Raw genomic sequence first — 50,000 nt, 5'->3', positions numbered from 1 at the left:
ACCGAGCGGCTCGACGATGGCATCGACGCGCGCGCCGGCGGCATCGAGATGGAGATGCTGCACGACGCGGCCGATGCCGGACAGGTCGTGCGCGAAGGCGGTCGCGGGCTTTTCGGCGGTGATCCGGCGCAGCGCGGCGAGCGCGGCGGGGCGCTCGCGCGGCTCGATCCGCCGCAGCATCTGCGCGAGGCCGGGCTGCTCGTCGACGCCGAGCAGCCGCGCGAAGGCAGGCGTCAGCAGAACCGTGCGCTCGGCGAGATCGAGCCGCCAGCCGAGCGGCTCGGCGCTGGCCGAGGCGCGCCACTCGCCAGCCATCCGCATCGCGTGGCGCGCGGCATAGCGCAGCGCCTGCAGGAACTCCGCTTCGCTGGAAGGGCTGGAGAGGAAATGCGTCGCGCCCGCCTCGTACAGCGCAGCGATCGCATCCTGATCGCCGCGCGACACCAGCACGAGCATCGCGCCGCCATTGGCCTCGATCGCGGGGCCAAGCTGGCGCGCGCCTTCGAGACCGTCGGCGAGCGCGCCGCGCGCATCGACCACCGCGACCGCAGCACCACTGGCGAGAAAGCGGCGCTCGACACCGCCCGCGCGGCGCGCCGCGACGACCTGCCACCCCGCGCCCCCGGCCAGCGACGCGAGCTCGTCGCGCTGGCGGAAGGACAGGATGAACAGGGGGGTAGCGCCCGCGGCGGCATGCAGCCCGTCTTCGCTCAACCCTGCCCCCTCGCGACCCATGCGCGTGTGTATGCCGCGGAGATGTTAAAGGAAACGTCCTACACACCCGTTCGTCCTGAGCGAAGTCGAAGGACGTGTCGCGGGCGTGTCGTTTGTGGCACGTGCTTCGACTGCGCTCAGCACGAACGGTTCCGGTGGGCACTTGTCCGCGCTCTCTCGAGGGCCTAGCTCTCATACATGGCATCCGCGCCCGCCCTGATCGCCCCTCCCCTGCTGGACCGCCACGGCCGGACGATCAGCTATCTGCGCATTTCGGTGACCGATCGCTGCGACCTGCGCTGCCGCTATTGCATGGCGGAGGAGATGACCTTCCTGCCGAAGAGCGCGCTGCTCGGGCTGGAGGAAATCGCGCTGATCGCCGATCGCTTCATCGCGCGCGGGGTTCGGAAAATCCGGCTGACGGGGGGCGAGCCGCTGGTGCGCCGCGACGTGGGAGACCTCGTGCGGCGGATCGGGCGGCATGTGGGGGCCGGGCTGGACGAGCTGACGATGACGACCAACGGCAACCGGCTCGCCGATCATGCCGGGGCGCTGTTCGATGCGGGGATACGGCGCATCAACGTCAGCCTCGACAGCCGCGACCCGGACACTTTCCGCCACATCACGCGCCACGGCGACGTCGTGCGCGTGCTTGGCGGTATCGCGGCGGCGAAGGCGGCGGGGCTGGCGGTGAAGATCAACATGGTCGCGCTGAAAGGGCTCAACGAGGCCGAGATCGCACCGATGCTGAAATGGTGCATCGCCGAGGGCCACGACCTGACGCTGATCGAGACGATGCCGCTCGGGAGCATTGGCGAGGACCGCGCCGATCGCTTTCTGCCGCTGACCGCCGTGATGGACGATCTCTCCGCGCGCTTCGCTCTCGTGCGCGACGCGCATCGCAGCGGTGGGCCGGCGCGCTATTGGCGGGTGACGGGTTCCGAGACGCGGCTTGGGCTGATCTCGCCGCTGACCGCCAATTTCTGCGAGACGTGCAACCGCGTGCGGCTGACCACCGACGGGATGCTTTACACCTGCCTCGGCCATGACGACCGCGTCGACCTGAAGGCGGCGCTGCGTGGCGGCGACCTCGACGCGGCGCTCGACCGTGCGCTCGCCAGCAAGCCCGCGCGGCATGATTTCGACATCGCCGCAGCCGCCCCCGCCGTCGCCCGCCACATGAGCGTCACCGGCGGCTGACATGGATCACGGTTCCGCACCGCAGAAGCGGGCGCTCGTCGCCTCGCCCACCCCGCCCGCGCAGGCTGCCGCGGCGGAGCTTGCCGATTCGTATGACTGGGTGCCGCCCGAGGAGGCCGAGCTGATCGTCGCGCTGGGCGGCGACGGTTTCCTGCTGCAGACGCTGCACGCGATGTTCGAGCGGCGCGGCGCGCCGGTGCCGGTGTTCGGGATGAACCTCGGCACGGTCGGCTTCCTGATGAACGAGTGGCGCTACCACGATCTCGACGGGCGGCTGGCGCGCACCAAGCCGTTCAAGGTGCTGCCGCTGTCGATGAAGGCGACGACGATGTCGGGCGAGGTCTTCACCATGCCCGCGATCAACGAAGTGTCGATGCTGCGCGAGACGCGCCAGACCGCCAAGCTGGAGGTGAGCGTCAACGACCGCGTCGTGCTGCCCGAGCTGGCGTGCGACGGCATCCTGGTGGCGACACCGGCCGGATCGACCGCCTACAATTTGTCGGCGCAGGGCCCGATCCTGCCGCTGGGCTCCGCATTGCTCGCGCTGACGCCGATCAGCCCGTTCCGCCCGCGGCGCTGGCGCGGCGCGATTCTGCCCGACAAGGCGCGGATCGCAATTCGCGTGCTGGAGCCCGGCAAGCGCCCGGTCAGCGCCGTCGCCGATCAGCGCGAGGTCCGTGACGTCGCCACCGTGGAGGTCGCGATCGACCGCTCGCGCGAGCTGACGTTGCTGTTCGATCCCGAACACGCGCTCGACGACCGCATCACAATGGAGCAGTTCGTCTCGTAAGCGCTGAAGAAGCGCTGGCTCCCTGAGTTGGATTCGAACCAACGGCCGCTCGATTAACAGTCGAGAGCTCTACCGCTGAGCTATCAGGGAATGCGCGGGCGGCCTCTATAGCTGGCTGATTCTCGGATGCAAGACCCTAGATCAGCGAGAATGCGATCGCGCTTGCATCGGCACCCGACCGCCGCCAATCACACGGCATGACGACGACCATCCGCCCGCGCCGCTCGATGCTCTACATTCCCGGCGACAAGGCGCGCGCGCTGGAGAAGGCGCGCGGCCTCGCGTGCGACGCGATCATCTTCGATCTCGAGGATGCGGTATCGCCGGAGAACAAGGGCCTCGCGCGCGAAACGATCGCCCAGGCCGTCGCGGCGGGCGGCTACGGCGAGTGCGAGCTGATCCTGCGGGTGGGCGGCGATGCCGTCGCCGAGGATTTCGCGCTCGCGAACACGCTCGCGATTCATGGCATCCTGCTCCCCAAGGTCGAACGGCCCGAGACCGTGATCGCGGTGGCCGCCAAGACGAATCACCCGATCTGGTGCATGATCGAGACGCCGATGGGTGTACTGCGCGCGGCCGAGATCGCGGGCGCTTCGGACCGGCTGGCCGGGTTCGTCGCCGGCACCAACGATCTCGCCAAGGAATTGCGCGCACGGCATACGCCGGATCGCACGCCGCTGCTGACGTCGCTGTCGCTGATGCTGCTCGCCGCACGCGCCTATGGGCTGGCGGCGATCGACGGCGTGCATCTCGATCTCGACGATCTCGCGGGACTCGAGGATGTCTGCCGGCAGGGCGTCGCGCTCGGCTTCGACGGCAAGTCGCTGGTCCATCCCAATTCCATCGAGATCGCCAACCGCGCCTTCGCGCCGCAGCCCGCCGAGATCGAGCGCGCCCGCGCGATGGTCGCGGCGTGGGAGGAGGCGCGCGCCCAGGGCCTCGGCGTGGCGCGGATCGGCGGGGCGATGGTCGAGCAGCTTCATGTCGACGAGGCCACGCGGCTGCTGGCGCTCGCCGAGGCGATCGCGCGCCGCGCGGCCTGACGCGGAGCGGCCAAGCCCATTGCCATCGCTGCCGCGCTGCGCGAAGCTCCCGCCCTACGCCTTGCGCCGGGGGACAGCATGAACGAGACGAACGCGGTCGCGCTCGACACCACCGACTACCGTATCCTGCGCGAGCTCGGCGTCGATGGCCGCGCATCGGACGTCGCCCTCAGCGAGCGCGTCAACCTGTCGAGCACCGCCGTCGCCCGCAGGCGCAAGATCCTGGAGGAACGCGGCGCGATCACCGGCTATTCGGCCGATCTCGATCTCGCGCGGCTGGGCTTCGGCATCACCGTGATCGTGATGATCGAATTGAGCTCGCAGGCCGAACAGGCGCTGGTCGAGTTCGAGACCGCCGTCATCGCCTGCCCGTCGATGTCCTATTGCAGCTTCGTCTCCGGCAACACCGATTTCCTGATGATCGTCCACGTCCGCTCGTTCGCTGATTACGACCGCGTCTATCGCAGCGAATTGTCCACCCTACCGCACGTCGCGAAGATCCGCAGCAGCTTCGTAATGCGCGAAGTGATGCAGCGCAGCGTACCGCCCGCCGCGCTGAACGCGCAGCCCGCCTGAGATCATGACGACTCGGACACGGAAGCGCCCGCGACTCTCGTCCAATTATGACGCACCAGGTGGCGTTTTCGGCAATGAAATGACGATCCGCGCAGCTATCCGCTAATATCGTTTCCGGTTGCGCCGAACTTTAGCGGAAACCCCTAGCCGATCTCTGTTACTCTTCGTTCACAATCGAGGGATTGTGCGAACGCGAAAACGCGTGCGGCGGATATTCAAATCCACCGGCAATCCCGCTGTTGTCCGCAAGAGAAACGTGAATGCCAGTAAGCGTACCCAAAAAATAATGTCGCGTGAATTCAGTGTCATGAAGACCCGCAGACATAAGGGAGCGGATGCCCGGACGTAGTTTTTACCGGGGGACAGCATGAACACATCCAGCACGGCCTTCATCACCGGCATCGCCGGCCGCAAGGCTCGCCAGCATTGGCTCGGAACGGTCGGCATCGTCGCACTGGCGACGTTTGCGCAGCCTGTCTTCGCAGCAGCGCCACCCGCCGCAGCCGCAGCCGCAGCCGACGACGCCGCCGTCCTGCAGGCACCCGAACCCGAGAAGGAAAGCGAGGAGATCCTCGTCACCGGATCGCGCATCGTCCGCGACGGCTACAGCGCGCCGACGCCGGTCAGTGTCATCAGCACCAAGGAACTGAAGGCGGAAGCCCCCGCCAACATCTCCGATTTCGTCAACACCCTGCCCGCCGTTCGCGGATCGGGCACGGCGTCGAACTCGAACGGCTCGCTGTCGAACGGTGCCGCCGGCATCAACAGCGTCAACCTGCGCAACCTCGGCGCGAACCGCACGCTCGTGCTGTTCGACGGCCAGCGCTCGGTCGCCTCGACCGCGACGGGCCAGGTCGACGTCAACACCTTCCCCCAGGCGCTGATCGAGCGCGTCGAGGTGGTGACCGGCGGCGCGTCCTCGGCCTACGGATCGGACGCGGTTTCGGGCGTCGTCAACTTCATCCTCAACAAGAAGTTCAAGGGCCTCGACGCCAGCGTGGAGACGGGCGTCACGACCTACGGCGACGCCGCCAACTACAAGTTCAGCGTGACCGCCGGAAAGACCTTCTTCGACGACAAGCTGCGCATCACCCTGTCGGGCGAATATTTCAAGCAGAACGGCGTCACGACGATCGATCGCGACTGGAACAACACCGGCTTCTTCCTGGTCAACAACCCGGCCTACAGCACGGCTGCGGGCGGTAGCTGCGCGAAGCCCGCCGGTTATGTCGCCGGCACGCCGATCACCGGCTGCGCGCCGGAATATTTCATCACCTCGGGCGCGGGCACCGGCACCTTCTCGGCGGGCGGCCTCATCACCGGCGCGACGACGACGGCGGGCACGGCGGCCAGCGGCGCGGCGCTGGCGGCGGTGCGCGGCGAATATTTCGGGCCGGGCGGCGCGGTCAGCCGTCTCACCTTTGGCCCGTCCAGCGGCCAGTGGATGATCGGCGGCGATTACAAGATCGCCAGCGCCGGCCACGCCTCCAGCGCCTCGCTCCAGCCTTCGGAAACGCGCAAGAGCGCCTTCGGCCGCCTGAGCTACGAAGTCGCCCCCGCGCTCGAAGTCTACGGCCAGTTCGCCTTCAACGAATATCGCGGCCAGAGCTTCTACCAGCAGACCCCGACGACCGGCGTGAACATCGCCATCGACAACGCCTATCTGCCGCAGGTCGTGCGCGACCAGATGACGGCCAACGGCCTGCGCTCGATCGCGATCGGCACCAGCAACGTCGATCTCGGCCAGCAGGGCAGCGACAACACGCGCTCGGTCTATCGCTATGTCGCGGGTCTCAACGGCACCTTCGGCCTGGCCGGAATAGATTGGAAATACGACGCTTATTACCAGTTCGGCATGACCAAGACGGTCGAGAAGCTGACGAATGCGTGGAACCTCGCGCGCATGACGCTGGCGACCGACGCGGTGTTCGCGCCCGCCGGCAACGCGCTCGGCGTCGCGGCGGGCACTGTCGTGTGCCGCTCGTCGCTGACCAACCCGACCAACGGCTGCGTTCCGCTCAACCGGCTCGGGACGGGCGTCGCCTCGCAGGCGGCGATCAACTACGTCCTCTACAACGGCCTGCAGCCGACGCGCGAGCAGCGCATCACGCAGAAGGTCGCGGCGGCCAGCTTCTCGACCAACAACCTGTTCCAGTTGCCTGCCGGCGGCGTGTCGCTCGCCTTCGGTGGCGAGTGGCGCGAGGAAGGGATCAGCGGCACCGTCGATCCGCTGTTCCAGCCGGTCGTCACCGGCGGCGTGACTGCGGGCACGTGGATCTACGGCAACTACCTCGCCACCAACGGCAAGTATAACGTGAAGGAAGCCTTCGCCGAGGTGCTGGTGCCCGTCATCAAGGGCGCGGACCTCAACGGCGCGATCCGCGTGACCGATTATTCGACGTCGGGCACCGTCGTCACCTGGAAGGCGGGCGCGACCTGGCAGATCATTCCCGATCTCAAGTTCCGCGGCACCGTCTCCCGCGACATCCGCGCGCCTAACCTTCAGGAGCTGTTCGCCGCCGGCACCGGCCGCACCAACACCGTCAACCGCCCGAACGGCGCCGCCGTCATCACCGATCAGTTCAACGAATCGACCGTCGGCAACACCGCGCTCAAGCCAGAGGTCGCGCAGACCTATGGCGTCGGCGCGGTACTGACGCCGCGCTGGCTGCCCGGCTTCGCGCTGTCGGTCGATTACTACAATATCGATCTGAGCGGCGCGATCTCCTCGCTCACCGCGCAGACGCTGGTCGATCAGTGCTACACGGCGAACATCACCGCCGCCTGCACCTTCATCTCGACGACGGGCGGACGCGGCGTCGTGACGCCGGGCCTCGCCATCACCAGCATCGAGATCAAGCCGACCAACTTCGTCTCGGTGCGCACCCAGGGCATCGATTTCGAGGGAAGCTATCGCCATCCGCTCGGGCCGGGGGCGATCACGCTGCGCGCACTGGCGAGCTGGGCGATGAACCTCAGCACCGACAACGGCGTCGTCGCGGTTACTGACGACGCGGGCCAGAATACCGGCGGCCTGCCGAGCTGGACCTACCGTTTCTCGGCCGGATACGATGTCGGCGGCTTCGCCACGCAGTTCATCGCGCGCGGCGTCAGCGGCGGCGTCTACAACAACAATTACGTCGTCTGCACCACCAACTGCCCGGCCTCGACCACCGATTTCCACACGGTGAACCTCAACTCGATCCCGGGCGCGTTTTACTTCGACGCCAACGCCAACTACACGATCAAGACCGGCAGCGGGCAGTTCGAAGTGTTCATGGCGATCAAGAACATCTTCGACCGTGACCCCGTGCTCGTCGCCAACGGCCCGACCGGCAACAACACCCCCGCTTACCCGCAGACCAACCGCGCGCTCTACGACGTGCTCGGCCGCACCTTCCGCGTCGGCGTGCGGGTGAAGATGTGATCCCTGCCCCCGCTTGTTCCCCCCAAAAAACTGGAGATCGATGGATGAAAGCCCTGCCCCTCACCCTGCGCGGCATGATGGTCGCCGCGTGCGCGCTCGCCGGTGCGGCCATTCCGCACCTGGCGCACGCGCAGGCGAGCCCCGCGCTGAAGGCCGAAGCCGCCGCCAATGTCGATGCGCATGCGAAGATGGTGGCGAACGCGGTCGACCAGATCTTCAGCTATGCCGAGCCGGGCTTCCAGGAGTTCAAGTCGACCCGCTACATCGCCGATCTGCTCGAAAAGGAGGGTTTCAAGGTCGAATTCGGCGTGGCGGGCATCCCCACCGCGTTCAAGGCGACCTGGGGTGAAGGCGGGCCGCTGATTGCGCTCGGCAGCGATATCGATTGCCTGCTCGGCGTGTCGCAATATCCCGGCACCGGCAAGCTCACGCCGATGGTGGCGGGCGCACCCGGCCACGGCGAGGGGCACAATTCCGGCATGCCGCTGATCGTCGCCGCCGCCATCGCGGCCAAGGACGTGATGACCAAGCACGGCATCAAGGGCCGCCTGCTGATCTGGCCCGGCATCGCCGAGGAGCTGCTCGCCACCAAGGCCTATTACGTCCGCGACGGGTTGTTCAAGGGCGTGGACGCCAACATCTTCACCCACGTGGCTTCGGGCTTCCAGACGGGCTGGGGCGAGATGGGCAACAACGGCCTGGTCAGCGTGGAATATACGTTCCACGGCAAGACCGCGCACGCCGCCGGCGATCCGTGGGACGGCCTGAGCGCGCTCGACGCTGTCGAGATCATGGACACGGCCTGGAATTTCCGCCGCGAGCATCTGCCGGTCACGCAGCGCTCGCACTATGTCATCACCAACGGCGGTGGCCAGCCCAACGTCGTGCCCGACCTCGCGACCGTGTGGTATTATTTCCGCGAGCGCACCTTCAAGTCGGTGGCGGATCTCTACAAGACCGGCAACGAAGTTGCCGACGGTGCGGCCAAGGCGACCGGCACCACGGTCGAGCATCGCATTCTTGGCTATGCCGCGCCCAATTACGGCAACAAGCCTCTGGCTGAGGCCGCCTACGAGAATATCAAGCTGGTCGGCATGCCGAAATGGACCGCCGAGGATCAGGCTTTCACCAAAACGGTACAGACCACGCTCGGCCGCCCGGTAAAGCCGCTCGCCACCACGGTGGGCGAGCTTTCCACTCCGGCCAGCCGGCCGCGCTCGATCGGCGGCGGATCGGACGACGTAGGCGACATCATGTGGACGGTGCCGTCGATCACGATCGGCTTCCCGTCGAACATCCCGAGCATGATCGGCCACAACAAGACATCGGCGATGGCGATGGCGACGCCGATCGCCCACAAGGGCGCGGTCGCGGGTGCCAAGGCGGTGGCGATGACGGTGCTGGACCTGATGACCACGCCCAAACTGATCGCCGAGGCCAAGGGTTTCCAGAAGAACGTGCAGTTCAAGGAAGATACCTACGCGCCGCTGATCTCCGCCACCGACAAGCCGGCGATCTGGCTCAATCACGACGTGATGGAAAAGCTGCGGCCGTCGATGGAGAAGTTCTACTTCGACAGTGCGAAATACCCCAACTACCTCGCTCAGCTTGGCATCGCTTACCCCGGCGGTGCCGACAAGGATCCTACGAAGTAGGGTCGCAAGGATGGGCGGTCCGCCTGGTCGGGCCGCCCATTTTCCTTTCTGACATGCCCCGTTCCCCCGGAGAGTGATGATGACACGTTCGACCTTACGCCTGCTCGGGCGAGGCGTGATGCTCGCCGCGCTGGTCATGCCCTTCTCACCCGCCCTCGCAGACGCGCCCTCGGCTCCGCCCGCCGCCAAGGCGAACGGCCAGCGCTTCGAAGGTTTCGTCCCCTTCGTCTGGGATGCCGCCAAGGGCCGCGTGCTGATGGAGATCCCGGCGTTCGATCAGGACGTGCTCTACTACGTCTCCGCCGCAACCAATCCCGGATCGGTCGAGGCGCCGTTCGATCGCGGCGTGCTGGTCAGTTCGGTCATTCATTTCGAGCGGTCGGGCGGGAAGGTCGTCGTCAACCGCATCAACGTCGCCTATCGCGCACTGAACGGGACGGCCAAGACCAAGGAGGGCGTCTCCGACAGCTTCCCGAGTTCCGTCCTCGCCGTGCTGCCGGTCGAATCCGATGTCGGCGGCAAGGTGATCGTCGACGCGACCGCGCTGTTCATGCGCGATGCGGCCGGCATCATCGGCCGCTTCAAGCGCGCCAAGATGGGCGATTTCAAATTCGATTCCGCCCGCAGCGCCTTCTACCCCAAGCGCATGAAGGCCTTCCCCGAGAATACCGAGATCGAGACGACCTCCACCTTCACCTCCGACGCTCCGGGCGCCGCGATCAACAACGTCACGCCCGATCCCGGCGTCGTGACGATGCGCATCCACCACAGTTTCCTGAAAGCGCCGGTCGGCTATGTCCCGCGCGAGGCCGATCCGCGCATCGGCGTCAGCGCGATCCGCTTCAAGGATTTCTCCAGGCCGGTCGACGAGAGCCCCGACACCGAATGGATCACTCGCTGGCGGCTGGAGAAGAAGGATCCGTCCGCCGCTCTGAGCGAGCCGGTCAAGCCGATCACCTATTATTTCGACCCCGCCATCCCCGATCCGATCCGCGCCGCAATGAAGACCGGGCTGCTGTGGTGGAACAAGGCGTTCGAGGCGGCGGGCTTCAAGAACGCGATCCATGCCGAGGACGCGCCGCCCGACATGGACCCGATGGATATCCGCTACGCCTATGTCCTGTGGATTCAGCGCGACGAGCGCGGCTTCTCGTCCAGCGGCAATTACTCCGATCCGCGCACCGGCGAGACGCTGGGTGCCAAGACGCATATGGACACGTACCGGATGCGCACCATCGGCAATTATTACGACGCCTATAGCGGCGGGCTGCCGGGCGACGGATCAGGCATCACCATCGCCGATCCCAGCATCGTCAGCGGCGACACCTTCGCCGCCATGCCCAAGGCGCAGCGCGACATGATCCTGCTGCGCCAGGCGCTGCTGACGGCGCACGAACTGGGCCATACGCTCGGCTTCCAGCACAATTGGGCGTCCAACCAGAACGACCGTTCGTCGGTGATGGAATATCCGACGCCGCGCGTGAAGGTGACGAACGGCAAGATCGATCTGAGCGAGAGCTTCATGACCTCGGTCGGCGCATACGACACCTATATGGTTCGCTACGCCTACACACCCTTCGCGCAGGAGAAGGCCGGGCTCGACGGCGTCATCAAGGACATGCGCGACAAGGGCGTGGTCTTCACGCTCGACAGCGATCCGCGCTGGACCTGGTATGACGACCGCGCGACGCCCGAGGAGAATCTCAAGGAAAGCACCGCCGCGCGCAAGATCGCGCTCGCCGGGTTCGGGCCGGCGATGCTGAAGCCGGGCGAAGCCTATGGCGCGATGCGCGACATGCGGCTGTGGATGATCTACCTCCAGCAGCGCTATGCGGTGGAGAGCGCCGTGAAATACGTTGGCGGGATGCTCCAGAATATCACGGTCAAGGGCGAGGCACATCCCCTGCCCCCGACCGAGTTCATCCCCGGCGATCGCCAGCGCGCGATCCTCGGCCAGTTGATGGACGTGATCGACCCGAAGAACCTCGAAATCCCCGAGAGCCTGCTGATCCAGCTCACGCCCTCGCCCGATCGCAATCTCGAGGATCTGTCGAAGGACGACGTGTTCGACCAGCTCCGCGCCGCGCGTATCCTGTCGGCGATGGTGCTGGAGCCGCTGTTCGATCCCGCGCGGGCGGCGCGGATGGTGGCGCTGTCGGCACGTCAGCCGGGTACGCTGAGCCTGCCCGAAATGGTCGATACGGTGATCGCGCATAGCTGGGGCGCACCTGGCGGCGGCACCGCGCAGGAACGCGCGCTGCGGCGCGAGGTGCAGTCGGTGACGCTATCGGCGATGATGATGCTGGGCGGGCAGAAGGACGGTTCGCCCGAGGCGCGCGCCTATATCCTCGATCGGCTCGATGGCCTCGCCGCCAGCTTGCGCGGTCGCAGCGGGGACGATGCGCTGACCACCGCCTTCTACCGTCAGTCCGCCCGCGACATCGGGCGCTATCTGGAGGATCCGGTCAAGAACGCGCCCGAGACGGCGATGCCGGAATGGGGCGAAGGCCCGCGCTCGCGCAATCCGCTGCCGCCCGGCCCACCGCTCGGCGGCTGAGTCTCAGCCCCAAAGGCCGAGGCGCGCCGATGCGGCGAGGGTGGCGACCGCCAGCGCCGGCAGCAACGCCAGCGCGATCCGCCGCGGCGACGCGGACGCGGCCGCCATCACGAAGGCGAGCGCGGCGGCGATCATCGTCCAGAGGTGATAGCGCAGATCGGGCGCGACGCTGAAGATCAGGTAGGTGCCGCCGTAGAGCAACGCGGATATCGCCAGCGCCTGCGCGATACCCTTCGCGTGGAGGAGCAACGCGCCAAGCGCCAGCGCGAGCCAGCAGATCGGCCACCCGAGCGGCGTGCCCGCGCTCCACACTGCTGCCGCGTCGATCGCCGGTTCGAACCCGTTCTTCGATATCGCATAGCCCCAAGGGTTCGGCGCGGATTGCGGCTGGACCGGACGCTCGATCTCGTCGCGGACAAGGAAGCGCAGGTTGACGTTGGTATGCGCCAGCCGGTGCTCGGCATAGGCGAGTGGATGCGCGGCGATGGCGCGGAGCCAGAAGAGGTATGGGCTCTCGTGCCGCGCCGCGAAGGCGTCTCGGATCGCGGCGAACTGGATCGGGCACGGCTCGTCCACCCACCAGGCGTAGCGATCCCAGCGCACGGGGGCATAGCAGGCGTGGTTGACCGCGACCGGGTTCGCAATCGGAAGCGGCGGAAAGGCATCGACACCGCTATGTTCGGTGATCCCGCCGAGATCGAAGATGACGAGCGACAGCGCGACGCCGCTCGGCTTCGCGCCGATCGCGCGGTTGGCGAGCGGCATCGCCAGCCCGAGGACGATCGTGGCGGCGATCACGCAGCCTGCGAAGCGCAACCGCATCGCGCGCCACGCGGGCGGTAGCGCGACGACCAGCAGCGGCAACGCGGCGAACAGCGCGTTGAAGCGCAAGGTCGCCGCGAACAGCAGCAGCGCCACCGCAAGCCATCGCCCCCTGCCCCACGCCAACAGCCCCGCGGCCGACAGCAGCGCCCCCGCCATCAGGCAATCCTTGAGGACCGATCCCATCGTCGCCAGCGAGAACGGCAGCAGCGCGCACAAGGCGATCGCAAGCGCCAGTCGCGACCGCCCCGCCCGTGCGACCAGCAGCGCGAAGCCGGCCCAGTAGAGCCCGAGTTGCAGCAGCAGCATCGGCGCGGGGCCGAGCCATACACTCGCAAACCGCCGCCACACCCACCCCATCACCGGCGGGTGCCAGTCGTCGAAATCGCCGCTCAGTGCCTGCCCGTATTGGCGCACCGCGTCCCAGTAGACGATGCCGGGCCAATAGGCCGCAAGCTGGATTGCCGCCGCTGCGAGTAACAGAACCAACCCAGCCGTTAGTCCTGAGCGAAGTTGAAGGACAGGCCGCGGAAAACGTCCTTCGACAGGCTCAGGACGAATGGCGGATGTGGTCAAGCCGCCTCGGCTCGCTTCCGCGCCAGCGCGCCAACCTCGCCCGCCTGCCAGATCAGGATCGCGGGCACGCCGACGATCAGATCACGCGCGCGCTTGAGCAGCGACAGCGCCAGCGCCGTCGTCGGTGGCAGACCGAACAGCGGGCCGATCAGCGTATAGGCGACCTCCTGAACGCCGACCGCGCCGGGCACGAAGAAGGCGACGCTACGGAGCGTGAAGATCAGCGCCTCGACCGCGATCACGCCCCATAACGGCGCGGTCGACCCCATGAAGCGCAGCGCGACCCACGCCGTCACCGCGCTGCCCGTCCAGGCGGCGAAATTGAACGCGAAGCTCACGGCCATGTGACCGCGGCTGCGATAGGTCTCGCCGAGCCGTTCCTGCACCGCCGCCAGCGTTGCGGCCGATCCCGGCAGCATCCGCGCCGCCGCCGCGCCCGCCAGCTTCAGCAGCGGACGCTGGCCGATCCAGAAGATCAGCATGAACGCAAAGCTGATGCCCATGCCGCCGACGGCGAGCGGGACGATCCCGGCGTCCACGCCCGCGTTTGTCGTCACCGCGAGCAACGTCGCCAGCCCCGCCAGCGTGAACAGCAATTGTGCCGCCATCTCCATCGACATATCGGCGATCATCGAGGCGTAGATCACCGGATCGCTCACCCCACGCCCCGCCAGCGTGCGCGCGCCGACGACAAGGCCGCCGAGCTGCGAGAAGGGCAATACGTCCGCCGCCGCCTCGCGCGTCATGCGTGCCCAGGTGAACAGCGGCAGACGGCCCACCGGCTGACCGGGCGCGGCGGCGAGCCACGCCGCGCCGACGAGGAACATCACCACCACCGAGCAGCCGAGGAACGCGGCCATGCCGGTCCAGCCGATCGCGGTCATCGCAGCGAACACCTGATGCGCGCCCGCCGCGCCCACCGTCCAGCACGCCACCGCCAGCCCGACGACAGTCGCTGCCAGCAGCCCTAGCCTAGCCCAGTTCATGCCGCTTTGGGCTTCTTCCCCATCAGCGTCAGCACGAGGCGGATCGCGCCGGGCACGAATTTCGGCCGGATCAGGCGCGAATCATAGGGCGCGAGGCGGCGGTCGTTCTCCGCAAGGCAGATCGTCGCCAGTTCCGCGAAACTGACCTCGACGCCGAGATCCTTCGATCCGTTGAGGGTGAAGTTGCTTTCCTGCGCCTTGGTGCTGTCGCCCATGCCCTTGGCCATGTCGATCCGTTCCCAGAACAGGAAGCACCAAACCGCCCAGACCTTCAGCTCGAAATAAGGGCGACGCCACCACGGCATGTTGCGCCGCCACCACGACACCCAGTTGACGAAGAACAGGATGTGCCGCCCCTCCTCGCGCATCACCGGCTCGAACGTGTCGATCAACTCGGGCGGGAAGAAGCCGGTGTCTTTGGCGATCTTGAACAGCCCAAAGCCGAAGAAGCTGTCGATACACTCGGAAAAGCCCGAGCGCATGAACGCCCATTCGGGGTCTTTCGGCTTGATATAGGGCGGCTCAGGCTCGAGCTCGATGCCGTAATGCGTCACCATGTCTGCAAGCACGATCTTGTGACGCTTCTCCTCGAAGGCATCCATTTCCAGCGCGGTCTTGAGCTCCGGGTCACGCGCCAGGTCTGCGAAGGTCTGCACGAACAGCCCGGTACGCCCCTCCGTCTGCACCGCCATGTCCCAGATCGGCAGCGACACGATCTTCCGCCGCGTCTCTTCGGTCAGCACCGGCCAGTCGATCAATGCCGGGCGGTACGCATCGTGCGTGTCGAGCAGGGCGCGGCAGAACAGAATCTTGTGATCCTCGCTGCCGAGGCGGACCTTCTTGCCGGGCGCCGGGCCTGCGGCTTCGATCGTGCCGGGGACGTAGTTCATCGGTCTTCCTTACAAATCGGCGAAACGCGCCAACGTGATCCCTTCGCGCGAGACGATCTCGCGCGCAACCGGATCGGTCAGCGCCGCGAGTTCATCCGCATAGGCATAGCCCGGCGCGGAGAGCGGATACGGCCCGGTCGCGGGATGCAGATAGACCTCGCTGACGCCTTCGGGAAGATGCTGGAGAATGGCACGCAGCCGTTCGGTGCGCATCGCGCCCGACCAGGCGAGGCCGAAGACGTGATCGGGCACCTTGAAACCCGCGCGACGTGCCTTGCGCTGGAAACCGCGCGCGAAGGGTGCGGCTATGTCGAAGCCCTTCACCGGCTCGATTTTCCGTAGAACAGCGCGCGGTTCGACCGGGGCGCGGACGGCGCGCATGCCGTGACGCCGGCCGACGCGCAGGATCGTCGCGGCGATGACCGGGTGCATGTGCATGTGCTTGTGCGAGTCGACGTGATCGAGCGGCAGGCCGGTCGCTTCGAACAGCGCGAACTGAGCCTCGATCTCCGCCTCCAACTGCCGCCGTACGGGTGCGCGCGCTACGAGGGCGAGGCTGACGGAGAGAGCGTCGACGCGGAAATGCCCGTTCGCATCGACGAGATCGGGAATCTGTGCGGGCGGCAATGCCGGCGGCACCTCGGCGAGCGCAACGTGGAGGCCAACGCCGAGCCTCGGCATCGCCTTCGCCCGCGCCACCGCATCGGGCACCGCCGCGCCCGTCACCATCAGGCTGGTGGTGGTGAGAATGCCCTCGCGGTGCGCCCGCTCGACCGCTTCGTTGACCGCGACCGCGACGCCGAAATCGTCGGCGTTGATGATGACGGTCCGCACCCGTTCAGAAGCCGTAGAACGCCGGATCCGCCAGCACCGCATCGGCGACATTGGAAGCATTGGGCACCGCGACACGCCGCAGCAGCAGGATCATCGCCGCCCGGTCTCGCGCCCGCACCGCGTCGTTCCAGTTTTCGAGCAGCCCGCGCGCGACGAGCCGCTCGTTCACTGTCATTCCGGCAAGCGTCGTCACGACAAAGGCTTACACCGCTTCCTTGCGACGCCGCAGGAAGTCGAAGAATTCGACGCCCTCGCGCAGGCGGCGCTTCATCATGTCCCAATCGGTCAGCATTTCCCGCACGATCTCCCAGATCTTGCTGGGGCGGAAGTAGAAGCGCTTGTAGAACTCTTCGACCTTTTCGAAGATCACTGCCGACGAGAGGTGCGGATACGAAAGCTGCGCGATCTGGTTGCCGCCGTCGGTCAGCAGCTCGTTCGAATTGTCGAACCAGCCGTTTTCGATCGCCTGCTTGTAGAGGAACGTGCCCGGATAGGGCGCCGCCAGCGACACCTGGATGGTGTGCGGGTTGATCTCCTTGGCGTAGTTGATCGTTTCCTCGATCGTCTCCAGCGTCTCGCCGGGGAGCCCGAGGATGAAGGTGCCGTGGATCGTCAGGCCGAGCGCATGCGCGTCCTTGGTGAACTGCCGCGCGACATCGGTGCGCAGGCCCTTCTTGATGTTGTGCAGGATCTGCTGGTTGCCGCTTTCGTAGCCGACGAGCAGCACGCGGCAGCCGCCTTCCTTCATCGCCTTCAGCACCGGCTGCGGGACGTTGGCCTTGGCGTTGCAGCCCCAGGTGACACGGAAACCGGGCGTGCCGAAGCCGAGCTTGCGGAGCTCGCCCGACAGCTCGACGACGAAATCATGCGCATCGGCGAGCGTATCGTCGTCGAAGAAGATCTCGTTCACCTCGGGCATCTCGGCAAGGATATACTGCACCTCCTCGATCACCTTCGGGACCGAGCGGTGGCGATAGCGATGCCCGCTGATCGTCTGCGGCCACAGGCAGAAAGTGCAACGGCTCTTGCACCCGCGCCCCGTGTAGAAGCTGACGTACGGGTGGCGCTGATAGCCGCCGAAATATTTCGTGGAATCCAGGTCGCGCTTGTAGATCGGCGAGACCATCGGGAGGACGTCCATGTCCTCGATCTGCGCGCGGTCCTTGTTGCGCACGATCGATCCGTCCGGCGCGCGCCAGGTAATGCCGTCGATCTCCGCCAGCGGCCGGCCTTCGGCCAGTTCGACGCAGGTGAAATCATATTCCTCGCGGCAGACGAGGTCGATCGCCTCGCATGCCTCCAGGCTCGCCTTGTCCTCGATCATCACCTTGGCGCCGACGAAGGCGATCAGGATTTTCGGGTTGCGCTCCTTAATGAGGCGCGCGGTGCGGATGTCCTGGTTGAAGCTCGGCGTCGAGGTGTGGAGGATGACGAGGTCGCGCGTGTCGAATTCGTGGGCGATGTCCTCCCACGACTGATCGTGCGCGGGTGCGTCGATCAGCTTCGAGCCTTCGATCATCGCCGCAGGCTGCGCGAGCCAGGTCGGATACCAGAAGGACTTCACCTCGCGCTTCATCTGATAGCGCGCGCCGGCCCCGCCGTCATACCCGTCGAAAGAGGGAGCCTGAAGGAACAGCGTACGCATCATTAAGAAATCTCCGGGGGCCGAACGAGTTGGCCGTGATGATCTATTTTAAGTTCCGCGCCGCGCCAATCAACCGAGCGGACGAAGAAGCTGGCAACATAAACCGCGAAGCTCATGATATCGCGCAACGGCAACATCCACAGCGGCGCGGCGGCCTCCCCTACCTTCCGGTCTACGGTGAGGACAACCGCTATCCGCACCAGCAATGCGGCAAGCGTAAGGCCGAAGCCCGGCAACGGCGCGAAAACGCAGGCGATGAGCGCGAGCGGCAGCGGCATGCAGATCACCGTGCCCATGTAGCGCGCAAGGCCGGTGCCGCGCACCGTCGCCGCCCAGCGCAGCTCATGCCGCCACAGCCCGGCCAGACTACGCTCGTCGAAGGCATGGCCGACGAGCATGGACGGCACCACCACGTCGCGCCCTGTGGCCCGGATCGCCGCGCCGATCGCATAATCGTCCGCCAGCACGTCGGCGAGGGTTCGAAAACCCTCGAGCGCCTCGATCTCGCCGCGGCGCAGCGCGATGGTGGAGCCCATGCACGGCTTGGCCAGGCCGGTGTAGACGCCGAAGGTAAGGTTGAGCAGGAACTGATAGCTGATCCCCGCCGCGCCGAGCCGTGACCAGATGCCGGCGTCGCCGCGACCGTAATAGGCGCAGCTGACCGCACCGACACCCGGCGCTTGCAGAGCAGCGAGCACGCGCCGGACATAATCCGGCTCCACGAAGATGTCGCTGTCGCTCAGCAGCGTCACGTCATGGCGGATGCGCGGTGCCATATTGATGAGGTTCGAGACCTTGCCATTGGAGCCGTGCCGTGCGCCATCGACGACCAGCTCGATGTCCGCCTCCGGGAAACGCCGCCGCAGCGATTCGACCACGGCGATGGCGGGATCGTTGGCGCGCTGCACTCCGCACAGCAATTGCACGGGGGCTGCATAATCCTGCGTGAGAAAGCTCACCAGATTGGTTTCGAGTTGCGGCTCCGCACCATGCAAGGGCTTGAGAATGGTTACGGCTCCCGGCGCGGAGGCGATCGCCGAGCGCCGCTGGAAGAACAGCAGGAACACGATCAAGCTGGCGACGGTATAGCCGAACGCCATGCATGCCAGCACCGTCGCGGCCCAGCTCAAGATCGCCCCAATCCCGCTCATCGGCAACGCTATTAGCGATGGATACGCACAATGTCAGCGCCTTCCTCTGGCCATGCTTTGGTGTAGAGGGTGCGCGCATGACGGAAGCGATCGACAGGCAGGGATTGGTGCTCGTCACCGGCGTATCCGGCTTCGTCGGATCGGCGGTGGCGCGGCGGCTGGCGGCGGACGGATGGAAGGTGCGCGGCCTCGTCCGCGCGACAAGTCCGCGCGCCAATCTCGGCGATTTTCCGGGCGAGCTTGTCGAGGGCGATGCGCGTGACGAAGCGGCAATGGCGCGCGCGGTGGCGGGGGTGCGGCACCTCTTCCACGTCGCCGCCGACTACCGCATCTGGGCACCAGACCCGGAGGAGATCGTCCGCAATAATCTCGCCAGCACCCGCATCGTGATGAACGCGGCGCGGGCGGCGGCGGTCGAGCGCATCGTCTACACCAGCAGCGTGGCGACGATCCTGCCAGACGATACCGGCCCCGCAGACGAAACGCGGCCGGCGACGCCCGAACAGGCGGTCGGCGCGTACAAGCGCAGCAAGGTCGTCGCCGAACGGCTCGTCGAGGCGATGGTGGCCGAGGGGCTGCCCGCCGTGATCGTCAACCCTTCCACCCCGATCGGCCCACGCGACGTGCGGCCGACGCCGACCGGACGGATCATCATCGAGGCGGCGTCGGGCAAGATGCCCGCCTTTGTCGACAGCGGCCTCAACCTCGTTCACGTCGACGATGTGGCGGAGGGCCACCGCCTCGCCTTCGAGAAGGGCCGCATCGGCGAACGCTACATCCTCGGCGGACGGGACGTGTCGCTCGGCGCGATGCTGGGCGAGATTGCCGCGCTGGTCGGACGCAAGGCCCCGACCGTCGCGCTGCCGCGTGGTCCATTGTATCCGCTGGCGTGGATCAACGAGGGCCTCGCGCGGATCACCGGCAAGGAGCCCTTTCTGACGATCGATTCGCTCAAGATGGCGAGCCACGCGATGTATTATTCCAGCGCGAAGGCGGAAGCTGAGCTGGGCTATCATGCGCGCCCGCATGTCGAGGCGCTGGCCGATGCGATCGCCTGGTTCCGGGACGCGGGGGTGCTGAAATGATCTGGCTCGCCGCCGTCACGCTGGCGATCTGGCTCGGCATATTGCTGACACGCGACTGGTTCTGGCTGAACCGGGAGCACGATACGCGTGCCCTCCCCCCCGATCCGCCGGTCTGGCCCGCCGTCACCGCCGTCGTCCCGGCCCGCGACGAGGCGGAGGTGATCGCGCGCTCGATCTCCAGCCTCGCCGCGCAGGACTATCCCGGCGATTTCCGCATCATCCTGGTCGATGACGGCAGCAGCGACGGCACCGCGCGCATCGCCCGCGACGTGGGTTCCGACCGGCTCACCATCCTCCCCGGCGCACCGCTCGCCCCAGGATGGACCGGTAAGCTCTGGGCTGTGTCGCAGGGCATCGCGGCTGCTGGCGCGACCGACTATCTCCTCCTAACCGACGCCGACATCGCCCACGCGACCGATACCTTGCGCAGCCTCGTCGCGCGCGCGACCGGCGATCGCCGCGTGCTCGTTTCGTTGATGGCCCGCCTGCGTTGCGAAAGCCTCGCCGAGCAGGCGCTGATCCCTGCCTTCGTGTGGTTCTTCGCGATGCTTTACCCCTTCGCGACCGTGAACCGGCGCGGACGCGGCCTCGGCGGGGCGGCGGGCGGCGTCATGCTGGTCGAGCGCTCGGCGCTGGAACGTGCGGGCGGGATCGCGGCGGTGCGCGGCGCGCTGATCGACGATTGCGCATTCGGCGCGCTGATGAAGCGGCACGGCGACATCTGGCTCGGCCTCACCAATCGCGCGCAGAGCATCCGCGTCTACGACACCTGGGCCTCGGTTGCGGCGATGATCTCGCGCTCGGCCTATGCGCAGCTCGGCTATAATCCGCTGATACTGGCGGGCACCACCATCGGCCTCGCGCTGACCTATCTCGCGCCGCCCTTGCTGGCGGTGTTCGCGCGCGGCTATGCGCAGGCGGGTGGGATATTGGTCTGGCTTCTGATGGCACTCGCGTTTCAACCGATGCTGCGATTCTACCGCCGCTCGCCGCTGTGGGGGCTGGCGCTGCCCTTGATCGCGAGCTTCTATGCGGGCTGCACTTTGCTGTCGGCGTGGCAGCACGCGCGCGGGCGCGGCGGCATGTGGAAGGGCCGCGCCCAAGCGGACCTGCACGCATGAACGCGCCCCTCCCCCATCAAGCGACGGACCTCGCCTCGGGCAAGGATCACACGAAAGAGAATTTCCCGGTCGCCTCGGCGATCCTAAAGCCGCAGCACCGCGCGCCGGTAATGGCCTTCTACCGCTTCGCCCGCGCCGCCGACGACGTGGCCGACCACGCCACCGCCTCCGCCGACGAGAAGCTGGCGCTGCTCGGCGGGATGCGCGCGACGATCGAGGGCAGAAGCGACGCCGACGCCAACTCGGTCGCCCTGCGCGAGACGATGGCGGCGTACCGGCTCGATCCCGTCCACGCACTCGACCTGCTCACCGCCTTCGAGCGCGACTGCACGATCGACCGCTATTACGACTGGGAGGCGCTGATCGACTATTGCCGCTATTCGGCGATGCCGGTCGGCCGCTACGTGCTCGACGTCCACGGCGAGAGCCGCGACACCTGGCCCGCCAACGATGCACTCTGCGCCGCGCTGCAGGTCATCAATCACCTGCAGGATTGCGGGAAGGATTACCGCGCGATCGGCCGCGTGTACTTGCCCCTCGATATCCTCGCCGAACATGGCACGTCGCTGGAGCACCTCGGACCCGACAAGGCCTCGCCGCAATTGCGTGCGGCCATCACGGATCTTGCGACCCGGACCGAGGGGCTGCTCGCCACCTCGCGCGGCTTTGCCGGTACGGTCAAGGATCTACGCTTGTCCGTCGAGGTCGCAGTGATCCAGCGCCTCGCCGAGAGCCTCACTGCGCGGCTGAAAATGCGCGACCCGCTTTCGGAAAAGGTCCATCACGGCAAAGTCGAGATGCTCGGCCTCGCCGCCTCCGCCGCCATCGCGCGGCTGGTGTTCCGCCGATGAATCTCGACAACACTCCGGCGTCGCTGCAGTCGCAGGTCTCGGGCAGCAGCTTCTACGCCGGCATGCGCGTGCTGCCCAAGGCCGAGCGCGAAGCGATGTACGCCGTCTACGCCTTCTGCCGCGCGGTCGACGACATCGCCGACGACGAGCACAAGATCGGCGACCGCGCCGAACGCGCGCGGCAACTAGACCGCTGGCGCGGCGATATCGAGGCGCTCTACGCCGGCAGCGACCCCGGCCAGGCCGCGCTGGTGGCGGAAGCCGTGCGGCGCTTCGGGCTGGAGAGGGCCGATTTCCTCGCCGTGATCGACGGCATGGCGATGGACGTCGCCGCCGATATCCGCTGGGTGCCGTTCGAGACGCTCGATCTCTATTGCGACCGCGTCGCCTCCGCCGTCGGCCGCCTGTCGGTAAAGATCTTCGGCATGGAGCATGAGCCCGGCGTCGCGCTGTCGCATCATCTCGGCCGCGCGCTGCAATTCACCAACATCTTGCGCGACGTGGACGAGGATGCGGCGATCGGCCGCGTCTATCTGGCGGAGGAGCATCTCACCGCCGCCGGTATCGTCTTCACGACGCCGCTGGAGGTCGTAAACCATCCCAATATCGACGCCGCCTGCCGCCCGCTCGCGGCGAAGGCGCAGGCGCATTTCGCCGAGGCCAACCGCATCCTCGCCAGCCGCCCCAAGGGCCATCTCATCGCGCCGCGGCTGATGGCGGCGGTCTATGCGCCGATCCTGTCACGCATGGAAAAGGCCGGGTGGACGAGCCCGCGCACGCGCATCCGCACCAACAAGCCCGCGCTGATCCTCACCGCGCTGAGGCTCTGGCTGTTCCGTTGAGGCGCGCGCATGTGATCGGTGCGGGGATGGCAGGGCTGTCCGCCGCGGTCGAGCTGGCGCGCGCGGGCTTCGCGGTGTCGGTGGCGGACGGCGCGGCGCAGGCGGGCGGGCGCTGCCGCAGCTATCACGATCCGCAACTCGGACGGACGATCGACAACGGCAATCACCTCGTCCTGTCGGGCAACGACGCCGTAGCGCACTATCTCGGCGTCATCGGTGCCGGCGACCGGCTGAGCGGTCCCGATACGGCGGAGTTCGCCTTCGTCGATCGTATCTCGGGCGAGCGCTGGCACTTCCGCCCGAACGAGGGCCGCATCCCGTGGTGGATCTTCTCGAAGGCGCGGCGCGTGCCGGGCACGAGGGCGCGCGACTATATCCGCCTCGCCGGCCTCACCACCGGCGCGCCGGGCCAGACCGTCGCCGACCGGATCGATCCGGGCGGCGTGGTGTGGGACCGGCTGCTCGATCCGGTGCTGCTGGCGGCGCTCAACACCGCCCCCGCCGAGGGCGACGCGACGCTCGCCGCCGCGATCATCGCGCAGACGCTGGGGCGCGGTGGCAAGGCGATGCGCGCGCGGATCGCCGAGCCGACGCTGGCGGCCGCCTTCGTCGATCCGGCGCTGGCGTGGCTCGGCCGCCATGACGCCAAAGTGACGCTCGGCCAGCGCCTACGGAGCATCGACTTCGATGGCGACCGCGTTTGCGCGCTAAACTTCGCGAGCGGAATACAAGATATCGCGCCCGGCGAGCCGGTCATCCTCGCGGTGCCGCCCTGGGTCGCGACCGACCTGCTGCCCGGTCTCACCGCCCCCGACGATTTCCGCGCGATCGTCAACGCGCACTTCGCGTTCGCGCCGCCGCCCGGTACGCCGCCGATGATCGGCGTCATCGGCGGCGCGGCGGAGTGGATCTTCGCCTTCCCGGATCGCATCTCTGTAACGGTGAGCGCCGCTGACCGCATGATCGACACCGACCGCGAGACGCTCGCGCGCGCCTTCTGGGCCGATATCGCCGCCATCCACGGCCTGCCGCCGGAACGGCCCGCGTGGCAGATCGTGAAGGAAAAGCGCGCGACCTTCGCCGCCACGCCCGCGCAGGAGGCGAAGCGCCCGCCCGCCAAGACGCGCTGGCGCAACCTGTTCCTCGCCGGCGACTGGACGCGGACCGGCCTGCCCGCGACGATCGAAGGCGCTTTGCGCTCGGGCGTCACCGCCGCGCGCTTGGCGGGCAGCGCCGCTCTGCTATAGGCCTCGCGCATGGCAACCCTGTTGGAACCCAAGACCGATCTCGTCGCGCTCGCCGATGCCGCGACCAATCGCGCCGCCGCCGCCCTCGCCGCCGCGCAACAGCCCGACGGGCATTGGGTGTTCGAGCTCGAGGCCGACGCGACGATCCCGGCAGAATACGTGCTGCTGCGGCACTATCTCGGCGAGCCGCGCGACGTGGAGATCGAACGCAAGATCGGCGTCTACCTCCGCCGTATCCAGGGCACGCATCACGGCTGGCCGCTGTTTCACGGCGGCGCGTTCGACGTCAGCGCGAGCGTGAAGGCATATTATGCGCTCAAGATGATCGGCGACGACGTGAACGCCCCGCACATGGCGGCGGCGCGCGCGGCGATCCTGGCGGTAGGCGGGGCGGAAGCGACCAACGTCTTTACACGCATCCAGCTTGCGCTGTTCGATGCGGGGCCGTGGAAGGCGGTGCCGACGCTGCCCGTCGAACTGATCCTGTTGCCGCGCTGGTTCCCGATACACCTCTCGAAGATGGCCTATTGGGCGCGCACAGTGATCGTGCCGCTGCTCGTGCTCGCCGCAAAGAAGCCGGTTGCGGTCAACGAAAGCGACGTGAAGGTCGATGAGCTTTACACCGGCGTGGCGAAACCGCCCGAGAGCAAGGCGGCTGGCACCAAGCGCGGCTGGACGATCTTCTTCAACGGGCTCGATGTCGTGCTGAAGCGCGTCGATCGGTTCTGGCCCGGCAAACTACGTGCCCACGCGGTCCGGAAATGCGTCGATTTCACCGTCGAGCGGCTGAACGGAGAGGACGGGCTCGGCGCGATCTATCCGGCGATGGCGAACAGCGTGATGATGTTCGCCTGCCTCGGCTATGCGGAGGATCATCCGCACCGCGCCATCGCGCGCAAATCGGTCGAGAATCTGCTCGTCGTGAAGGAGGACGAGGCCTATTGCCAGCCCTGCGTCTCGCCCGTCTGGGACACCGCGTTGGCCGCCCATGCGATGCTGGAGGCGGGCGGCGAGGACAACGAGGCGCGCGCCGATGCCGCGCTCGCGTGGCTCAAGCCGCTGCAAGTGCTCGACGTGAGGGGCGACTGGGCAGAGCAGCGACCGGACGTACGCCCCGGCGGCTGGGCTTTCCAGTATAACAACGCGCATTACCCCGATCTCGACGACACCGCCGTCGTCGTCATGGCGATGGACCGGGCGCAGGCGCGATCCGGCGCGGATTACCGCGAGGCAATCGATCGCGGCGTCGAATGGACGGTCGGTTTGCAAAGCAAGGGCGGCGGCTTCGGCGCGTTCGATGCTGACAATCATCACCATTACCTCAACAACATCCCCTTTGCCGATCACGGCGCGCTGCTCGATCCCGCCACCAGCGACGTGTCGGCGCGCGTCGTGTCGATGCTCGGCCAACTCGGCGAGAATCTCGACTCGCCGCGCATGCAGGAAGCACTCGGCTTCCTCGAGCGCGAGCAGATGGCGGACGGGAGTTGGTTCGGGCGCTGGGGCGTGAACTACATCTACGGCACCTGGTCGGTGCTGTGCGCCTTGAACGCGGCGGGCGTCGACCCGCAGTCGCCGATGGTGCGCAAGGCGGTCGCGTGGCTGGTGTCGATCCAGAACGTGGACGGCGGCTGGGGCGAGGATTGCGACAGCTACGACCTCGCCTACAAGACCTACACCCCCGCCCCCTCGACCGCCTCGCAAACCGGCTGGGCACTGCTCGCGCTGATGGCGGCGGGCGAGGTCGATCTGACGGCGGTCGATCGCGGCGTCGCGCACCTCGCGGCGACGCAGGACGCGGACGGCTTGTGGGGGCAGGAGATGTACACCGGCGGCGGCTTCCCGCGCGTGTTCTACCTGCGCTACCACGGCTACCCCAAATACTTCCCGCTCTGGGCAATGGCCCGCTACCGCAACCTCAAGCGCGGCAACACGCGGCGCGTGGCGGTGGGGATGTGACGATCCTCGTCGCTTGCGGCTTGAAGCGCGAGGCGAAGATTATTGAGCGCGAAGACTTCCTCGTCATTCCCGGCGGTGGCGACGCGGCAGGGCTTGAGGCGAAGCTGGAGGCCGCAATCGCGGGCGAAACCGTCGAGGTTCTGCTGTCGGTCGGGATCGCAGGCGCGCTCGATCCTTCGCTGAAGCCCGGGGACATCGTGATTGGAACCACACCAGCGCCGTTTCCTCGCGAAAGCGAGCGGACCGTTGAGAAGCTGCGACATCTTCTGCCGTGGGCGGTCGTCGGCACGATCGTCGGAAGCGATACCATTGCCGCGACTATCGAGCAGAAGCGTCATCTCCGCGCGACCACCGGGGCGATTGCGGTGGACATGGAATCGCACATCGCCGCGCGCATAGCCGAGCGTCACGCTTTGCCCTTTGCGATAATCCGCACGATTTCCGATGCCGCAGACCACGTCCTGCCCCCGGCGGCGTTGGTCGGCATGAACTCCGATGGCAGCATGGCGCTCGGCGCGGTACTGAAATCGCTGGCGCGCGACCCGGCGCAACTCCCCGCTCTCATCCGCACCGGCCGCGATGCCGCGCGCGCCTTCCAAGCCTTGCAAGATACGATCGAGAGCGTCGCGCTCTCGATGCACTACAGCCCGAAGGACTCGTTCTTCGGCGCAAAGCCGCCTGCTGGACCGGCTATTCGCTGACCTCCGCGCCCAGGATCGTGTCGTAATCCTGCGCACCGTTCAGGATGTGCAGCACGAACACGCGCGACGAATCGACCCGGTAGAAAATAAGATATCGGCCATACCTGCGCTTGCGCACGCCCTCGGCCTCATAGCGAGGGACCAGCGGAAAACCTGTCGGAAGGTCAGCGAGGTTGAGGCATTTTTCCCGTAGTTCGCGAATGAAACTGATTGCCCGCCGGGGATCGTCCTGCGCGATGAAGTCCGCGATCGTTTCGAGATCACGCTCGGCGGATGCCGAGAGGTGAACGATCACTCGCTATCACTCGCCAGCGCTCGATATTTGGCTTCGAGCCGGTTGAACACCTCGCCTGCTGGCCGCGTCCGCCCCGCGTCGATATCGGCCAGCCCGCGCGCGATCGACACGTCGAGCGCCGCAAGGCGCGTCTCGCGATCCTGAATGAGGCGGACGCCTTCGCGCAGTACCTCGCTTTTGGAATTGTACCGCCCCGTCTCGACGAGTTGCGAAACGAACGCCTCGAGTTGCCGTCCCAGATCAGCGCTGATCATCGTGCCATCTCCATCAACGGCACGATATCATCTTATCAACAGTTATCAAGCCGCCCGCTGAACCCGCTTGAACCCCTCGGGGTCGGCCGCCTTGATCTTCGCCAGTTCGCGCTCGACGTGAGTCGAGTGGACGTCCTCGGCCTTGCGCGCCTTCGAGATGTCGATGTCGGCCGCCATCGGCCCGTCCGTCCGCACGCCCTTGCGGCCGATGTTGAACATCGCCAGCGGGTTGCGGATCGATTCGCTCGCGGCGGTACCTTCGAAGCCGCAATGGACCATGCAGTTCGAGCATTTCTCGTACTTGCCGACGCCGTACTGGTCCCAGTCGGTGCCTTCCATCAGCTCGGCGAAGGTCTGCACATAGCCCTCGCCGACGAGGTAGCACGGCTTCTGCCAGCCGAAGACGGTGCGCAGCGGCATCGACCAGGGCGTGCATTCGTAGCTGCGGTTGCCCGCCAGGAAATCAAGGAACAGCGGCGAGTTGGTGAAGTCCCACGCCTTGCCGCCGTCGCCGAGCTTGAACACGTCGCGGAAGAAATTCTTGGTACGCTCGCGCGTGAGGAAATGCTCCTGGTCGGCCGCACGCTCGTAGGAATAGCCGGGCGACAGCGTGATCTCGACGCCCAGTTCCTTCATCTTGTCGAAGAACGACGCCAGCCGCTGCGGCTCCGCGCCGTCGAACACGGTGCAGTTGATCTGCACGCGGAAACCCGCCGCCTTGGCCATCTCGATCGCCTCGATCGCGACCTCATAGGTGCCATCCTGATCGACGGCATGGTCGTGCATCTGCTTGTCACCGTCGAGATGGATCGACCAGGTGAAGAAGGGCGACGGCTTGTAATCCTTGATCTTCTTCTTGAGCAGCAGCGCGTTGGTGCAGAGGATCACGAACTTCTTCTTCGCGATATAGCCCTCGACGATCTTGGGCATGTCGCGGTGAAGCAGCGGCTCGCCGCCCGCGATCGAAACGGCGGGCGCGCCGCATTCGTCGATCGCGTCCATGCACTCGTCATAGCTCATGCGCTGGTTGAGGATGGGATCGGGATAATCGATCTTGCCACAGCCGGGGCATGCCAGATTGCAGCGCAACAGCGGCTCGAGCATCAGAACGAGCGGATATTTGCCGCCCGAGATGTGCTTCTTGAGCGTGTAGGCGCCGATGCGCGCAAGGGCGGGAAGCGGAAGAGTCATAGCAATATGTCCTAGTTCGCCATCGCGCGCGGCGCAGGGGTCGTTTCCCTTAGCTCACGCGGCAGTCCGAATTCCAGCGTCTCTTCGATGCCGTCGAGCTGCGAGACCTCGACCGGCCCGAGCTTGCGAAGCGCTTCGATCACGCTGTCGACCAGTTCGTCGGGGGCGGACGCGCCCGCCGTCAGGCCGACGGTCTCAACGCCATCGAACCACGCCGGATCGATCGCGCTGCCGTCGGCGACGAGATAGCTCGGCAGGCCCTCGTCCGCGCCGAGATCGCGCAGGCGGCTGGAATTGGAGCTGTTCTCCGCCCCCACCACCAGCAGTAGATCGACGACGCGACACAGGTCGCGCACGGCGGTCTGGCGGTTCTGCGTGGCGTAGCAAATCTCGGACACGTCGGGCCCGATCAGATTCTTGAAGCGCGCGCCCAGCGCTGCGATGATCGACCGCGTATCGTCCACGCTCAGCGTCGTCTGCGTGATGTACGCGACCTCGGCATCGTCGGGGATGTCGAGATCGGCGACCGAAGCGGCGGTCGGCACCAGATGCACCGGCGCGTCGATCTGCCCGCGCGTGCCGATCACCTCGGCATGGCCCTCATGGCCGATCATCACCAACGTCCGCCCGGCCTTGGCATAGCGACGGCCCTGCAGATGCACCTTGGTGACGAGCGGGCACGTCGCGTCGAGCACGGGGAGCCCGCGCGCCTGCGCCTCCTGCTCCACCGTCCGCGCGACACCGTGCGCGCTGAACACCGTCATCGCGCCGGCCGGAACCTCCGACAATTCCTCGACGAACACGGCACCCTTGCCGCGCAGCTTGTCGACGACGTGCTTGTTGTGGACGATCTCGTGGCGGACGTAGATCGGCGCGCCGTAACGCTCGATCGCGCGCTCCACGATCTCGATCGCCCGTACCACGCCAGCGCAGAATCCGCGCGGGTTGGCCAATATTACTCGCAAGGCGACGTCCTTTCGACCACGGTCTTTATCGTTAGCTCGACGCCGTGAATGGCCGTTCGCCATACGCCGCCGCCCCCGGGAAGCCGATCAATTTAGTGACCCTGCCCGAAAATTGAAGCGGAAAAAGGGCAATGTGCTGCACTGCGGAACGGGAGCATGGTGGAACCGTTCAGCCAGGCGTCAGCCGTTTGTGCTAATCGCACACCTATAGTATCGGGCCGCCGCGTACCTAAATAGCGTGCGGAAGAGTGTAGATTCGAGAGTAATGATGGAAATCAAGATGTCCGCCCTCGCCCGTCTCATGGCTCCTGTCGCGCTCATCGCGGTGGCGGCACCTGCTGCGGCGCAGGAACAAGCGGTTGCGCCGGTTCAGGCGCTCGATGACGGCCTGCTCGCCATCATGAAGGGCGGCAAGGCATTGGGCTTCGCGGGCCGTTCGGCGAAGATCGGTGCAGTGGTGGACCGCAGCTTCGACATCCCGCTGATGACGCGCCTGACGGTCGGCCCCGCCTGGACGACGACCGCGCCGGGCGATCAGGCCGCGCTCGTCGCCGCTTTCCGCAAGCTGACGATCTCTCAATATGCCGGCAACTTTAATGATTTTGGTGGCGAGAGCTTCGCGGTCGATCCCAAGGTGGAGACACGCGGCACCGACAAGATGGTGAAGACGCGGCTCAACGTGCCAAAGGGCGACGGCGCCACCCTCGCCTATCGCTTGCGGCCAAGCGGCGGCCAGTGGAAGATCATCGACGTGTTCTACAACAATTCGGTGAGCCAGCTCGCGACGCGCCGGTCCGATTTTGCGGGCGTGCTGGCGAAGGGCGGCGCGAAGGCGCTCGTCACGCATCTCGATCAGCTCGCCGCCAAGGCAGCGCGCTGATCCGCAGGTCGGTCGATCGATGGGCGAGCCGCTACGTGCTCGCCGCGGCGCTGATGGCCCCGTCGGTCGCGGGGGCTCAGGCGGTCGCGCCGCCACCGGTGCGCCCGACGCTCACCGTTCCCGCCGAACCCACGGTGGCCGTCGACAAGCCGGTCAAGACGAAGCACGCGCATACCAAGGGCGATCCGCTCGAAGGGCTCAATCGCGGGCTGTTCGGTATCCATCAGTTCCTCGACCGCATCCTCTTCCGCCCGGTCTCGATGGCGTACAAGACGGTCGTGCCGAAGATCGTGCGCGGCGGCATCCGGCATTTCTTCTCGAACGTCGGCGAGCCGATCGTGTTCGTGAACGACATCCTGCAATTGAAGCCGAAGCGCGCGGTCAAGACGTTCGGCCGCTTCGCCGTCAATTCGACGATCGGCGTCGGCGGCCTCGTGGATGTCGCCAAGACCAAAGGCTTCGACCTGCCGCACCATGACAACGGCTTCGGCAACACGCTCGGCCGCTACGGCATCGGACCGGGACCGTATCTGTTCATCCCCTTCGTCGGGCCGACCGATTTTCGCGATCTCACCAGCGGGCCGGTCGATGGCTTGGTGCTGCCCGCCTCGGTCGGCTTCTTCTTCGATCAGGCGCGCTATCAGATCACACAGGGCGTCGTGACCGGCCTCGATCAGCGATCCGAGGCGGACGGCGATCTCAAGGTGCTGCTGGACGGCGCGGTCGATCCCTATGCGACCCTGCGCTCGGCCTTCCTGCAGACGCGCGCAGCGACGATCTACGAACTGCGCCACGGCGAGGGCAAGACGGCGAGCCCGCTCGACGATCCGCTCAACGATCCGATGGCGGATCCGGCAGCCCCCGCCGCCGCGTCGGGCGATACGCCGACCGATCCGCAGGCGTCTCCGCCGAACGCCGTGGACATGCCCGCCGATCCGGCAGCCGCCCCCGCCAGCGGCGATCCGCTCGCCGATCCGTTGCGAGACCCGGCCGCCGTGCAGCAGCCGGCACCCACCGTCACGCCGGTTCCGGCGCCCCCCGCTTCGTCGGCACCTTCGAACCCCTAGGCGGCCCCAGCAGCGCGGGCTCGAAGATCAGCGCGCACACCAAAGTCCAGGCCAGCGAGATCATCAGGATCTTGCCCATGCTCGCAGTCCCCGGATGCGCCGACAGCCACAGGCTGCCGAACGCGCTGCCCGTCGCCAGCGCCGAGAACAGCACCGCGCGCGCCAGGCTCGATTGCAGCAGATCGGTCGCACCCGCCCGCCACGCCATCACGAAATAGATGTGGAACGCAACGCCGACGCCGAACAGCAGCGGGAAGGCGATGATGTTGGCAAAGTTGATCGGCTGCCCGATCAGCACGCAGCTCCCCAGCGTCAGGAAACCCGACAGCACGACGGGCGCAAGCGTGAAGGCGACCTCCTTCGCATCGCGCAGCACGACGAACAGCAGCCCGCTCACCAGCACCAGCGCGAGCAGTCCGGCCTCGACGAACGCCCAAGCGACCGTCCCCGCCGCCTCCTGCGTCGCCACCGGCAAGCCCGACGCGGTCGGCGCGACCGCGCGCACCGCCTTCGTGAAACGCCGCAGCACCGCATTGTCGTTGCTGTCGCCCTTCGGGAACACCTGGATCAGCGCACGCCCGTCCTTCGCCAGCCAGTCGCCGGAAAGCTCGGGCGGCAGCGTTTCGCGCGTCACCGCCTCGGCGGTCAGCGGCGCGCGTACCTGATCGAGCATCGTTCCGAGCGGCGTCACCACGACCTCGCTCGCCTTCGCCCGCGCGGACGGCGGTGCCTTGGCGAGCCGCTCCAGCACGCCCGCCAGCCGCAGCGCGGTGGCGTCGCCCGTGCCCACCTTGCGCAACTGTGCCGCCGTTGACGCCAAGGCGGCGACATTCTCCGCATCGCTCGGCGCGGGCGCCATGTCGAACGGGTTGATCGTCGGATCGAGCAGCAGCGCCGCATCCTGCAGCAGCGCGAGCTTGGCGGGCTGGTCTTCGGGCACGAAACTGTCGAGCGTGATCGCCTCGGCGACCTCGGGCAGCGTCGCCAGCCGCGCCGCCATCGTCTTTGCGGCTTGCGGATTCGCGGCGAGCAGGTTGATCGTGTTGGGCGTGCGCAGCGGATCCTTGATGAGATCGCCCAGCGCCCGCATCGCCGGCATATCCGGGTTGCGCAGATGCAGCGGGTTGAAGTCGAAACGCACGAACGGCAGCAGCGCGACCGACACCAGCATGGAGATCGCGAACGCCCACAGCACATGCCTGCGATGCGTGTGCAGCCAGCGGTCGACCGGCGCGGCCTCCTTGAACCCCACTTCGCGTCGCGGCGCACCCGGCCGGAACAGCATCAGCAGCGCGGGCAGCAAGGTCACGCTCAGCAGCAGCGCGACGATCATGCCGATGCCGGCGATGATGCCGAGTTCGGTGATGCCGATATAATCGGTCGGCAGGAACGCCCCGAAGCCGAGGAACACCGCCCCCGCCGCCAGCGCCAGCGGTGCCGCCAGCGCGGTCGCCGCCCCGGTCAACGCGGGCGCATAGTCGAGCCCCTCCAGCCGCTCGGCATTGAAGCGCACGCTGATCTGGATGCCGAAATCCACACCCAGCCCGACGAACAGCGGAATGAACGCGACCGAAATCAGGTTCAGTTCGCGCACCGCCAGCAGACCGAGCGCGGTCGTGACGATCAACCCCGCCACGATCGACAGCACGATCGCCGCGACGATCTTGGCCGAGCGCGTCGCGAACCACAAAGTCACCAGCATCGCGAGCGCCATCACCGCGCCGACGAAGCCGATATTCTCCTCGAGGCTGCCGAACTCCTCGTCGTTGAGTGGCACCTCGCCGGTCGACCGCACGGAAACGCCGTGCGCCGCGTCGAGGCCGAGCGCGTTCGCGTGCGCGGCGATGGCGGCGACGGCATCCTCGCCGGGTTTCAGCGAGTTATAGTCGAGCTTGGGCTGGACGAGGATCAGCCTGCGCTTCGGCGCGTCGAGCCCGCTGCCCGGCTCCGCCATCAATTCCTGCCAGGAGAAATACGCCGTCTTGCCACTCAGCGACGTGTCGAGCGCATCGCCCAGCCGCTTCATCGGCTTGTCGAGATCGGCGAGCTTGGCCTCGCCCTGCTCCACCCCGGTCAGCGCGGTGCCGAACGCCTGCGCCACACCGCGCAGCGACGGGTCGCGCGCCAGCGGCCCCAGCAGCGGCTGCGCCTTGATCAGCGCCTCGGTCGCCTTGCGGACGCTCTCGGTCGATCCGAACATCAGCCCTTCGCGCGCGAAGAACGCGCCGCCATCCGGCCGCGCCACGCGCCGGAACTGCTTCGTGTCGGTCGTCAGCCGCTCGGTCAGTTTCGTAGCGGCGCTCTCCGCCAGCTCGGGCGTCTCGCCATCGACGATGATCAGCAGCGAATCCTTCAGATGCGGGAACGCATTCTCCACCGCCTGCTCGTTCTTGCGCCAGTCGACCTGCGGGGAGATCAGCGCCGCCGTGTCGGTCGTCATCGCGAAATTGCCGGCAGCATAGGCGATCGCGCCCGCCGTCAGCGCGAGGCACAGCAACGCCACGGCCACGGGCCGCCGCACGCTGGCCGCGACCAGCCCGAGGATGAAATTCGCGATCACTTAACGCGGATTCTCGCCGCCGAGGAAATAGCGCATCTTGATGTGAATGGTCTGCTCCGCGCCGTTGGTGGTGAACGCCGCGTCCTTCCAGCTCGGCGGGCCGAAGGTGATCTTGGCGTCGTTCGAGAAGCCGACGCCTTCCTTCGGCATGCCGAACAAACCGCGATCCACCTTCTTGTTCCCGTTCTCGTCGAGGAACGCCTGGATCGCATAGGTGCCGGCGGGCAGGCCCTTCACCGTCAGCCGCACGCCGCCGATCTTCGACGGCGTATCGGCCGAGATGGGACATTCCTTCAGGAACTGCGCCTTGGTGCATACGTCCAGATGCACCACGCCCTTGGCGGTGCGCAGGTTGGTGAAGTCGATATGCAGCACGCTCGGGCTTTCGGCTGCACCCGTCACCAGGGGTGCCAGCATCAGCAAGCCAGCCGGGCCGACCAGCGCGCTCCCGCGTAACGTCTTGGTATTCAACAAAGCCTGCCTCACCAGTCAAAGGGTTTCGGGCTCGCCATGCGCGAACCCGGAACCGATGCGATTTTCTGCGTGAACAGCCGCTGTATCGCGCCGTTCGCTCCCTTCCACGGGCGTTAGCGACAAATTTCGACGGAATGTGGAAAAATCGACTTTCAGACACAGGCCGGCAATCGACCTTAAGGGATAACTCACGTTTTTTTGCTTTGGTGTGCGCAACTTGGGAGACCGGAATGCGTGACCAGACAGCGACAGCGAATGTGCTGCCGTCCTCCATCAGCCTGCGTGTCGCGCGACATGCGCAGCTTTCTGCGACGGCTATCGAAGCACCCGAAGGCACGATCAGCTATGCCGATCTCGACGCACGGGTGAGCAGTCTCGCCGGCGCGCTCGTCACCGCAGGCGTCACCCCCGGCTCGCTCGTCGCGGTCTGCCTGCCGCGCTCGATCGCACAGATCACCGCGTTGCTCGCCGCGTGGCGCGTGGGCGCGGGCTATCTCCCGCTCGATCCCGCCTGGCCGCAGGCACGCTTCGCGAGCTTCGTCGCGCGCGCCGATTGCTCGGCGATCATCACCGATCTGGGCGACATCGCCGGCGAGACGCCCGTCGTCGCCCCCGACGCGCGCGGCACGGCGATGCCGCCTGCGACCGGCGATCTCGCCTATGTCATCTTCACCTCGGGCTCGACCGGCGAGCCCAAGGCGGTCGAGGTCGGCCACGACAATCTCGCCGCGCTGGTCGACTGGCACAATGCAGCGTTCGCGGTGACGGCGGGCACGCGCTCATCGCACCTCGCCGGGCTCGGTTTCGATGCGGCGGCATGGGAAGTGTGGCCCACGCTGGCGGCGGGCGGCACGCTCGTTCTCGCTGACGACGCGACCCGACTCGACACGCACGCGCTGAAGGACTGGCTGGTCGCGCAGCGCGTCGAGGTCGCCTTCGCGCCGACCGCCCTCGCCGAGCCGCTCGTCCGCATGGACTGGCCTACCGACGCCGCGCTGCGCGTACTCCTCACCGGCGCCGACAAGCTCACGGTGCGCCCCAAGGCGGGCCAGCGCTTCGCCTTCGTCAACAATTACGGCCCCACCGAATGCACCGTCGTCGCGACCTCGGGTGTCGTCGCGAGCGATGGCGCCGGGCTGCCCGCGATCGGGAGTGCGATCGCGGGCACCACGATTCACCTGCTCGATCCGATGGGCAACGACGTCGCCCCCGGCTGCGCGGGCGAGATCTGCATCGGCGGCGCGCAGGTCGCGCGCGGCTACCGCGGCGACGCAGCGCTCACCGAGCGCAAGTTCGCGGTGCATGAGGAATATGGCCGCCTATACCTGACCGGCGATCTCGCGCTGCGCCTTGAAAGCGGCGAATACCAGTTCCTCGGCCGCGTCGACGGCCAGGTGAAGGTGCGCGGGCACCGCATCGAGCCGGCCGAAGTCACTGCCGCGCTGGGCGCGCTGGCGGACGTCGCCTCCAGCCACGTCGTCGTCCGCGACGGCGAACTGGTCGCCTATGTCGTGCCCGCTTCGGACACCACCGCCGGAAGCCTGCGCGCCGCGCTGGCCGAGACGCTGCCGGATTACATGGTCCCGACGCACTTCGCGCATCTCGAAACGATGCCGCTCACGGCCAACGGCAAGGTCGATGTCCGCGCCCTGCCCGATCCGCTTACGTGCATGATGATCGAAGGCACCGAAGCGCGCGCGCCTTCGACCCCGACCGAGCAGCGCCTGTTCGAGATCATCAGCGACGTGCTCGGCCACAAGGGCTTCGGCGTCGACGACGATTTCTTCCTGCTCGGCGGCCACTCGCTGCTCGGTACGCAGGTCATCATCCGCGCGCGCGACGCCTTCGGCATCGACCTCTCGCTGTTCCACCTGTTCGAAGCGCCGACCGTCGCGAAGCTCGCCGAGGTCGTCGAGAACCTGATCTTCGCCAAGATCGAATCGATGAGCGACGAGGATATCGCGAGGCTCTCGGCATAATGGCGACGAAGCCCGTATCCGATCCCTCGCTCAGCCTGTTCCGTCTGCTCGATCCGGCGGTGCTGGCGGATCCGTATCCGCTCTACATGCGACTGCGCGAGGAGGATCCGGTCTATTGGGATCCGTATCTGCACAGCTGGGTCGTCACCCGCTATTCGGACGTCCACGCCGTGCTGCACCGCATGTCCGCCGATCGCACGCCCTCGCCGGAACATATGCGCGCGATGGGCCTCGGCTCGATCGAGCCGATCGCGAACGTGATGGTCAAGCAGATGCTGTTCCTCGATCCGCCCAACCACACGATCCTGCGCAAACTCTGCTCGACCGCCTTCACGCCGCGCCGCGTCGAGCTGCTCGACGAGATGGTCAACGAGGTCGCCAACCGCCTGATCGACAAGGCGCTGCCCAACGGTGAGATCGATATCCTCACCGATTTCGCCGAGCCCTTCCCGTCGATCGTCTTCGCGCACCTGATGGGCGTGCCGGAGGAGGATCACGCCCAGCTCAAGGCCTGGTCCGCCGACTATGCGCAGATGCTCGGCAATTTCTCGCACAATCCGGACGGCATCGCGCAGGTGCTGAAGTCGACCGAGGATATGTCCGCCTATTTCCGCCACGCGATCCGCTCGGGCAGCCTCAAGGACGGCCTCGTCAAGTCGCTGGTCGAGGCCGAGATCGACGGCCAGAAACTGACCGAGGACGAGGTCATCGCCAACGCCATCGTCACGATGGTCGGCGGGCAGGAGACCACCACCAACCTCATCGGCTGCGGCATGCTCACGCTATTCCGCCAGCCCGAGAAGCTCGCCGAACTGCGCGATGCCGATCCCGAGATCATGCCGAGCGCGATCGAGGAACTGCTGCGCTACGAATCGCCGTCGCAGCACACCTCGCGCATCGCCACCGAGGATACGCTGATGGGCGGCAAGCTCATCCGCAAGGGCACACCGGTGATGGCGGTGATGGCCGCCGCCAACCGCGACCCGGAACGCTTCGCCGATCCCGACGCGCTCGATTTCCGCCGCGCCGACAATCGCCACATGGCGTTCGGCTGGGCGGCGCATTTCTGCTTCGGTGCGCCGCTCGCCCGCATGGAGGGCAAGGTCGCGTTCCGTGCCCTGCTGACCCGCCTCCCCAACCTCGCGCTCCCCGAGCAGAAGCTCGAATGGCGTGCGAACCTCGGCCTTCGCGGCCTCAAAAACCTGCGAGTGACCTTCGGATGAACATGCCCGCCAAGATCGACGCCGCCGCCGCGCGTCGGGAACTCCTTGCCAAGATGCTCGCCGGCGATGCCGCCAGGGCATCCGCCGCGCCAGCGCCGATCCCGGTGCGCCCCCCGGAGGCACGCATCCCGCTGACGGCGGAGCAGAACCAGCTCTGGCTGCACGCGCAGATGGCGCCGGAGATGCCGCTCTACAACGAATCGATCACGATTCACCGCTGGGGCCCGTACGATCATCAGGCGCTGGAAAAGGCGCTGACCGAGGTCGTCCGCCGCCACGCCGTCTGGCGTTCGGCGATCGTCGAAGTGGGCGGCGACTATGTGATGGAAGTCGCGCCGAGCGAACACATCAGCCTGCGTATCATCGACATCAGCCATCTCCCCGAAGGCGAGCGCGATGCCGAGGCCGTCCGCCTCGCCACCGAGGATGCGCGCGAACCGATTCCGGCCGACCGCGCGCCGCTGTTCCGCGCGCGCGTCGTCAGGATGGGCGAGGAGGATCACCGCCTCTACCTCACGCTGCACCACGTCATCTTCGACGGCGTCTCGATCTACAAGACGCTGGTCCCCGAACTGTCGAAGCTGGTCGATGCCTATGAGCAGGGCCTGCCCTCGCCGCTCCCCGAACCGACGCTCCAGTACGCGGACTATGCTGTCTGGCAGGCGGGCCTCGAAACCGAGCAGGCCTACAAGCCGCAGCTCGCCTTCTGGCGCGAGCAGCTCGTGGAGCCGATCCCGCGTCTCGAGATCGTCGGCGATCGCCCGCGCGCGGCGCTGCCGACCTATGCCGGATCGATGCACGTGTTCGAGATCGAGGCGCATCTCACCGAGCGCTTGAAGGAGATCGCCCGCGCCGAGAACGCGACGCTCTACGCCGTGCTGCTCGCCGGCTACAAGGCGATGCTCTACCGCTACACCGGCGACGAGGACGTGATCGTCGGCGGCGTCACCGACACGCGCCGCCGCCCCGAGCTGCAGCCGCTGATGGGCTATTTCCTCAACACCTTCGCGATCCGCAGCCGCCCCGCCGGCAAGACGGTCTTCCGCGACTATCTCGCGCAGGTGAAGCGCAGCGTCATCGGTGCGCTCGGCGCCAGCGACATTCCGTTCGACAAGATGCTCCGCGCGCTCGACATCAAGCGCGGCACCGGCACGCATCCCTTGTTCAACACGCTCTTCTCGATCGAGCCGCCGGTGGATCCCTTCCCTGCCGGCTGGGATCTCACGCAGATGGACGTGACGGTCGGCGCGGCCAAATACGACCTCTATCTCGAACTCGACGAGCGCCCCGAGGGCGGGATGCATGCCCGCTTCCTATATTCGACCGAACTCTACGATGCCGTCACCATCGAACGCATGGCCGATCACTGGCTGCGCCTGCTGGACGGCGTCGCTGCCGATCCCGCCACGCCGCTCGCCGCGCTGCCGATGGTCGATCCCGCCGAACGCGCGCAGGAGAATGGCTGGAACGAAACGCGCCGCGACATCCCTTACGACAGCGTTGTGGAGTGGGTCGCGCAGCGCGCGGCGTCCGAACCGACCACGCAGGTGATCGCGCAGGACGGCACGGTCTGGACCTATGCCGATCTGGCGCAGCGCTCCGACGCCATCGCCTATCAATTGAACGCGCGCGGCGTCGGCCCCGGCCAGCTCGTCGGCCTGTCGGTCGAACGCACGCCGTGGATGATCGCGGCTATGCTCGGCATCGCCAAGACCGGCGCGGCCTATCTCCCGCTCGACCCCGGCTTCCCGCCCGCGCGCCTCGCCACCATCGTCGAGAGCGCCGAGCCCGCGCTGATCCTGTGCGAGCCCTCGACCGAACACGTCCTGCCGCAAAATGCTGCGCCTCTGCTGCACCTCGCGCGCGACTGGCCGGCACAGGCGTTCACGCCGCCCGCGCTCGACCCGGAGGCGCCGGTCTATGTGCTCTACACCTCGGGCTCGACCGGCAAGCCCAAGGGCGTCGAGATCCCGCATGCCGCGCTCACCAACTTCCTCGTCGGCATGGAGGACAGCCTCGGTGTCGCGCCGCGCTCGTCGATCCTCGCCATCACCACGCTCTCCTTCGACATCGCCGAGCTCGAGATCTGGCTGCCGCTCGTCACCGGCGGCAAGGTCCATCTCGCCACGCGCGAGACCGCGACCGACATGATCGCCCTCGCCGAGATGGTCGAGCGGCTCAAGCCCAGCATCCTCCAGGCCACCCCCGCCACCTGGCGCGGCCTGATCGAGGCGGGCTGGCAGGGCGCTCCGGCCATGAAGGCGCTCTGCGGCGGCGAGAAGATGCCGCGCACCCTCGCCGACCAGCTCCGCCCCCGCGTCGCCGAACTGTGGAACATGTACGGCCCGACCGAGACGACGATCTGGTCGACCGTCGCGCGCGTCCTGCCCGAGGGCACGATCACCATCGGCAAGCCCATCGCCAACACCACGATCCGCATCCTCGACGAGCATGACAATGACCGCCCGCTCGGCGCGGTCGGGGAGCTGTGCATCGGCGGGCGCGGCGTCGCCATCGGCTATCGCGGCCGGCCGGACCTGACCGAAGCCAAGTTCGTGACGGTGGCCGGCGAGCGCCTCTACCGCACCGGCGACCTCGCGCGCTGGCGGCCCGACGGCATGCTCGAATGTCTCGGCCGCACCGACAACGAAGAGAAGATCCGCGGCTTCCGCGTCGCCATCGAGGAAGTCGAGGGCGCGCTCGCTGCCCTCCCCGGCGTGTCGGCGGCGGTAGTCAAGGCGTGGCCGGACGCCAGCGGCGAACGCGCGCTCTGCGGCTATCTCGTCGGCACCGGCGAGATAGCCGAGTGGCGCGAGCAGCTCTCGGCCACCCTCCCCGATTACATGATCCCGACGCGCTTCGTCGTCCTGCCCGAACTGCCGCAGACGCCCAACGGCAAGGTCGATCGCCACGCACTGCCCGAGCCCGGCGCACCCGTCGTCGGCACCATTGTCCCGCTAGAAGGCGCGGCCGAAGAGAAGCTCGCCAAGATCTGGAGCGAGGTGCTCAAGACCGAGGTCGTCTCGCGCAACGCCGATTTCTTCGATCTCGGCGGCCATTCGCTGCTGATCGCGCGCCTGCTCCGCCGGATCGACGCCGAATACAAGATCAAGCTGCCGATGGCCGCGCTGTTCCAGGCCCCGCGCCTTGCCGACATGGCCGCGGTGATCGCCTCGGGCAAGGTCGACAATCCGGCCGTCGCCCCCATCCAGCCGCACGGCTCGCAGCCGCCGATCATCTGGCTCGACGGCGGATCGACTTTCCGCCCGCTCGCCGACCGGCTCGGCGACGACCAGCCGTTCCTCGGCGTGTCGACGGCGGCGGTGATCGAGGCGCAAGGGCCCCTGCCGCCCAAGGATTTCCGCGATACCGCCAAGCTGATCGTCAAGACGCTCAAGCAGGTCCAGCCCGAGGGCCCCTACCGCATCGGCGGCTGGTGTACCGCCGGCATCCTCGCCTACGCCGTCGCCTCGGAGATGGAGGCGCAGGGCGAGGAGGTTCGCCTGCTGATGCTCGCGCATCCCTTCCACCCCGTCGCCGCGCGGCAGATCGGCGCGGTGCGCTTCTTCCTGTCGAAGTTCAAATATCACCTCGACAAGACCTTCGCCCAGCCAAAGGGCAAGCGCCTGCGCTACTTCCTCGATCGCCTGCAGGGCCTGTCGGATGCCGCCGCGCTGGCGGGGGGGCGCGAGGCCGTGCTGCAGCCCAAGATGCAGTCCGCGCTGGATCATTCGGCGAGCCGGTATACGCCGCCGGTCTACCAGGGCGACGTGATCCTGTTCCAGCCGGACGATCATCCCGGCGTGCTCGATTTCGTCAAGGAATGGCGCGCGCAGGTCCACGGCGAGTTCGAGGCGCACATCGTCCCCGGCGGTCACCGCACGATGCTCGAGGCACCGCATGTCGACGTGCTGGCGGGGCTGCTGCAAGCCCGCCTCGCCAAGGTCAACGCGGCGGCCGCGCGCCGCGCCGCCTGAGGTGGCGCACGCCGAGGTCTTTCACGGCAGCCTCGACGTCGGCGAGGCTGAGGTCGCGCGGCTGACGCACCTGCTGTCGGTGGAAGAGCGAGAGCGTGCCGCGCGTTTCCACTTCGCCCGCGACCGCCGCCGCTTCGTTGTGCGACGCGCGCGGTTGCGCGAGGTGCTGGGGACAGCAACCGCAGAGCGTCTCGTTTACACCGAGAATGTCTACGGTAAGCCGCGCCTCTCCAATAACGCCGTGCGTTTCAGCGCAACGCACTCGGGGGACACCTGGGCGATTGCCATCTCTTCGGTCGAGGTCGGCCTAGACATCGAGGCGCACGACACCGCCGTCGACTGGCGCGATCTCGCCGCCGGCCTGTTCGGCGCAAACGAGATCGCGGCGCTCCACGCCCTCCCCGAAGCCGAGGCCCGCCACGCCTTCTTCGACGTATGGGCGCGCAAGGAAGCCTTCGTGAAGGCGATCGGCATGGGCCTCTCTTACCCGCTCGACGCCTTCGAGGTTTCGGCAGGCCACGACGCCCGCCTGATCGCGGGCGCGGACGGCTGGGCGATCACGCGCCTTGATCTCTCCGCGAACTACGGCGCGGCGCTGGTCCTCGCGGACGACGGATCGCCGGTCGACGTGACGCTCCGCGCCGCGCTCGTGGCCGCCTGACACACAGGCTCTTTCTTGTTCCACAGCGGTATCACCCGCAGCCGCCGCGATCCCCAATAGCTCAGGTCCATCGATACCCGCACCGGCGCGCCCGCGCGCGTGTAGATGATCTGGTCACCGCCACCGCCCGCCGTCGCCGTGCTGCAATGTTTCCAGCCCTGCTTTTCCAGCACATCGGTGATCGCATAGACCGCGTATTGATCCGTCTTGTGCCACAGCGTCACCTGATCGAACCCGCCGCTGCCATCGCCGCCGACGAGATCGACCGCCGCCTCATACGGCCCGGTTCCCACCAGCATCAGGCCGTGGCGGCTGCAGCGCATGTGAACAGCATCGGGCTGAAAGCAGGTCGTGAAGCCCGCCTTCTGCGCATCGCGGAGGCTGCCGCTCGCCGGTATCCCGCCGAATATCACGCGCGGTGGTGGCGGCCGCGTCGGCGCACATCCTGTCACGAGCAGTCCCAGCAAAAGCCAGGCCCCCGCCCGCATCACGCCCCGGCCTGCGACGCCTCGAACACCGCCTTCTGAGCCGCGAACGCGCGCGCGTACGCCGGCCGCGCCTCCGCCCGCGCGAGATAGGCGGCAATGGTCGGATAGTCGGCCAGCACGCCCGAACTTCCCAGCCGCTGCAGCACATGCACCATCATCAGGTCGCCCGCGCTGAACGCCCCGTCGAGCCAGGTCGCATCGCCGAGATGCGCGGCAAGCTGGTCGAGCCGCGTGCGCACGGCCGCCTGCAGCACCGGCAGCCGCTCCGCGAACCAGCTCTTGTCGCGCTCGAACAGCATCGCCATCGTCAGGTCGACGATCGGCGGCTCGACCGTCGCTACGGCCGCGAACATCCACGTCACCGCCCGCGCCCGCGCATCGGCATCCTCTGGCAGCAACCCGGCGTGATGCTGCGCAATATGCAGGATGATCCCGCCCGATTCGAACAGCGTGAGCGCGCCGTCCTCACACGTCGGGATCTGCCCGAACGGGTTGCGCGCGAGATGCTCAGGCGCCTTCATCTGCGCGAAGGAGACAAGCCGCACATCATACGCCAGCCCCAGTTCCTCCAGCGCCCATCGCACCCGCATGTCGCGAGCCAGCCCCCGCCCGCGATCGGGCGAATTTTCGAAAGCGGTGATGATGGGCGTCATGGGCGGGCTCCTGCCGGGCAACCCTACGACGATAAGCGGTAGCGCTCACGCTTTCCACCTTTCGTCACCCCCGCCTCGAGCCGGGGTGACGAACTCGGCTCTGTCCTACAACCCCGCACCCGTGCGATACGCCGCCGGTCGCTCTTTGAACCGTCGGCTGTCCGGGCTCGCGTCTCCGCGAACCCTTCCGCGCTCCGGGCAAGGCGAAAGGGGGGCAACAGGCGCGGACGTAGCGTAAACTTTGTAAACTTCCGCGCACAAACCGTCCAACATGGGCGTGCCCGAACACCCCCGGATCAGTGTGACCTTAGTGTGACTTTTCGACGCGCGCAGGCGTCAGATCGCCACCCCGCGCCGCGCCTTTATCAGCCCGACGAACTCGCCGATGATCGGCCGCGCGACCAGCAGCACCATCGCACCGTAGCTCGCCATGCCCAGCGTCACCAGCAACGCCAGCGCCGGCAGCGATGCCATGTGCGCCGCCATCGGCTCGGCCGCCATCACGACCACCACCATCCCGCCGGTCGCCAGCACCGCCGGCAGCACCGCTCGCCCGATGCCCCGCGCACTCGTGCCGATCACCCGCACGCCCAGCGCCATCGTGATCGCCAGATGCAGCGGCGCGCCGATCACCCAGCTCCACGCCATGCCGACCGGCCCCCATTCCACGCCGATCAGGAACGACAGCGGCATGATCGCGGCACCCGCCCCCGCCGACCACACCTGCAACCGCGGATGGCCGAGCGCGGTCGTCGCCGGCGCGAACAGCACCTGCATCGTCAGGAACGGCATGGCGACCGCGAGCAGCCGCACGATGGGCGCGGCCTCGTCCCATTTCGGCCCCAGCACGACATCGACGAACGGCCACGCCACCAGCGCGAGCCCCGCATAGAACGGCAGCGCGCCGAACATGATCAGCCGCACCGATTTCTCGAAGGCGCGGCCCGTCGTCTCGCGGTCCGCCTGCATCCGCGCATAGGCGGAGAAGGCCACGTCGTTGAGCGGCGGCACGAACTTGCTCGTCACGATCTGCGCCAGGAACAGCGCCTCGGCATAGAGACCGAGGTTGTGCGCATCGAGGCTGCGGCCGCCGATGATGACGTCTGACTGCGTCTGGATCAGCCACAGCAGCGAACTTAGCAGCATCGCGCCGCCGAACGCGAAGATCGCGCCCGAACCCTTCAACCTGAAGCTCGGCAGCACCAGCACCCGCGCCGCGATCGTCATGCCGATCGCCCGCGTCCAGATCGCCGCCATCGGTGCCGCCACCAGCGTCCACACCCCGAATCCGGCGAGCGCACAACCGAGCGACGTCGCCGCCCCCGCCAGCGCGGATCCGAGATTGACCTTGGCCTGCACCTTGTAATTCAGCTCGCGGCTGAGCAGCGACGAGGGCAGCGAGACGAAGGGCGTGGCGAGATAAAGCGCCGCCTGCACCACCAGCAACTGCGCCACGATCGGTGTATGGAAATATTCGGCGGCCAGCGGCGCGAGCAGCACCTGCGCGACCGCAATCCCGCCGTTCATCAGCAACAGCACGCCGAACACCTGCCGGATCAGCGTCTTGGTCAGCTCCGGCGCGCGCACCAGCGCCCCGGTGAACTCCTGTCCGTTGAGCAGGCTGAGGAACACCAACACGCTCTGCGTCATCGCGAACAGGCCGTAATCCTTGGGATCGAGAATGCGGATCACGAAGAACGTCGCCGCCCACATGATAAGCTGCGCGATCATCTGGCTGCCCGAACGCCACGCGATCGCCGACACGATCTGCGCGGCGAAGCCCTTCTGGCCGGTTTCGGTCATCGCATTCATCGGCAGGGAAAAGCTCGCACTGGGGAGTGTAGACCCTAACCGGCGATAGTGGAGGAAGCGTGAAGATTCGCCGATTTGCGGGAAAAGCGGCTGGTCGGGGAGACAGGATTCGAACCTGCGACATCCTGCTCCCAAAGCAGGCGCGCTACCAGACTGCGCCACTCCCCGGCGAGCGCGCAAAGCGCGTCCGACGGCGCGGCTTTGCCGCGACGGGCCCGAGATGGCAAGGAAATTGGTGGGCCCGGCAGGACTTGAACCCGCAACCTATCCGTTATGAGCGGACAGCTCTAACCAATTGAGCTACAGGCCCCACCTGATTGTCGCGTTAGCGGATGGGCGCGGAGGCTGGCAAGACGGCCGCCGCGATGATCTCGTCGGAAGACACCGGTGCGATACCGCGCCGCTCCAGTTCGCCGATCACCGCGTCCCACCACCTGTGAAACGCCGCGAGGTCCGCCGCATCGCGCACATAGGGCGTCATCCCCGGCGCGACCGAGGGCGAGTGGAACGAGAAGTTGAGTACGCGCACCCCCTCGCCCGCCGCGACCGCGATCGCCTCGATCGCATCGGCCACCGGCATGTCCTCCGGCGTCAGCGCGATCCGCGACAGCAGACCCGCCCGCGCGAACACCCCGCGCGCCTTGGGCACCTTGCCGAGCGCCCAGTAAAGCCCCGCTCCCGAACCCCGCAGCGCGCCCGTGAACACCGTCGTCAGCGGCAACTCCACCACCGGCCCGGCCCGGAAGGCGGCATTGCCGATGCCCGCGAAGTCCGGCCCGCCCTCGCCCGAATAGTCGTAGCGCGCCCGCATCGAACTATCGAGCCGGTAGCCGCGCGCCGCCAGCAACCGCAGCGTCGCCGGCCCGATCCCGTAACGCCCGGCGCGGAACGCGCGCGGCGCAGCACCAAACGCCTCGGTGATCGCCTCCGTCAGCACATCGAGCTTCGCCGCCTCGACCTCCTCCGGCAGATTGCCCGCGAAGCTGTTGGCCGGCGTCACCTCCTCGAAGAAGGGCGGGTTGACCCAGGCGTGGAGCTGCGTGCCGATCGCCGAGCGCCCGTCCGCCACGATCCCGCGCAGCACGTCGACGGCACGCGGGTCGGTCGCGACCGGATAATCGACCAGATAGGTGATCGGAATCCCGCGATCCGCGAAGCGGCGGTGCGCGTCGGGCAAGGCGGCGATGGCCGACGTCCCGTGCCCCTCGCGGCTAAGCGGGGCGTTCCAGTCGAACTCTTCCTCGGTATCGACGAAGATCGCGAAGCGCGTGCCGAAATCCTCGGGCCAAGCGATCAGATCGGCCGCGTCGGGCGTTGGCGGCCGGTATCCGGCGGGCGATCCTGCGTCTGCCACGCTCAGTTGGTCGAAGCCTGCCCCATCCCCTCACTCAAGGCGGCGGGCAGCCGCAAAGTCAAGGCCGCGCCCCCGATCGTCAGCGAACCGCCGAGCTCGACCGCGAGATTGCGCGCCAGCCGCAGCGCGAAGCCGGTGCCGAGCAGCGGCGCACCGATCTCCTCGGCGGCGGCTTCCGCGTCGATCTGCATCAGCCCGTCGGCGGAATAATCCGCCAGCGCCTCGGGCCGGTCGAAGGCGATCACGACCTGCCGCTCCTCGATCTGCGCGGCGACGCCGATCCGCTCCTTTGCTCCCGCCGCCGCGACCAGCGTGGCGAGCAGCCGCCCGAGCAGCCGTTCGATCGCGCGGTCGTCGCCGACGATGGCAATCGTGTCCGACGCGAGCCGGGTCTCGACGCGCGCGCCGCGCATCGTCGCAAGCGGCGCCAGATCCTCGATCACCCGCACCAGCATCGGCGCGAGCACGACGCTGCCCGAGCGCAGGTCGAGCGCGCGCGAATCGATCCGCGCCGCCATATCGATATCGTCGATCGCACCGAGCAGCGCGCTCGCCTGCTGGCGGATCGACTCGGCACGCGAGCGATAGGCGAGCGGCACAGGCCCCAGCATCTGCGTCTCGATCATCTCGGCGAAACCGGCGATGGCGTTGGTCGGCGTGCGCAGTTCGTGGACGAGCTGGCGCAGCGCATCGGCATCGCCGCGCCGCCGGTCGCGCGACAGTTCCGCCGATTCGTCGGCGCGCGGGCGGCGCGCGGTGCCGCGATAGCCCGAGAAGCGGCCGGTCGCGCGGTCGAACATCGGCGTGCCGCTGATGCGCCACTGGCCGGCGGCGTCGGAGATACCCTCCACCACCAGCCGCGCATTGGCGAAGCCCGAACGCCGCCGGAACGCACCCGCCGCGACGCCGTCGACATGCGCGGCGGGCGAGTCGCCGAGATCGAGCGACAGCCCGATCAACGGCGCGCGCGCGGCCCCCTCGATCCAGCGGATGATGCCGTCGGCATCGGTCTCGAAGCGGAACGACGGGGCCTCGATCGCCTCCATCGTGAACAATTCGGTCTGGATCTGCGGCCGCGCCTGCGGCGTCTCGTCGCGGGTACGCTGGAAGGCGTCGATCCGCGCGACCAGCTCGGCGATCTCGAACGTGCCGTCGGCGGGCGCGGTCTCCTCGGCCTTGCGCAGCGCCTCGGCGACGACGGGCAGCTTGTGCGCGACCGTGGCGATCGAGACGAAGGTGGTGGTGCGCACCTCGGCGATCACCGCTGCGGGTTCGGGCGGTGCCTCCACAGGTGCGGGCGCCACCGGCGCATTGTCCTGCTGCAGCACGAAATCGACGCTGCCGAAGCTCTGCAGCGCGCGCTCCACCGTAGGTGAAAGGTCGCGGCGGTGCCGCAGGATCGAACGACCGACCGGCGACAGGCGCGGCAACACCGCGATCCACTCATGATCGGCAAGCTGCGCGGTGCGCAGAACGGGAGCCGCGACCGACGTCTCGTCGTCAGCGAACACGCCGACCAGCGCCGCTGGCGGCGTCGCGAAGGCGATCGCCCTCGCGCTCGCCGAGCGTACCCTGACCGGCACCGATCCACGCAGGCGGCGCAGCAATCCGATCGTGTCGCTGTCGGCATCCACGCGTCCGCGGCCGACCAGATCGACCAGCTGTCGCCACGCAGATTGCGCGCCGAACGGGGTCGACATGTCCGATCCCAGGACCGTCTCGAGACTGTCGTCGAAGCGCAAAGCCGGGGGAGCCCTTGTCGAAGCCGCACGGATGAGCCGCGTGGTAAGGATTTCTTAACCCGATGCGGGACCGTCCGGGAAGCGCCGATTTTGGCACGTCGCAATGTGGGACAATTGCGTTCGCCCGCAATTATCTTATGTTCGACGCCGGTCGTGGGAAACGACTCTGTTGCCATCGGAGAGTTAAACGATGCCGTTCGATACGATCGATCGACGAATCATGGACTTGCTCCAGTCCGATGGCCGCATGACCAACGTCGAACTCGCCGAACGAGTCGGATTGACCGCGCCGCCGTGCCTGCGCCGCGTGCGCGCGCTGGAGGAAGCGGGCGCGATCCGCGGCTATCATGCGGAGCTCGATCCGGCTGCGCTCGGCTATCCGATCACGGTGTTCGCGATGGTGAGCCTGCGCAGCCAGGCCGAGGCCGATCTTGCCGCGTTCGAGGATCATGTCGCGACCATCCCGGAGGTTCGCGAATGTCACATGCTCAACGGCGAGATCGATTTCATCCTGAAGATCGTCGCGGCAGACCTGAAGAGCTTTCAGGAAATCCTGATGACTCACCTCACGCCCGCACCCAACGTCACCAGCGTCAAGACATCGCTGACGATCCGCACCGCCAAGGCGCTGCCGGGGATTCCGGTCCGCAGCGAATAAGGAGCGGGACCGCCAGGCCCCGCTCCCGAAACGGGATCAGGCCGACGGCGGCGTCACGATCCAGGTGATCCACAGCTTCGCGATCGCGCTGTTCGGCGAGCCGGTGACCTTGGCGAGCACGGCCTTCGCGCCCTCCTTGTCACCGCCCAGCGCCTGCGCGATGCCGAGGTGGAGGTTGAGCCGGTCGTTGTCGGCCACGCCCTTGGTGCCGGCGAGCTTATACATCTCGACGGCCTTGGCGTAGTTGCGTTCGCCCAGATAGGCGTCACCCGCGAAGTTCGCGAGATCGCCCTTCGGTGCCGCCAGCGCGGCCTTTTCCTGCACCGCGAGCGGCTTGTCGGCGGCGATCATCTCGTTCGCCTGCTTGGCGAAGTCCGTCGCGGTCGGGTTGCCGGCCGGAATGATCTTCGTATCGAGACCTTCCTTCACCGTCGCCTTGGCTTCGGTCGGCAGGCCGGTCTTGATCGAGGCCTCGGCGTAATCGATATATTCCTTCGCGCCGGCCAGGCTGTTGGTGGCGCGCATCAGGCGGTAGAGATCGATGCGGTTGCGATCGGTCAGCTTCGCCGCCGAGGGGCCGGAGAAGCCGAAGGTGTAGATCGCCTTGCGCCAGTTCTCCTTGCTGCCGTACGCCGCCAGCCAGCTCTGCGTCCAGGTATCGACCTGGTCATTCAGCCCGGCCTTATAGAGCCGCGAGATGGCGTAGAGATACCACGCCTCGGGCGCTTTCTTGCCCGCGGCCGTCTCCACTTTCACGGCGGCGTCGAGATCGTTCATGCCACCCGCGACGTCACCGGCTTCGGCCTTGGAACGCGCGATGTTGAGCAGCAGATCGGGGTTCTGCAGGCCGAGGTCTTTGGCTTGGGTGAAGAACTGCGCGGCCTGCGCATATTGCTTCTGGTTATAGGCGATGCCGCCGCGGAAGTTGGCGTACTGCTTCTTCTCTTCGGCGGTGGTGATCGGGTTGGCGAGCAGTGCGTCGAGCGGCGCGGCAAGCCCGGCGTCGCTGGCGGTGCCCGCCGGTGCGGCCCGCATCTTCTGGTCGGCGATCTGCAGCTTGAACTTCGCAAGGATGTAGCGGTCCGAATCGTTCTT

At 67.3% G+C, this 50,000-nt stretch carries 41 protein-coding genes and 3 tRNA genes (1 of these 44 cut by a window edge); 21 read left to right on the top strand and 23 right to left on the bottom strand.

From position 1 onward, the window contains the following. On the bottom strand, window positions 1-714 hold a 714-nt coding region (locus tag Q5H94_RS12095), incomplete at its 3' end, for an ANTAR domain-containing protein (RefSeq protein WP_459112956.1). Between the two features lie 198 nt (window positions 715-912). On the opposite strand from Q5H94_RS12095, the gene moaA reads away from it, so the two are divergent. Then, a complete protein-coding gene (moaA, locus tag Q5H94_RS12090) occupies window positions 913-1,914 on the top strand; it encodes a GTP 3',8-cyclase MoaA (protein ID WP_304561519.1) in 1,002 nt (333 codons plus the stop codon). A gap of 1 nt (window position 1,915) precedes the next feature. Further along, entirely contained in the window at window positions 1,916-2,704 is a 789-nt protein-coding gene (locus Q5H94_RS12085) for an NAD kinase (protein WP_304561518.1), read from the top strand. A 15-nt stretch (window positions 2,705-2,719) separates the two neighbouring features. On the opposite strand, the gene Q5H94_RS12080 is transcribed toward Q5H94_RS12085, so the two are convergent. After that, window positions 2,720-2,794 (bottom strand) — tRNA-Asn (locus Q5H94_RS12080). A 107-nt stretch (window positions 2,795-2,901) separates the two neighbouring features. Here Q5H94_RS12080 and Q5H94_RS12075 point away from each other — a divergent pair. The 5 genes from Q5H94_RS12075 to Q5H94_RS12055 all read left to right on the top strand — a co-directional run bounded on the left by Q5H94_RS12075 (window position 2,902) and on the right by Q5H94_RS12055 (window position 11,962). Beyond that, window positions 2,902-3,747: an HpcH/HpaI aldolase/citrate lyase family protein gene (locus Q5H94_RS12075; RefSeq protein ID WP_304561517.1), complete on the top strand. Its 846-nt coding sequence runs from the start codon at window positions 2,902-2,904 to the stop codon at window positions 3,745-3,747. Window positions 3,748-3,825: 78 nt separating this feature from the next. Next, entirely contained in the window at window positions 3,826-4,323 is a 498-nt protein-coding gene (locus Q5H94_RS12070; protein WP_304561516.1) for an Lrp/AsnC family transcriptional regulator, read from the top strand. Between the two features lie 367 nt (window positions 4,324-4,690). Next, window positions 4,691-7,750 (top strand): TonB-dependent receptor plug domain-containing protein, encoded by a 3,060-nt coding sequence (locus Q5H94_RS12065; protein WP_304561515.1) that lies wholly within the window; start codon window positions 4,691-4,693, stop codon window positions 7,748-7,750. A 44-nt stretch (window positions 7,751-7,794) separates the two neighbouring features. Continuing rightward, complete coding sequence (locus Q5H94_RS12060) at window positions 7,795-9,405, top strand: amidohydrolase (protein WP_431312164.1); 1,611 nt, start codon at window positions 7,795-7,797, stop codon at window positions 9,403-9,405. Between the two features lie 79 nt (window positions 9,406-9,484). Beyond that, window positions 9,485-11,962 carry a zinc-dependent metalloprotease gene (locus Q5H94_RS12055; protein ID WP_304561514.1) on the top strand — a complete coding sequence of 826 codons (2,478 nt, stop codon included), beginning with the start codon at window positions 9,485-9,487 and terminating at the stop codon, window positions 11,960-11,962. A 3-nt stretch (window positions 11,963-11,965) separates the two neighbouring features. Here Q5H94_RS12055 and Q5H94_RS12050 read toward each other — a convergent pair whose 3' ends face one another. From Q5H94_RS12050 to hpnI, 7 genes are all read right to left on the bottom strand, one after another. Beyond that, entirely contained in the window at window positions 11,966-13,273 is a 1,308-nt protein-coding gene (locus Q5H94_RS12050; protein ID WP_304561513.1) for a hypothetical protein, read from the bottom strand. A gap of 83 nt (window positions 13,274-13,356) precedes the next feature. Beyond that, on the bottom strand, window positions 13,357-14,346 hold the full coding sequence (locus Q5H94_RS12045; protein ID WP_304561512.1) for a lysylphosphatidylglycerol synthase domain-containing protein: 990 nt from the start codon (window positions 14,344-14,346) through the stop codon (window positions 13,357-13,359). Beyond that, the gene (locus tag Q5H94_RS12040) at window positions 14,343-15,236 is read right to left on the bottom strand and encodes a ferritin-like domain-containing protein (RefSeq protein ID WP_304561511.1); all 894 of its coding nucleotides are present in this window, start codon (window positions 15,234-15,236) and stop codon (window positions 14,343-14,345) included. Before Q5H94_RS12040 ends, Q5H94_RS12045 begins: the two co-directional genes overlap by 4 nt. Window positions 15,237-15,245: 9 nt before the next feature. Further along, window positions 15,246-16,070: a hopanoid biosynthesis-associated protein HpnK gene (gene hpnK / locus Q5H94_RS12035; RefSeq protein WP_304561510.1), complete on the bottom strand. Its 825-nt coding sequence runs from the start codon at window positions 16,068-16,070 to the stop codon at window positions 15,246-15,248. 4 nt (window positions 16,071-16,074) lie between these two features. Beyond that, on the bottom strand, window positions 16,075-16,239 hold the full coding sequence (locus Q5H94_RS12030; protein WP_304561530.1) for a hypothetical protein: 165 nt from the start codon (window positions 16,237-16,239) through the stop codon (window positions 16,075-16,077). 33 nt (window positions 16,240-16,272) lie between these two features. Further along, window positions 16,273-17,718 (bottom strand): hopanoid biosynthesis associated radical SAM protein HpnJ, encoded by a 1,446-nt coding sequence (gene hpnJ / locus Q5H94_RS12025; protein ID WP_304561509.1) that lies wholly within the window; start codon window positions 17,716-17,718, stop codon window positions 16,273-16,275. Next, window positions 17,718-18,866 carry a bacteriohopanetetrol glucosamine biosynthesis glycosyltransferase HpnI gene (gene hpnI, locus Q5H94_RS12020; protein ID WP_304561508.1) on the bottom strand — a complete coding sequence of 383 codons (1,149 nt, stop codon included), beginning with the start codon at window positions 18,864-18,866 and terminating at the stop codon, window positions 17,718-17,720. The genes hpnJ and hpnI overlap by 1 nt, the downstream gene beginning before the upstream one ends. 77 nt (window positions 18,867-18,943) lie before the next feature. Between hpnI and hpnA the strand changes: the two genes are divergently transcribed. From hpnA to Q5H94_RS11985, 7 genes are read left to right on the top strand one after another with little or no spacing between them, the layout of a single operon-like run. Beyond that, entirely contained in the window at window positions 18,944-19,951 is a 1,008-nt protein-coding gene (hpnA, locus tag Q5H94_RS12015) for a hopanoid-associated sugar epimerase (RefSeq protein ID WP_304561507.1), read from the top strand. Then, window positions 19,948-21,072: a glycosyltransferase gene (locus tag Q5H94_RS12010; RefSeq protein WP_304561506.1), complete on the top strand. Its 1,125-nt coding sequence runs from the start codon at window positions 19,948-19,950 to the stop codon at window positions 21,070-21,072. The genes hpnA and Q5H94_RS12010 overlap by 4 nt, the downstream gene beginning before the upstream one ends. Next, window positions 21,069-21,923, top strand: a complete 855-nt coding sequence (gene hpnC / locus Q5H94_RS12005; protein ID WP_304561505.1) for a squalene synthase HpnC — start codon at window positions 21,069-21,071, stop codon at window positions 21,921-21,923. Before Q5H94_RS12010 ends, hpnC begins: the two co-directional genes overlap by 4 nt. Next, window positions 21,920-22,765 carry a presqualene diphosphate synthase HpnD gene (gene hpnD, locus Q5H94_RS12000; protein ID WP_304561504.1) on the top strand — a complete coding sequence of 282 codons (846 nt, stop codon included), beginning with the start codon at window positions 21,920-21,922 and terminating at the stop codon, window positions 22,763-22,765. The genes hpnC and hpnD overlap by 4 nt, the downstream gene beginning before the upstream one ends. Beyond that, complete coding sequence (gene hpnE / locus Q5H94_RS11995; protein WP_304561503.1) at window positions 22,762-24,012, top strand: hydroxysqualene dehydroxylase HpnE; 1,251 nt, start codon at window positions 22,762-22,764, stop codon at window positions 24,010-24,012. The genes hpnD and hpnE overlap by 4 nt, the downstream gene beginning before the upstream one ends. Window positions 24,013-24,021: 9 nt before the next feature. Further along, window positions 24,022-25,971 (top strand): squalene--hopene cyclase, encoded by a 1,950-nt coding sequence (gene shc / locus Q5H94_RS11990; protein WP_304561502.1) that lies wholly within the window; start codon window positions 24,022-24,024, stop codon window positions 25,969-25,971. Continuing rightward, window positions 25,968-26,672: a phosphorylase family protein gene (locus Q5H94_RS11985; protein WP_304561501.1), complete on the top strand. Its 705-nt coding sequence runs from the start codon at window positions 25,968-25,970 to the stop codon at window positions 26,670-26,672. Before shc ends, Q5H94_RS11985 begins: the two co-directional genes overlap by 4 nt. Here the strand turns inward: Q5H94_RS11985 and Q5H94_RS11980 are convergent. From Q5H94_RS11980 to ispH, 4 genes are read right to left on the bottom strand one after another with little or no spacing between them, the layout of a single operon-like run. Further along, window positions 26,662-26,967, bottom strand: coding sequence for a type II toxin-antitoxin system RelE/ParE family toxin (locus Q5H94_RS11980; RefSeq protein ID WP_304561500.1), 306 nt, complete (start codon window positions 26,965-26,967; stop codon window positions 26,662-26,664). The genes Q5H94_RS11985 and Q5H94_RS11980 overlap by 11 nt on opposite strands. Next, window positions 26,964-27,221: a type II toxin-antitoxin system ParD family antitoxin gene (locus tag Q5H94_RS11975; RefSeq protein WP_304561499.1), complete on the bottom strand. Its 258-nt coding sequence runs from the start codon at window positions 27,219-27,221 to the stop codon at window positions 26,964-26,966. Before Q5H94_RS11975 ends, Q5H94_RS11980 begins: the two co-directional genes overlap by 4 nt. Window positions 27,222-27,266: 45 nt before the next feature. Beyond that, window positions 27,267-28,412 (bottom strand): adenosyl-hopene transferase HpnH, encoded by a 1,146-nt coding sequence (gene hpnH / locus Q5H94_RS11970; RefSeq protein ID WP_304561498.1) that lies wholly within the window; start codon window positions 28,410-28,412, stop codon window positions 27,267-27,269. 11 nt (window positions 28,413-28,423) lie between these two features. Beyond that, window positions 28,424-29,377 carry a 4-hydroxy-3-methylbut-2-enyl diphosphate reductase gene (gene ispH / locus Q5H94_RS11965; RefSeq protein ID WP_304561497.1) on the bottom strand — a complete coding sequence of 318 codons (954 nt, stop codon included), beginning with the start codon at window positions 29,375-29,377 and terminating at the stop codon, window positions 28,424-28,426. A 280-nt stretch (window positions 29,378-29,657) separates the two neighbouring features. On the opposite strand from ispH, the gene Q5H94_RS11960 reads away from it, so the two are divergent. Both Q5H94_RS11960 and Q5H94_RS11955 read left to right on the top strand, forming a co-directional pair. Then, a complete protein-coding gene (locus tag Q5H94_RS11960) occupies window positions 29,658-30,257 on the top strand; it encodes an ABC transporter substrate-binding protein (protein ID WP_304561496.1) in 600 nt (199 codons plus the stop codon). Between the two features lie 35 nt (window positions 30,258-30,292). Further along, window positions 30,293-31,324: an MlaA family lipoprotein gene (locus Q5H94_RS11955; protein WP_304561495.1), complete on the top strand. Its 1,032-nt coding sequence runs from the start codon at window positions 30,293-30,295 to the stop codon at window positions 31,322-31,324. On the opposite strand, the gene hpnN is transcribed toward Q5H94_RS11955, so the two are convergent. Together hpnN and Q5H94_RS11945 are read right to left on the bottom strand one after the other, a co-directional pair. Beyond that, window positions 31,275-33,884: a hopanoid transporter HpnN gene (hpnN, locus tag Q5H94_RS11950; protein ID WP_304561494.1), complete on the bottom strand. Its 2,610-nt coding sequence runs from the start codon at window positions 33,882-33,884 to the stop codon at window positions 31,275-31,277. The genes Q5H94_RS11955 and hpnN overlap by 50 nt on opposite strands. Next, entirely contained in the window at window positions 33,885-34,355 is a 471-nt protein-coding gene (locus Q5H94_RS11945; protein ID WP_304561493.1) for a DUF2141 domain-containing protein, read from the bottom strand. A gap of 233 nt (window positions 34,356-34,588) precedes the next feature. Here Q5H94_RS11945 and Q5H94_RS11940 point away from each other — a divergent pair, with 233 nt between their 5' ends. From Q5H94_RS11940 to Q5H94_RS11925, 4 genes are read left to right on the top strand one after another with little or no spacing between them, the layout of a single operon-like run. After that, the gene (locus Q5H94_RS11940) at window positions 34,589-36,337 is read left to right on the top strand and encodes a non-ribosomal peptide synthetase (RefSeq protein ID WP_304561492.1); all 1,749 of its coding nucleotides are present in this window, start codon (window positions 34,589-34,591) and stop codon (window positions 36,335-36,337) included. Next, the gene (locus Q5H94_RS11935) at window positions 36,337-37,560 is read left to right on the top strand and encodes a cytochrome P450 (protein WP_304561491.1); all 1,224 of its coding nucleotides are present in this window, start codon (window positions 36,337-36,339) and stop codon (window positions 37,558-37,560) included. Before Q5H94_RS11940 ends, Q5H94_RS11935 begins: the two co-directional genes overlap by 1 nt. Then, entirely contained in the window at window positions 37,557-41,537 is a 3,981-nt protein-coding gene (locus Q5H94_RS11930; RefSeq protein WP_304561490.1) for a non-ribosomal peptide synthetase, read from the top strand. The genes Q5H94_RS11935 and Q5H94_RS11930 overlap by 4 nt, the downstream gene beginning before the upstream one ends. A gap of 1 nt (window position 41,538) precedes the next feature. Further along, complete coding sequence (locus Q5H94_RS11925; RefSeq protein WP_304561489.1) at window positions 41,539-42,198, top strand: 4'-phosphopantetheinyl transferase family protein; 660 nt, start codon at window positions 41,539-41,541, stop codon at window positions 42,196-42,198. Here Q5H94_RS11925 and Q5H94_RS11920 read toward each other — a convergent pair. From Q5H94_RS11920 to Q5H94_RS11890, 7 genes are all read right to left on the bottom strand, one after another. Further along, entirely contained in the window at window positions 42,120-42,665 is a 546-nt protein-coding gene (locus Q5H94_RS11920; protein ID WP_304561488.1) for a hypothetical protein, read from the bottom strand. The two genes, Q5H94_RS11925 and Q5H94_RS11920, sit on opposite strands and share 79 nt — an antisense overlap. A 20-nt stretch (window positions 42,666-42,685) precedes the next feature. Continuing rightward, window positions 42,686-43,339 (bottom strand): glutathione S-transferase family protein, encoded by a 654-nt coding sequence (locus Q5H94_RS11915; RefSeq protein WP_304561487.1) that lies wholly within the window; start codon window positions 43,337-43,339, stop codon window positions 42,686-42,688. 336 nt (window positions 43,340-43,675) lie between these two features. Further along, window positions 43,676-45,142 carry a lipopolysaccharide biosynthesis protein gene (locus tag Q5H94_RS11910; RefSeq protein WP_304561486.1) on the bottom strand — a complete coding sequence of 489 codons (1,467 nt, stop codon included), beginning with the start codon at window positions 45,140-45,142 and terminating at the stop codon, window positions 43,676-43,678. Between the two features lie 100 nt (window positions 45,143-45,242). Next, window positions 45,243-45,319 (bottom strand) — tRNA-Pro (locus Q5H94_RS11905). A gap of 65 nt (window positions 45,320-45,384) precedes the next feature. Further along, a tRNA-Ile gene (locus Q5H94_RS11900) sits at window positions 45,385-45,461 on the bottom strand. Between the two features lie 15 nt (window positions 45,462-45,476). Beyond that, on the bottom strand, window positions 45,477-46,505 hold the full coding sequence (locus tag Q5H94_RS11895; protein ID WP_304561485.1) for a polysaccharide deacetylase family protein: 1,029 nt from the start codon (window positions 46,503-46,505) through the stop codon (window positions 45,477-45,479). A gap of 2 nt (window positions 46,506-46,507) precedes the next feature. Further along, complete coding sequence (locus tag Q5H94_RS11890) at window positions 46,508-48,205, bottom strand: sensor histidine kinase (protein WP_304561484.1); 1,698 nt, start codon at window positions 48,203-48,205, stop codon at window positions 46,508-46,510. A 232-nt stretch (window positions 48,206-48,437) separates the two neighbouring features. Here Q5H94_RS11890 and Q5H94_RS11885 point away from each other — a divergent pair, with 232 nt between their 5' ends. Beyond that, window positions 48,438-48,905, top strand: coding sequence for an Lrp/AsnC family transcriptional regulator (locus Q5H94_RS11885; protein WP_304561483.1), 468 nt, complete (start codon window positions 48,438-48,440; stop codon window positions 48,903-48,905). 36 nt (window positions 48,906-48,941) lie between these two features. Here Q5H94_RS11885 and Q5H94_RS11880 read toward each other — a convergent pair whose 3' ends face one another. Continuing rightward, window positions 48,942-50,000, bottom strand: partial view of a PgaA family protein gene (locus tag Q5H94_RS11880; protein ID WP_304561482.1) — the 3' portion only. The gene runs 237 nt beyond the window's last position; 1,059 of the gene's 1,296 nt are visible here — the last part of the coding sequence; the start codon falls outside the window, past its right edge; it ends in the stop codon at window positions 48,942-48,944.

Source organism: Sphingomonas immobilis, from assembly GCF_030580995.1.
Taxonomy (GTDB): domain Bacteria; phylum Pseudomonadota; class Alphaproteobacteria; order Sphingomonadales; family Sphingomonadaceae; genus Sphingomonas; species Sphingomonas immobilis.
This window is presented reverse-complemented; position numbering and strand designations above follow the sequence as displayed.

Bases quoted from the DNA above. Each gene is read 5' to 3' on its own strand.
- moaA (WP_304561519.1), top strand. From the start codon at position 913: ATGGCATCCGCGCCCGCCCTGATCGCCCCTCCCCTGCTGGACCGCCAC.
- Q5H94_RS12085 (WP_304561518.1), top strand. From the start codon at position 1,916: ATGGATCACGGTTCCGCACCGCAGAAGCGGGCGCTCGTCGCCTCGCCC.
- Q5H94_RS12075 (WP_304561517.1), top strand. From the start codon at position 2,902: ATGACGACGACCATCCGCCCGCGCCGCTCGATGCTCTACATTCCCGGC.
- Q5H94_RS12070 (WP_304561516.1), top strand. From the start codon at position 3,826: ATGAACGAGACGAACGCGGTCGCGCTCGACACCACCGACTACCGTATC.
- Q5H94_RS12065 (WP_304561515.1), top strand. From the start codon at position 4,691: ATGAACACATCCAGCACGGCCTTCATCACCGGCATCGCCGGCCGCAAG.
- Q5H94_RS12060 (WP_431312164.1), top strand. From the start codon at position 7,795: ATGAAAGCCCTGCCCCTCACCCTGCGCGGCATGATGGTCGCCGCGTGC.
- Q5H94_RS12055 (WP_304561514.1), top strand. From the start codon at position 9,485: ATGACACGTTCGACCTTACGCCTGCTCGGGCGAGGCGTGATGCTCGCC.
- Q5H94_RS12045 (WP_304561512.1), bottom strand. From the start codon at position 14,346: ATGAACTGGGCTAGGCTAGGGCTGCTGGCAGCGACTGTCGTCGGGCTG.
- Q5H94_RS12040 (WP_304561511.1), bottom strand. From the start codon at position 15,236: ATGAACTACGTCCCCGGCACGATCGAAGCCGCAGGCCCGGCGCCCGGC.
- hpnJ (WP_304561509.1), bottom strand. From the start codon at position 17,718: ATGATGCGTACGCTGTTCCTTCAGGCTCCCTCTTTCGACGGGTATGAC.
- hpnI (WP_304561508.1), bottom strand. From the start codon at position 18,866: ATGAGCGGGATTGGGGCGATCTTGAGCTGGGCCGCGACGGTGCTGGCA.
- hpnA (WP_304561507.1), top strand. From the start codon at position 18,944: ATGACGGAAGCGATCGACAGGCAGGGATTGGTGCTCGTCACCGGCGTA.
- Q5H94_RS12010 (WP_304561506.1), top strand. From the start codon at position 19,948: ATGATCTGGCTCGCCGCCGTCACGCTGGCGATCTGGCTCGGCATATTG.
- hpnC (WP_304561505.1), top strand. From the start codon at position 21,069: ATGAACGCGCCCCTCCCCCATCAAGCGACGGACCTCGCCTCGGGCAAG.
- hpnD (WP_304561504.1), top strand. From the start codon at position 21,920: ATGAATCTCGACAACACTCCGGCGTCGCTGCAGTCGCAGGTCTCGGGC.
- shc (WP_304561502.1), top strand. From the start codon at position 24,022: ATGGCAACCCTGTTGGAACCCAAGACCGATCTCGTCGCGCTCGCCGAT.
- Q5H94_RS11975 (WP_304561499.1), bottom strand. From the start codon at position 27,221: ATGATCAGCGCTGATCTGGGACGGCAACTCGAGGCGTTCGTTTCGCAA.
- hpnH (WP_304561498.1), bottom strand. From the start codon at position 28,412: ATGACTCTTCCGCTTCCCGCCCTTGCGCGCATCGGCGCCTACACGCTC.
- Q5H94_RS11960 (WP_304561496.1), top strand. From the start codon at position 29,658: ATGTCCGCCCTCGCCCGTCTCATGGCTCCTGTCGCGCTCATCGCGGTG.
- Q5H94_RS11940 (WP_304561492.1), top strand. From the start codon at position 34,589: ATGCGTGACCAGACAGCGACAGCGAATGTGCTGCCGTCCTCCATCAGC.
- Q5H94_RS11935 (WP_304561491.1), top strand. From the start codon at position 36,337: ATGGCGACGAAGCCCGTATCCGATCCCTCGCTCAGCCTGTTCCGTCTG.
- Q5H94_RS11930 (WP_304561490.1), top strand. From the start codon at position 37,557: ATGAACATGCCCGCCAAGATCGACGCCGCCGCCGCGCGTCGGGAACTC.
- Q5H94_RS11915 (WP_304561487.1), bottom strand. From the start codon at position 43,339: ATGACGCCCATCATCACCGCTTTCGAAAATTCGCCCGATCGCGGGCGG.
- Q5H94_RS11910 (WP_304561486.1), bottom strand. From the start codon at position 45,142: ATGACCGAAACCGGCCAGAAGGGCTTCGCCGCGCAGATCGTGTCGGCG.
- Q5H94_RS11890 (WP_304561484.1), bottom strand. From the start codon at position 48,205: ATGTCGACCCCGTTCGGCGCGCAATCTGCGTGGCGACAGCTGGTCGAT.
- Q5H94_RS11885 (WP_304561483.1), top strand. From the start codon at position 48,438: ATGCCGTTCGATACGATCGATCGACGAATCATGGACTTGCTCCAGTCC.